Origin of the sequence: Vogesella sp. AC12 (assembly GCF_024437575.1) — a bacterium.
Classification (GTDB): domain Bacteria; phylum Pseudomonadota; class Gammaproteobacteria; order Burkholderiales; family Chromobacteriaceae; genus Vogesella; species Vogesella indigofera.
Map to the genome: position 1 here is coordinate 1 of NZ_JANFNU010000007.1, position 55,115 is coordinate 55,115.

52 protein-coding genes, 1 other RNA gene and 1 pseudogene (1 of these 54 running past the window's edge) are annotated in these 55,115 nt (G+C 65.1%); 18 read left to right on the top strand and 36 right to left on the bottom strand.

Annotated features, from left to right (window positions below; all coding sequences use genetic code 11):
• The first annotated feature begins 379 nt into the window (after positions 1–379).
• Positions 380–1,500 (top strand): annotated as a pseudogene (locus NOM55_RS11665) (IS3 family transposase).
• Positions 1,501–1,577: 77 nt separating this feature from the next.
• Here the strand turns inward: NOM55_RS11665 and NOM55_RS11670 are convergent.
• Positions 1,578–2,147 (bottom strand): helix-turn-helix domain-containing protein, encoded by a 570-nt coding sequence (locus tag NOM55_RS11670; protein ID WP_255908697.1) that lies wholly within the window; start codon positions 2,145–2,147, stop codon positions 1,578–1,580.
• A 176-nt stretch (positions 2,148–2,323) separates the two neighbouring features.
• Between NOM55_RS11670 and NOM55_RS11675 the strand changes: the two genes are divergently transcribed.
• Both NOM55_RS11675 and NOM55_RS11680 read left to right on the top strand, forming a co-directional pair.
• Entirely contained in the window at positions 2,324–3,559 is a 1,236-nt protein-coding gene (locus NOM55_RS11675) for a Xaa-Pro peptidase family protein (protein WP_255908698.1), read from the top strand.
• Positions 3,553–4,053 carry a GNAT family N-acetyltransferase gene (locus tag NOM55_RS11680; protein WP_255908699.1) on the top strand — a complete coding sequence of 167 codons (501 nt, stop codon included), beginning with the start codon at positions 3,553–3,555 and terminating at the stop codon, positions 4,051–4,053. The genes NOM55_RS11675 and NOM55_RS11680 overlap by 7 nt, the downstream gene beginning before the upstream one ends.
• A gap of 86 nt (positions 4,054–4,139) precedes the next feature.
• Here NOM55_RS11680 and NOM55_RS11685 read toward each other — a convergent pair whose 3' ends face one another.
• The 5 genes from NOM55_RS11685 to trxB form a co-directional block, all read right to left on the bottom strand.
• Positions 4,140–4,886: an alpha/beta hydrolase gene (locus NOM55_RS11685; RefSeq protein ID WP_255908700.1), complete on the bottom strand. Its 747-nt coding sequence runs from the start codon at positions 4,884–4,886 to the stop codon at positions 4,140–4,142.
• Positions 4,887–4,936: 50 nt separating this feature from the next.
• The gene (locus NOM55_RS11690) at positions 4,937–6,340 is read right to left on the bottom strand and encodes a PhoH family protein (RefSeq protein ID WP_255908701.1); all 1,404 of its coding nucleotides are present in this window, start codon (positions 6,338–6,340) and stop codon (positions 4,937–4,939) included.
• A 52-nt stretch (positions 6,341–6,392) separates the two neighbouring features.
• Complete coding sequence (locus NOM55_RS11695) at positions 6,393–6,839, bottom strand: peroxiredoxin (protein WP_047968290.1); 447 nt, start codon at positions 6,837–6,839, stop codon at positions 6,393–6,395.
• A gap of 16 nt (positions 6,840–6,855) precedes the next feature.
• Positions 6,856–7,413 (bottom strand): Smr/MutS family protein, encoded by a 558-nt coding sequence (locus NOM55_RS11700; RefSeq protein ID WP_255908702.1) that lies wholly within the window; start codon positions 7,411–7,413, stop codon positions 6,856–6,858.
• 71 nt (positions 7,414–7,484) lie between these two features.
• Entirely contained in the window at positions 7,485–8,432 is a 948-nt protein-coding gene (gene trxB / locus NOM55_RS11705) for a thioredoxin-disulfide reductase (RefSeq protein ID WP_047968288.1), read from the bottom strand.
• A 122-nt stretch (positions 8,433–8,554) separates the two neighbouring features.
• Between trxB and NOM55_RS11710 the strand changes: the two genes are divergently transcribed.
• Positions 8,555–8,740, top strand: a complete 186-nt coding sequence (locus NOM55_RS11710) for a putative motility protein (RefSeq protein ID WP_255908703.1) — start codon at positions 8,555–8,557, stop codon at positions 8,738–8,740.
• A gap of 74 nt (positions 8,741–8,814) precedes the next feature.
• Here NOM55_RS11710 and NOM55_RS11715 read toward each other — a convergent pair whose 3' ends face one another.
• The 7 genes from NOM55_RS11715 to glnE form a co-directional block, all read right to left on the bottom strand.
• Positions 8,815–9,288, bottom strand: coding sequence for a hypothetical protein (locus NOM55_RS11715; protein WP_047968286.1), 474 nt, complete (start codon positions 9,286–9,288; stop codon positions 8,815–8,817).
• Positions 9,289–9,313: 25 nt separating this feature from the next.
• Complete coding sequence (locus NOM55_RS11720; RefSeq protein ID WP_255908704.1) at positions 9,314–9,727, bottom strand: YbaN family protein; 414 nt, start codon at positions 9,725–9,727, stop codon at positions 9,314–9,316.
• Positions 9,728–9,803: 76 nt separating this feature from the next.
• Complete coding sequence (locus tag NOM55_RS11725; RefSeq protein ID WP_255908705.1) at positions 9,804–10,385, bottom strand: TetR/AcrR family transcriptional regulator; 582 nt, start codon at positions 10,383–10,385, stop codon at positions 9,804–9,806.
• Entirely contained in the window at positions 10,385–11,437 is a 1,053-nt protein-coding gene (gene waaF / locus NOM55_RS11730; RefSeq protein WP_255908706.1) for a lipopolysaccharide heptosyltransferase II, read from the bottom strand. The genes NOM55_RS11725 and waaF overlap by 1 nt, the downstream gene beginning before the upstream one ends.
• Before the next feature lie 57 nt (positions 11,438–11,494).
• Positions 11,495–11,698 (bottom strand): zinc-finger domain-containing protein, encoded by a 204-nt coding sequence (locus tag NOM55_RS11735; protein WP_255908707.1) that lies wholly within the window; start codon positions 11,696–11,698, stop codon positions 11,495–11,497.
• A 48-nt stretch (positions 11,699–11,746) separates the two neighbouring features.
• Positions 11,747–12,670, bottom strand: coding sequence for a branched-chain amino acid transaminase (locus tag NOM55_RS11740; protein WP_255908708.1), 924 nt, complete (start codon positions 12,668–12,670; stop codon positions 11,747–11,749).
• A gap of 70 nt (positions 12,671–12,740) precedes the next feature.
• Positions 12,741–15,407, bottom strand: a complete 2,667-nt coding sequence (gene glnE / locus NOM55_RS11745; RefSeq protein ID WP_255908709.1) for a bifunctional [glutamate--ammonia ligase]-adenylyl-L-tyrosine phosphorylase/[glutamate--ammonia-ligase] adenylyltransferase — start codon at positions 15,405–15,407, stop codon at positions 12,741–12,743.
• Positions 15,408–15,435: 28 nt separating this feature from the next.
• Between glnE and NOM55_RS11750 the strand changes: the two genes are divergently transcribed.
• Genes NOM55_RS11750 through tldD form a run of 3 tightly spaced genes read left to right on the top strand, consistent with a single transcriptional unit; the run spans position 15,436 to position 21,584 of the window.
• Complete coding sequence (locus NOM55_RS11750) at positions 15,436–19,314, top strand: YhdP family protein (RefSeq protein WP_255908710.1); 3,879 nt, start codon at positions 15,436–15,438, stop codon at positions 19,312–19,314.
• 9 nt (positions 19,315–19,323) lie between these two features.
• Entirely contained in the window at positions 19,324–20,133 is an 810-nt protein-coding gene (locus NOM55_RS11755) for a carbon-nitrogen hydrolase family protein (protein WP_255908711.1), read from the top strand.
• A gap of 11 nt (positions 20,134–20,144) precedes the next feature.
• Complete coding sequence (gene tldD, locus NOM55_RS11760) at positions 20,145–21,584, top strand: metalloprotease TldD (RefSeq protein ID WP_120809449.1); 1,440 nt, start codon at positions 20,145–20,147, stop codon at positions 21,582–21,584.
• Positions 21,585–21,716: 132 nt separating this feature from the next.
• On the opposite strand, the gene NOM55_RS11765 is transcribed toward tldD, so the two are convergent.
• The 4 genes from NOM55_RS11765 to NOM55_RS11780 all read right to left on the bottom strand — a co-directional run bounded on the left by NOM55_RS11765 (position 21,717) and on the right by NOM55_RS11780 (position 27,516).
• Positions 21,717–22,544 carry a formate/nitrite transporter family protein gene (locus tag NOM55_RS11765; protein ID WP_255908713.1) on the bottom strand — a complete coding sequence of 276 codons (828 nt, stop codon included), beginning with the start codon at positions 22,542–22,544 and terminating at the stop codon, positions 21,717–21,719.
• Positions 22,545–22,559: 15 nt separating this feature from the next.
• Positions 22,560–25,217, bottom strand: a complete 2,658-nt coding sequence (fdhF, locus tag NOM55_RS11770; RefSeq protein ID WP_255908714.1) for a formate dehydrogenase subunit alpha — start codon at positions 25,215–25,217, stop codon at positions 22,560–22,562.
• Entirely contained in the window at positions 25,205–26,638 is a 1,434-nt protein-coding gene (locus tag NOM55_RS11775; RefSeq protein ID WP_255908715.1) for an NADH-quinone oxidoreductase subunit F, read from the bottom strand. The genes fdhF and NOM55_RS11775 overlap by 13 nt, the downstream gene beginning before the upstream one ends.
• A gap of 326 nt (positions 26,639–26,964) precedes the next feature.
• Complete coding sequence (locus tag NOM55_RS11780; protein ID WP_255908717.1) at positions 26,965–27,516, bottom strand: thymidine kinase; 552 nt, start codon at positions 27,514–27,516, stop codon at positions 26,965–26,967.
• A gap of 133 nt (positions 27,517–27,649) precedes the next feature.
• Here NOM55_RS11780 and NOM55_RS11785 point away from each other — a divergent pair, with 133 nt between their 5' ends.
• Positions 27,650–28,075 carry a thioesterase family protein gene (locus NOM55_RS11785; protein WP_255908718.1) on the top strand — a complete coding sequence of 142 codons (426 nt, stop codon included), beginning with the start codon at positions 27,650–27,652 and terminating at the stop codon, positions 28,073–28,075.
• A 166-nt stretch (positions 28,076–28,241) separates the two neighbouring features.
• Here NOM55_RS11785 and NOM55_RS11790 read toward each other — a convergent pair whose 3' ends face one another.
• Genes NOM55_RS11790 through NOM55_RS11805 form a run of 4 tightly spaced genes read right to left on the bottom strand, consistent with a single transcriptional unit; the run spans position 28,242 to position 32,559 of the window.
• Positions 28,242–29,537, bottom strand: a complete 1,296-nt coding sequence (locus NOM55_RS11790; protein WP_120809444.1) for an MgtC/SapB family protein — start codon at positions 29,535–29,537, stop codon at positions 28,242–28,244.
• 24 nt (positions 29,538–29,561) lie between these two features.
• A complete protein-coding gene (gene dxs, locus NOM55_RS11795) occupies positions 29,562–31,415 on the bottom strand; it encodes a 1-deoxy-D-xylulose-5-phosphate synthase (RefSeq protein ID WP_255908719.1) in 1,854 nt (617 codons plus the stop codon).
• Positions 31,416–31,439: 24 nt separating this feature from the next.
• Positions 31,440–32,336 carry a polyprenyl synthetase family protein gene (locus NOM55_RS11800; protein WP_255908720.1) on the bottom strand — a complete coding sequence of 299 codons (897 nt, stop codon included), beginning with the start codon at positions 32,334–32,336 and terminating at the stop codon, positions 31,440–31,442.
• Positions 32,326–32,559 carry an exodeoxyribonuclease VII small subunit gene (locus tag NOM55_RS11805; RefSeq protein WP_047968401.1) on the bottom strand — a complete coding sequence of 78 codons (234 nt, stop codon included), beginning with the start codon at positions 32,557–32,559 and terminating at the stop codon, positions 32,326–32,328. Before NOM55_RS11805 ends, NOM55_RS11800 begins: the two co-directional genes overlap by 11 nt.
• Before the next feature lie 203 nt (positions 32,560–32,762).
• On the opposite strand from NOM55_RS11805, the gene NOM55_RS11810 reads away from it, so the two are divergent.
• Positions 32,763–33,593, top strand: a complete 831-nt coding sequence (locus tag NOM55_RS11810) for an SDR family oxidoreductase (RefSeq protein WP_255908721.1) — start codon at positions 32,763–32,765, stop codon at positions 33,591–33,593.
• Positions 33,594–33,672: 79 nt separating this feature from the next.
• On the opposite strand, the gene NOM55_RS11815 is transcribed toward NOM55_RS11810, so the two are convergent.
• On the bottom strand, positions 33,673–35,199 hold the full coding sequence (locus tag NOM55_RS11815) for a hypothetical protein (RefSeq protein WP_047968403.1): 1,527 nt from the start codon (positions 35,197–35,199) through the stop codon (positions 33,673–33,675).
• Between the two features lie 137 nt (positions 35,200–35,336).
• Here NOM55_RS11815 and NOM55_RS11820 point away from each other — a divergent pair, with 137 nt between their 5' ends.
• Positions 35,337–37,490, top strand: coding sequence for a patatin-like phospholipase family protein (locus NOM55_RS11820; protein WP_255908722.1), 2,154 nt, complete (start codon positions 35,337–35,339; stop codon positions 37,488–37,490).
• A 9-nt stretch (positions 37,491–37,499) separates the two neighbouring features.
• On the opposite strand, the gene NOM55_RS11825 is transcribed toward NOM55_RS11820, so the two are convergent.
• The 4 genes from NOM55_RS11825 to NOM55_RS11840 form a co-directional block, all read right to left on the bottom strand.
• The gene (locus tag NOM55_RS11825; RefSeq protein ID WP_255908723.1) at positions 37,500–38,390 is read right to left on the bottom strand and encodes a tyrosine-type recombinase/integrase; all 891 of its coding nucleotides are present in this window, start codon (positions 38,388–38,390) and stop codon (positions 37,500–37,502) included.
• Between the two features lie 2 nt (positions 38,391–38,392).
• Positions 38,393–39,232, bottom strand: coding sequence for a MoxR family ATPase (locus NOM55_RS11830; protein ID WP_255908724.1), 840 nt, complete (start codon positions 39,230–39,232; stop codon positions 38,393–38,395).
• Positions 39,233–39,347: 115 nt separating this feature from the next.
• A complete protein-coding gene (locus NOM55_RS11835) occupies positions 39,348–39,764 on the bottom strand; it encodes a hypothetical protein (RefSeq protein WP_047968407.1) in 417 nt (138 codons plus the stop codon).
• A complete protein-coding gene (locus tag NOM55_RS11840) occupies positions 39,761–40,207 on the bottom strand; it encodes a thioesterase family protein (protein WP_255908725.1) in 447 nt (148 codons plus the stop codon). Before NOM55_RS11840 ends, NOM55_RS11835 begins: the two co-directional genes overlap by 4 nt.
• A 127-nt stretch (positions 40,208–40,334) precedes the next feature.
• On the opposite strand from NOM55_RS11840, the gene NOM55_RS11845 reads away from it, so the two are divergent.
• Positions 40,335–40,784 (top strand): universal stress protein, encoded by a 450-nt coding sequence (locus NOM55_RS11845; RefSeq protein ID WP_255908726.1) that lies wholly within the window; start codon positions 40,335–40,337, stop codon positions 40,782–40,784.
• A gap of 100 nt (positions 40,785–40,884) precedes the next feature.
• On the opposite strand, the gene NOM55_RS11850 is transcribed toward NOM55_RS11845, so the two are convergent.
• The 3 genes from NOM55_RS11850 to NOM55_RS11860 form a co-directional block, all read right to left on the bottom strand.
• Positions 40,885–41,211: a DNA-binding transcriptional regulator gene (locus tag NOM55_RS11850; protein WP_047968489.1), complete on the bottom strand. Its 327-nt coding sequence runs from the start codon at positions 41,209–41,211 to the stop codon at positions 40,885–40,887.
• A 205-nt stretch (positions 41,212–41,416) separates the two neighbouring features.
• An RNA gene (gene ffs, locus NOM55_RS11855) (signal recognition particle sRNA small type) lies at positions 41,417–41,515 on the bottom strand.
• A gap of 106 nt (positions 41,516–41,621) precedes the next feature.
• Complete coding sequence (locus NOM55_RS11860) at positions 41,622–42,296, bottom strand: hypothetical protein (protein ID WP_255908727.1); 675 nt, start codon at positions 42,294–42,296, stop codon at positions 41,622–41,624.
• A 309-nt stretch (positions 42,297–42,605) separates the two neighbouring features.
• Between NOM55_RS11860 and NOM55_RS11865 the strand changes: the two genes are divergently transcribed.
• The 4 genes from NOM55_RS11865 to hflX all read left to right on the top strand — a co-directional run bounded on the left by NOM55_RS11865 (position 42,606) and on the right by hflX (position 46,471).
• Positions 42,606–43,028, top strand: a complete 423-nt coding sequence (locus NOM55_RS11865) for a LexA family transcriptional regulator (protein ID WP_255908728.1) — start codon at positions 42,606–42,608, stop codon at positions 43,026–43,028.
• The gene (locus NOM55_RS11870) at positions 43,025–44,287 is read left to right on the top strand and encodes a Y-family DNA polymerase (protein WP_255908729.1); all 1,263 of its coding nucleotides are present in this window, start codon (positions 43,025–43,027) and stop codon (positions 44,285–44,287) included. Before NOM55_RS11865 ends, NOM55_RS11870 begins: the two co-directional genes overlap by 4 nt.
• Positions 44,288–44,423: 136 nt before the next feature.
• Positions 44,424–44,660, top strand: a complete 237-nt coding sequence (locus NOM55_RS11875; protein ID WP_255908730.1) for a hypothetical protein — start codon at positions 44,424–44,426, stop codon at positions 44,658–44,660.
• Positions 44,661–45,082: 422 nt separating this feature from the next.
• Positions 45,083–46,471: a GTPase HflX gene (hflX, locus tag NOM55_RS11880; RefSeq protein WP_255908731.1), complete on the top strand. Its 1,389-nt coding sequence runs from the start codon at positions 45,083–45,085 to the stop codon at positions 46,469–46,471.
• Between the two features lie 356 nt (positions 46,472–46,827).
• On the opposite strand, the gene msrB is transcribed toward hflX, so the two are convergent.
• The 5 genes from msrB to NOM55_RS11905 form a co-directional block, all read right to left on the bottom strand.
• Positions 46,828–47,238, bottom strand: coding sequence for a peptide-methionine (R)-S-oxide reductase MsrB (gene msrB / locus NOM55_RS11885; protein ID WP_255908732.1), 411 nt, complete (start codon positions 47,236–47,238; stop codon positions 46,828–46,830).
• Between the two features lie 73 nt (positions 47,239–47,311).
• Positions 47,312–47,947: a histidine phosphatase family protein gene (locus tag NOM55_RS11890; RefSeq protein WP_255908733.1), complete on the bottom strand. Its 636-nt coding sequence runs from the start codon at positions 47,945–47,947 to the stop codon at positions 47,312–47,314.
• Between the two features lie 12 nt (positions 47,948–47,959).
• Complete coding sequence (locus NOM55_RS11895) at positions 47,960–48,835, bottom strand: AEC family transporter (protein ID WP_255908734.1); 876 nt, start codon at positions 48,833–48,835, stop codon at positions 47,960–47,962.
• 120 nt (positions 48,836–48,955) lie between these two features.
• Complete coding sequence (locus NOM55_RS11900; protein ID WP_255908809.1) at positions 48,956–50,305, bottom strand: deoxyguanosinetriphosphate triphosphohydrolase; 1,350 nt, start codon at positions 50,303–50,305, stop codon at positions 48,956–48,958.
• A 111-nt stretch (positions 50,306–50,416) separates the two neighbouring features.
• A complete protein-coding gene (locus NOM55_RS11905; protein ID WP_120809758.1) occupies positions 50,417–51,298 on the bottom strand; it encodes a hypothetical protein in 882 nt (293 codons plus the stop codon).
• A 340-nt stretch (positions 51,299–51,638) separates the two neighbouring features.
• Between NOM55_RS11905 and NOM55_RS11910 the strand changes: the two genes are divergently transcribed.
• Entirely contained in the window at positions 51,639–52,121 is a 483-nt protein-coding gene (locus NOM55_RS11910) for an AtaL-like protein (RefSeq protein WP_170152097.1), read from the top strand.
• Between the two features lie 115 nt (positions 52,122–52,236).
• Positions 52,237–52,812: a lysophospholipid acyltransferase family protein gene (locus NOM55_RS11915; RefSeq protein WP_255908735.1), complete on the top strand. Its 576-nt coding sequence runs from the start codon at positions 52,237–52,239 to the stop codon at positions 52,810–52,812.
• Between the two features lie 51 nt (positions 52,813–52,863).
• Here the strand turns inward: NOM55_RS11915 and NOM55_RS11920 are convergent, their stop codons facing one another.
• Together NOM55_RS11920 and NOM55_RS11925 are read right to left on the bottom strand one after the other, a co-directional pair.
• Positions 52,864–53,430 (bottom strand): DUF1415 domain-containing protein, encoded by a 567-nt coding sequence (locus NOM55_RS11920; RefSeq protein ID WP_255908736.1) that lies wholly within the window; start codon positions 53,428–53,430, stop codon positions 52,864–52,866.
• 83 nt (positions 53,431–53,513) lie between these two features.
• Positions 53,514–53,717 (bottom strand): cold-shock protein, encoded by a 204-nt coding sequence (locus NOM55_RS11925; protein WP_047965275.1) that lies wholly within the window; start codon positions 53,715–53,717, stop codon positions 53,514–53,516.
• Positions 53,718–54,048: 331 nt separating this feature from the next.
• Here NOM55_RS11925 and NOM55_RS11930 point away from each other — a divergent pair, with 331 nt between their 5' ends.
• A protein-coding gene (locus NOM55_RS11930; protein WP_255908737.1) for an HD domain-containing phosphohydrolase crosses the window boundary here: on the top strand, positions 54,049–55,115 show its 5' portion. 43 nt of this gene lie beyond the right edge of the window; 1,067 of the gene's 1,110 nt are visible here — the first part of the coding sequence; the start codon lies at positions 54,049–54,051; its stop codon lies beyond the right edge, outside the window.

A 55,115-nucleotide genomic window follows, 5' to 3' on the forward strand; every position in this document is an offset into this window, starting at 1 on the left:
TGTGAAAGTAGGACACCGCCAGACGCCCCTTAAACAAAGCCCAGCTTGAGACATCAAGCTGGGCTTTGTGCTTTGTGCAACGCAAAGTAGTGTAGATGACACAAGCCCGGCCTGGCGGCCGGGCTTGGCTTTGGGAGGGGCACTACGGCCACGCTTGAGCCCCTGCCGGGATGGTGGCCTGAACGTCGCCGCCGCGCTCAGCGGTTGAACAGTCCCTTGGCGAGGTTCAGCCCTTGCGCCAGCAGGTTGTCGGCGGGCAGCTCGCCACCCGGCGTCAGCTTGTCGATCAGGGTCGGCAGGTGGTCGGCCAGCTGATGCGACAGCTGGCTGCTGTCCAGTCCCAGTTAGAGTCCAATCCACCATGACACGGAGATTGGACATGAAGAAACGTTTCACCGAAGAACAGATCATCGGCTTCCTGCGCGAAGCGAAGGCCGGCATGCCTATTGCCGAATTGTGCCGCAAGCACGCCTTCTCGGAGGCTAGCTACTACCTCTAGCGCAGCAAGTTTGGCGGCATGAATGTCTCGGAAGCCAAGCGTCTCAAGGAGCTTGAAGCCGAGAACGCGCGCCTGAAGAAGCTCTTGGCCGAGACCATGCTTGAGAACGAAATTGCCAAAGAGGCCCTGCGAAAAAAATGGTGAGCGCACCGTCACGGTGGGAGCTGGTGCGCCACCTGCTCGGCAAGGGGCTCAGCGAGCGTCGATCGCTGCGCCTGGCCGGCATCAGTCCCAGTTCATTCCGCTACCAGCCCGCCACCGACCGCAATGCCGCCTTGAAAGCGAAGATCATCGCGCTCGCGCAACGTCACCGGCGTTACGGCGCCGGCATGATCTATCTGAAGCTGCGGCAGAGTGGCATGGCGGTCAATCACAAGCGGGTGGATCGCTTCTATGCCGAGGCGGGTCTGCAAATTCGCAAGCGGAAGCGCAAGAAGGTGCCGGTGGCAGACCGGCACCCGCTGGCCCGTCCCTTGGCCGCCTATCAGGTCTGGTCGATGGACTTCGTGTTCGACCGAACGGCAGAGGGGCGTGTCATCAAGAGTTTGACCGTGGTCGATGATGCCACCCACGAGGCGGTCGCGATTGTGCCGGAGCGCGCGATGGGTGGCCTGCATCTGACGCGCGTCCTCGACCAGCTGGCGAGGACACGCGGCTTGCCCAAAGCGATCAGGACCGATAACGGCAAGGAGTTCTGCAGCCGAGCCATGCTCACCTGGGCACATGCTCGTGGCGTTCAGCTCTTCCTCATCGAGCCGGGCAAGCCCAATCAGAACGCCTACATCGAATCGTTTAACGGGCGCTTCCGGGATGAGTGCCTGAACGAACACTGGTTCACCAGTCTGCGCCATGCCCAGGTCGTCATCGAAGCCTGGCGAAGGGAATACAACAATGAAAGACCCAAGAAAGCGCTTGGCGGTTTGACGCCGGCGGCCTACGCCAAATCACTCACCGAGAAATCAGCTAAAGTAACCTCGGACGCTACAGCCCTCTGCTACTGAAAATAGGGGGCGTCGGGCAAGTCACCGGTTGGGTGTGTACCTATATTGAGATGTGCTGAATACGCTCCGGGACTGGTTTAGTCGTACTGCTTGTCGTCATCGTCAAACAATTGCAACGTGCCGACCGAAATCACCTCGGTGCTGCTGTCGCTATCGTTGTGGATGGCGTGCTTCTGCTGCGGATCAAAGTGCAGCGAATCGCCGACGGCCAGCACATAGTCACGGCCGTTGACCTGATAGGTGACGGTACCACTCAGCACATAGACAAATTCATCGCCGCTGTGGGCAACTACCTCCGAGCGATAGCCGGGGGGAAGTGTCAGCTTGACGGCATTCAGCACGCTGCCGCTATAGGTGGTGGTCAGTCGTTCGTAGCGTTGCGGCATGTTGGCGACGGTATAGCTCTGGCGCTGGCCTTCGTGCGAGTCGGGGGCGTCCTGGCGCGGGGATTCGAACAGCTCACTCACTGCCACGCCGAGGGCCTGGGCGATGTTGGCCAGTGACGACAGCGACAGGCCGGTGATGTCGCGCTCTGCCTGGGACAGGAAGCCGGCCGACAAGCCGGCTTCTTTGGCTACCTGGACCAGGGTCTTGCCGCTGGCGCGCCGGTAGCGGCGCAGGCGCTGGCCGAGAGTTTCCTCTGACATGGGGGCGGGTTCCTGATGGTGAGGACTGATTGTACGTGAGAATCATTGCCTTGCTGAACAGTAAAATTTTAGTGTGACTAAAAAATACTTGACCCTGTGGTGGCGCAGTCATAGATTGCTGCTTTGGTGTGGGCTGGTGACAGGCCAGCAGTGATGAACCGGAGCGGGAGCAGGCGATGACGATAGGCGTGGGTGGGGTGAGCAAGGAGCAGGCGCTGGCTGGCTTGCAGGACATGACGCAGGGCGCGCAGCCGATCGGGCTGGACGAATACCGTGTACGGCTGGCCAAGGCGCAGGCGTATATGCAGGCCAACGGCATCGCGGCGCTGTATCTGAATGCGGGAACCAGCCTCAACTACTTTACCGGCCTGAAATGGTATGCCAGCGAGCGCATGGTGGGGGCGATCCTGCCGGCGCATGGCGCGCTGGAATTCATCGCGCCCTGGTTCGAGGTCGGCACGCTGCACGACTACATGCAGCTGCAGGGCGAGGTGAACGCCTGGCACGAACACGAAAGCCCGTATGCGCTGTTTGTGGCGACGCTGGCGCGGTTGGGGATTGCGGCCAACCTTGAACAGCCGCCGCGCATCGGCATCGACGAAAGTGCGGCGTTCTTCATCGCCGACGGTATCCGCCAGCATGCCACCGGCTACCAGCTGGTCAATGCCCGCGAGGTGACCGCACACTGTCGCATGCGCAAGTCGCCGGAGGAAATCGCGCTGATGCAGCGTGCCAAGGACATGACGCGGGCGGTGCACCAGGCCACGGCCGGCATCCTGCATGAGGGCATCACCACCACCGAGGTCGAAGCGTTCATCGCCGAGGCGCACCGTCGTGTCGGTGCCGCCGGTTCCTACTTCTGCATCGTGCTGTTCGGTGAGGCGACCGCCTATCCGCACGGGGTCAAGAATCCGCAGGTGCTGAAGCAGGGTGACATGGTGCTGATCGATACTGGCTGCACCCTGCACGGCTATATTTCCGACATCACCCGTACCTATGTGTTTGGCGAGCCGGATGCGCGCCAGCGCGAGGTGTGGCGGGCGGAAAAGGCGGCACAGGCGGCGGCCTTCGCGGCGGCGCAGCTGGGCACGCCGTGTGGCGAGGTCGATCTGGCCGCGCGCCGGCAATTGCAGGCCGACGGCTTCGGCCCCGGCTACGCGCTGCCGGGTTTGCCGCACCGTACCGGCCACGGTATCGGCATGGACATCCACGAATGGCCGTATCTGGTGTCCAGCGACCGCACGCCGCTGGAAGTCGGCATGTGCTTCAGCAACGAGCCGATGATCTGCATCCCTGGTGAGTTCGGCGTGCGACTGGAGGACCACTTCTACATGACGGAGCAGGGGCCGCGCTGGTTTACCCAGCCCAGCCACAGCATCGACGATCCGTTCGGCCTGGCGGTTGCATGCTGATCGCGGAGACGGCGCGGCTGCAGCTGCGTGAGCTGACGCTGGAGGATGCCGAATTCGTGCTGGCGGCACTGAACGACCCCGACTTCGTGCGCAAGGTGATCGATCGCGGTGTGCGCACGCTGGACGACGCCCGCCGCTACCTGCAGGAAGGGCCGCTGGCGGCCTACGCGCAGCATGGCCATGCGTTGTGGTGCGTGGTGCGCAAGTCCGATGGTGCGCTGATGGGCTTGTGCGGCATCATCCGCCGCGAGGGTCTACCGGATCCGGATGTCGGTTACACCTTTCTGCCGCCATATCGCGGCCAGGGCTACGCGCGCGAAGCGGCGCAGGCCAGCCTCGACTACGGTCGCAATGTGCTGCGCCTGCCGCGCATCACCGCCATTGTCGATGCGGCCAACGCAGGCTCGATCCGGGTGCTGGAGGCGATCGGCCTGCGTCACGAGGGCGAGCTGTTCTTCGGTGAGGCGCAGGCAGTCAAATTGCTGTATGCCTGAGCGGGTGGGCAGCTTGTTTTTCTGAAGAGAGATCGCCCGAATGGAAGCCGAAAAGGTTGGCCGCAGTAATGCGGCCAACCTTTCTGTCATTCGAGGGGGGTACGTGCCAGCCACGCCTCAATCCGTTGCGCGCACTGCTCCCAGCGATTGTCCAGCATCATCATGTGGCCGATGTGCGGCAGGATTTTCGGCGTACTGCCGAAGCGTGTCGCGGTCTCGGTGACGTCTTCTGGTGAGATCAGCTGGTCCGCCGCCGCGCCCAGCACCAGGTTGGGCAGTGGGGCGATGCGGCGCTGCAGGAGTGGCGGCACCAGGGTCATGTCCATGATCGCGCGCTGGCTTTCGGTCTGGCTGTGGTGCGCCACCCAGTCCACCGCGGCGAGGTCGGCGTCGTCAGAAAACAGCATGTGCCGCAGTTCGTTCAGCTCCGGCTGGTAATTGCCCTGCTGGAACAGGTTCAGTTGCATGAACAGCTCCGGCGCCTGGGTCATCAGCCGCATGCTGGAACCGGCGAGGCCGCTTGGCGGCACCGAGGCCAGCAGTACGGCGCCGGGCAGGTCGTGGCGGGTCAGGTATTGCTGCAGCACAAAGCCGCCCATGGAGTGGGCGATCACGATCGGCGGGCGCGGCAGTTGCCGGATCGCCTGCTGCAGGTTACCGACGTAGTCATCGATGCTGATGGCGGCGAGGTAGGCGTGGCCGTCGCTGTCGCCGTGTCCCTCGAAGCTCAGCGCCCAGCAGTCGTAACCGCGCGCGCTGAACCAGGGCATGAAGTGTTGCTGCCAGCAGCTGGCGCTACTGAAAGCGCCGTGAACAAAAAGCAGGGGGGGCATCGTCGATGTCGCCCCTGCTGCCGGGGTGTGGATCAGTTCAAGTTTGATGGTCAAAGGACTTCCGCTGCGTGGTCTGCCAGGCGCGAGCGTTCGCCGCGCTGCAAGGTAATGTGGCCGGAGTGTTCCCAGCCTTTGAAACGATCAACGACGTAGCTGATGCCGGAACTGCCTTCGGTCAGGTACGGAGTGTCGATCTGACTGATGTTGCCGAGGCAGACCACCTTGGTGCCGGGGCCGGCACGGGTGATCAGCGTTTTCATCTGTTTCGGCGTCAGGTTCTGCGCTTCATCGATGATCAGGTATTTGTTGAGGAAGGTACGGCCGCGCATGAAGTTGAGCGACTTGACCTTGATGCGCGAGCGGATCAGGTCGCGGGTGGCGGCGCGCCCCCAGTCGCCACCGTCATCCTCGCTCTTGTTGAGCACGTCGAGGTTGTCTTCCAGTGCGCCCATCCATGGCAGCATCTTTTCCTCTTCGGTGCCGGGCAAAAAGCCGATGTCCTCGCCGACCGGCACGGTGACGCGGGTCATGATGATCTCGCTGTACAGCTTCTGCTCCAGCGTCAGCGCCAGGCCCGCGGCCAAGGTGAGCAGGGTCTTGCCGGTGCCGGCCTGGCCGAGCAGGGTGACGAAGTCGATATCCGGGTTCATCAGCAGGTTTAGCGCGAAATTCTGTTCGCGGTTGCGCGCGACGATGCCCCACACATTGTTCTTCTGGTGGCTGTAGTCCTTCAGTGTCTCCAGCACCGCTTCCTTGCCGTCGAGGCGTAGCACCCGTGCCTGCATCGGCTGCTCGCCTTCCTGCCACAGCAGCTGGTTCAGCAGCAGCTTGGGGGCATCCGGGCCCTTGAACTGGTAGTAGGTGCGGCCGCCTTCCTGCCACGATTTCAGATCCCGGCCGTTGCGCTCCCAGAAGTCGACGTCTATCTCGCGGGTGCCGCCGTACAACAGGTCGGTGTCTTCCAGTACCTTGTCGTTGAAGTAGTCCTCGGCGTCCAGTCCCAGTGCGCGTGCCTTGATGCGCATATTGATGTCTTTCGACACCAGGATGGCCGGGCGGCTGGTGTCCGCCTGCTTCAGCGCCATCACGATGCCGAGGATCTGGTTGTCGGCCTTGCCGACCGGCAGCGAGGAGGGCAGCACCGCGTGCAGTGCTTCGGTCTGCAGGCGCAGCTTGCCGCTGGCGGCGTCGCGGCTGGGGGCTTTCAGTGAAATGCCGTCCTCGATGTCGTTGGTGCTGCTGCTGACGATTTCGTCGAGAAAGCGGCTGGCTTGCCGGGCGTTGCGCGCCACTTCCGACATGCCTTTCTTGTGGGTGTCCAGCTCCTCGAGGGTGATGATGGGAATGAACACGTCGTGCTCTTCGAAGCGGAACAGGCAGGTCGGGTCATGCAGCAGGACGTTGGTGTCGAGGACGAACAGTTTGCAGACGTTGCTCTTGCTGTGGCTTGCCATGAGAAAGACCCCCTTGTTGAAGCGGGGTCCGGCAGGGTGCCGGACCTGGCGCTTAAAGCGACTTGACGAACGTCAGCACTTCTTCGGCGTGTCCGGGGACTTTCAGTCCGCGCCATTCGCGCAGGATGTCGCCATCGCTATTGATGACAAAAGTGCTGCGTTCTATCCCTCTCACCTGTTTGCCGTACATGTTTTTCAGTTTCATGACACCGAACAGGTTACATACAGTTTCGTCCGGATCGCTGATCAATTCAAATGGCAATTCGTGCTTGACCCTGAAATTCTCGTGCGATTTCAGGCTGTCGCGCGATACGCCGAGGATACGGGCGCCGGCGGCCAGGAATTGCGGATGCAAATCGCGAAAGGCCATCGCCTCGTTGGTGCAGCCAGGGGTGTTGTCCTTCGGGTAGAAGTACAGCACGGTCAGCCCTTGCGGCAGGGTGACGCTCTCGCCGCTGGTGGCGGCGGCGGTGAAGGGGGTGATGCGGGTGGTGTCCATGGTGGTGTCCTCGGGTTTAGCCGTGCGGGCGGCGCAGCAGGGCCAGTACCGCGCCACTGCCGCCTTGTTCGATACGGGTTTCGCAGAAAGCCAGTACATCCGGGTGGTGGCTGAGCCAGGCTCTGACCATCTTCGGCAGCACCGGTTCGCCCGGTGAGCTGAGTCCCTTGCCGTGAATCACCCGCACGCACTGGCCCAGGTGGCGGGCACGATGCAGGAATACGGTCAGCTGCTCATGCGCGGCAAAGCGGTCCAGTCCGTGCAGGTCCAGCTCGGCGCAGACGGGCCAATGCCCGGCGCGCAGTTTCTTCAGGGTGTTGCTCGGCGTGCCGGGACTGCGGTGCTGACTGTCGATCTGTGCAGGCTCGAACCAGCCTATCATCTGGGTGAACAGCGCCTGCTCTGCTTGCGGCGTCAGTGGTGTCTGGCTGGCGCGATGTTGCGGCAGGGGGCGCGGCTTGGGTAGTGGCGGGGTGTGGCAGACGCGGCCATCCTGCTTGAGCGGGCGCACGTCCCGCATCAGCTGGCGGAAGTCAGGCTCGGGCTCAGGGTTGGCCGCAACGGCAACAGGCAAGACCCTCGCGGGTCTTGCCTGTGCTTTGACTGGCTTGAGTTGCTCCTTGAGCGACTTCAATGCAGCCGGGCTCAGTGATCCAGGAAGCGCTCGGCATCCAGGGCTGCCTGGCAGCCGGATGCGGCGCTGGTGATCGCCTGGCGGTAGATGTGGTCCTGCACGTCGCCGGCGGCAAACACACCCGGTACGCTGGTGGCGGTGGCATTGCCGTCACGGCCGCCGCGGGTCACGATGTAGCCGGTCTCGTCCAGCTCCAGCTGGCCCTTGAAGATGTCGGTGTTCGGCTTGTGGCCGATGGCGATGAATACGCCCATCAGCTTGAGGTCTTCGCTGCTGCCGTCGTTGAACTTCAGGCGGGCGCCGGTCACGCCGCTGTCGTCACCCAGCACTTCGTCCAGATTGGCGTTCAGCTTCAGGCTGATCTTGCCCTCGGCCACGCGCGCGTTCAGCTTGTCGATCATGATCTTTTCGGCGCGGAAGGTGTCGCGGCGATGGATCAGGGTAACGTGCTTGGCGATGTTGGCCAGGTACAGCGCTTCTTCTACGGCGGTATCGCCACCGCCGACCACGGCGACATCCTGGTTGCGATAGAAGAAACCGTCGCAGGTGGCGCAGGCGGACACGCCCTTGCCGGAGAAGGTCTGTTCCGATGGCAGGCCGAGGTATTTGGCCGAGGCGCCGGTGGAAATGATCAGCGCGTCGCAGGTGTATTCACCGGAATCGCCGATCAGGCGGAATGGTCTTTCATCCAGCTTGGCGGTGTGGATGTGATCGAAGATCATTTCGGTGCCGAAACGCTCGGCGTGCTGCTGGAAGCGCTGCATCAGCTCCGGGCCCTGCACGCCAGCCACATCGGCAGGCCAGTTGTCGACATCGGTGGTGGTCATCAGTTGACCGCCCTGGGCCATGCCGGTGATCAGAACCGGTTTCAGGTTGGCGCGGGCAGCATAGACGGCGGCGGTGTAGCCGGCAGGACCGGAACCGAGGATAAGCAGAGGGCAGTGACGGGTTTGGCTCATGTTTGTCTTTTTCCTGTCTGGCAGAGACGATAGTGCGTATTCTATCAGGAATGGATGACAATTCTGATTGAGTGTTTCAACGCGGCGGATAGTTTACGGTAATCGTCGCTCGGGGGATGGTGATGGCGGCAGTTTCGGCGGCAGCAGACAATCAGGTGGCGCAAGTGGCGCAAATCCTGATGCTGAAGAAAACGATGGAGGTCAGCGAGAGTGCGGCGCTGGCCTTGCTGGCTACGGCAACGGATGTCGCCGCGCCACAGGGCAACAATCCGCCGCATCTGGGTAACCGTATCGACGTGCAGGCCTGATGCCTCGGCTGATGCGGCAATAAAGAAACGGGAGCCTTGGCTCCCGTTTCTTTTTGTGTGCGTGATGACTTGGCTCAGGCTTCGGTGCGGATGCGTGTGCTGCTGCTGGCATCCTGCAGCAAGGACTGGCTGACCTGGTATTGGGTGATGGCCTGTTGCGAGGCATTGACGGGCACGCGGGCTTCTGCCGGGACCGTGCGTTCGGTGCTGGCAGCCGGTGTGGGCTGCTCCGCAGTGTCGCGGCGCGCTTGCGGCTCGTTCAGTCGGTTGCCAGGGCTGCGTTCGCTGGCGGCGAGCGTGGTGTTCGGCTCTGGCTGGTTGACGCGGCGCGAGTCGAGCAACTGGGCCTGGAGTGCCTGTTCGGTGTTGCTGACGGCCTGGCTGGGACGGGCGGTGGGCAGCGTGCTGGCGGCAACCGCTTCGGCGGCCGGCGCGGGCGCCAGCTGGCTTTCCTGTTGCTGTTCCTGCTGCAGGCGACGCTGTTCCGCAGCTTCGCGCAGTATGCTGGCGCTGCTGCTGGCTGATGCGGCGGAATTAATGGCATCCATGCGGGGTCTCCGTCACGACAAAGGACTATGATTTGCTGTCAAGCATAGCACAACATGCTGATGTTGCTGGAATTGTCGGCAGCCGCCACATCCACAGGCTGAGTGCCGCCCACACCAGTAACAGCAGGGCGGTAAGCCAGGGTTGCTGCAGCGTGGCATAGACGCTGAAGCTGAATGACAGGGCGACGGTGCCCAGCGCCACAGCCTTGGTTCTGACGGACATGCCGTGGTAGCGCTGCCACTGTAGCAGTGGCGGACCGAGCCGCGGATGGTGGTGTAGCCAGTGCAGCAGCGCCGGACTGCTGCGGCCGAAGCAGGCGGCGGCCATTAGCACGAAGACGGTGGTCGGCATCACCGGGAGCAGCGCGCCGATCAGGGCCAGCAGCAGGCACAGCCAGCCGGCTACCAGCCACAGCATTCTTTGCAACCGCAGTTTCATGTGGCGATCCCGAAGAGGTCCTGCCTTGATTCAATGCCATCCGCGCACCATTTGCAAGTGCGTGGCGGCCCCGGTTTCAGGCGATGACGGTCAGCTCCAGCATGCGGTCGGCCAGTTCGGCGACGGAGAGTTCGCCGTTGCCGTGATACCACTGTACCGTCCAGTGCAGGCTGCCCAGCAGGGTGCGGCGCAGCAGGCGGGTATCCGGCTTGACCAGACCGGCGGCGGCGGCTTCGTCCAGTGCATCCTGCCACAGCGCTTCGTAGCGGTCGCGCAGCACGATCAGGCCGGGCTTGGCGGCGGCGGAGACGCTGCGCCATTCGTAGAGCATTACTTCCAGCGCGGCCTGGTTGTCGCCGAGCAGCGAGTGCAGGTGGACGTGGAACAGTGCCGCCAGCTTTTCGCGCGGCGTCTTGGCGCGGGACAGCGCTGCAGCCAACTGTTCGGTGGTGGCGGTGATGCCCAGCGCCATGACCGCGACCAGAATCTCTTCCTTGGTGCGGAAGTGGTAGAACAGGCTGCCGGATTGCAGGCCGACGGCATTGCCCAGGTCGCGCACGGTGGTGCGCTCGTAGCCCTGGTCGCGGAACAGGCGGGCGGCGGCGCGCACCAGCTCCATGCGGCGGCTGTTGTCTTCGGAGGCGTTTTCTTTGCTCATTACGGTGTCGCCGTTTCTTGTGTGGGGCAGGATGGCCGGATGTCCAGCTGCTTCAGGCAGGCCTGCAGTACCCGTTCCGGCAGCATGTCTTCCAGGCAGCGCATGTGCTGGTACGGGCAGGTGCGCTCGAAGCAGGGGCTGCAGTCCAGATTGAGGTTGACGATTTCGGCGTGGTCGCTGAGCGGTGGCGTGAAGTCCGGGCTGGACGAGCCGTAGAGGGCCACCAGCGGAATGTGCAGGGCGGCAGCGACGTGCATCAGGCCGGAGTCGTTGCATACCGCCAGCCTGGCCAGCGCCATCAGGTCGATGGCTTCGTCGAGACCGGTCTTGCCGCACAGGTTGAGCGCCTTGCCTTGCGCCAGCTTGCTGATTTCCTCGCCGATGTCCTGGTCCTTGGCCGAGCCGAACAGCCACACCTGGTAGCCGCGGCTGTCGAGTGCCGCCGCCAGGGCGGCAAAGTGGCGCGACGGCCAACGCTTGGCCGGGCCGTATTCGGCACCGGGGCACATCGCGACCACCGGCTTGTCCAGCGACAGGCCGAGGCGCGCGGCGACGGCCTGCTGGGCGGCCGGTTGCGAGCGGAGACTGGGGTGCGGAATCGGGCGGTGCAGCGCGTGGCGCGGCTCCTCGGCCAGGATGCAGAAGCGCTCGACCATGGTCGGCAGCTCTTGCTCGTTCAACTCACGGGTGTCGTTGAGCAAGCCATAGCGCAGCTCGCCGGTAAAACCGGTGCGCAGCGGAATGCCGGCCAGGAACGGGATCAGCGCAGCCTTGAGCGAATTGGGCAGCACCACCACCTGGTCGAAACCTTCGCGGTGCAGTGCGCGCGCCACGCGCCAGCGCTCGCGCAGGCGCAGTTGGCCATGCCCGAACGGGTTGAGGTGCGCCTTGGCCACTTCCGGCATCCGTGCCAGCAGCGGCAGGGTCCAGGCGGGGGCGAAGACGTGCAGTTCCAGGCCGGGGTGGCGCTCGTGCAGGCGACGGTACAGCGGCTGCGCCATCACGCCGTCACCTACCCAGGAAGGGCCGATTACCAGTAGCTTTTTGATCATGTATCAAGCAAAAAAGGTGCAGCGCAAGCCGCACCTTTGTCCATTGGGCAGGAAGGCTTAGTGGTGGCCGCTAACCGGGCCGGTCAGCTTGTAGTGGGTGCCGCAGTACGGGCACAGGGCCTCGCCGCTGTTTTTCACGATCGGCAGGAATACGCGCGGGTGCGAGTTCCACTTCAGCATTTCCGGGGTCGGGCAGTGCAGCGGCAGGTCTTTTGCCGTGACTTCGATAAAGCGAGCGGTGTTTTCTTTCAGTTCTGCCATGTTCAGTACTTTCTTGTGTGCCCCTTGCCGGGGCGGCTAGCCAATGGGTTAATCGAGGTAGGTGAGCCAGTGTTGCTTGCCGGCGTCCAGACCCTTGACGCAATCGAAGTAGCGCTTCTGGATCTCGGTGGTGATCGGGCCGCGCTTGCCTTCGCCGATGCTGCGGCGATCCAGCTCGCGGATCGGGGTCACTTCGGCGGCGGTGCCGGTGAAGAATGCTTCGTCGGCGGTATAGACTTCGTCGCGGGTGATGCGTTTTTCGATGATCTGCAACCCCATCTCCTGCGCCAGCTGCACCACGGTGTCGCGGGTGATGCCTTCCAGTGCGGAGGTCAGGTCCGGGGTGTACAGCTTGTTCTTGCGGACGATGAAGATGTTCTCGCCGGAGCCTTCGGCCACGAAGCCGTCCACGTCCAGCAACAGTGCCTCGTCGTAACCGTCTGCCGTCGCCTCGTTGTTGGCGAGGATGGAGTTCATGTAGTTGCCGTTCGCCTTCGCCTTGCACATGGTGATGTTGACGTGGTGGCGGGTGAACGAGCTTGTCTTGACGCGGATGCCTTGCTCCAGGCCTTCCTCGCCGAGGTAGGCGCCCCACGGCCAGGCGGCGACGATGACCTGCACGTCGTCCTTTTTCGGCGCGATGCCGAGCTTGCCGGAGCCGTAAAACGCCATCGGGCGGAAGTAGCAGGACTTGAGCTGGTTGGCGCGCACCACGTCGATGTGCGCCTGGTTGATCTGTTCCTTGCTGAACGGCAGGTCCATGCCGAGGATCTTGGCGGAGCGGAACAGGCGGTCGGTATGGTCCTGCAGACGGAAGATGGCCGGACCCTTCGGTGTTTCGTAGGCGCGCACGCCTTCGAACACGCCCATGCCGTAGTGCAGGGTGTGGGTCAGCACGTGGGTGGTGGCGTTGCGCCAGTCAACCAGTTGTCCGTCGTACCAGATAAAACCGTCGCGATCTGCCATCGACATGATGAATTCTCCGCTGTAGTCCTGTTTTTAATGTGGCGCAATTATAGCGCCGAGTGTTGCGCTTGTGTTTTCAAGCTTCATCCTGCAGTGCGCACTGCCATAGCGCACGCACATGGCGGTAGTCTTCCTGCGGGATGTCGTCGGTGATCTGGCTGTCATTGAGCCGCGCCGCGTGCTGCAGTCGCCGGTAGTGGCGATAGGCGCTCTGCCCCTGATTGGCCAGCTCGGCCGGAATCAGGCCAACGTTGGCCGCAGCGCCGAGCAGGGCAATGTTGCCGCTGTTGCGGGTTAGCTCCGGGTACTGGCTGGCGTGCGCCAGGATCAGGAACTGGGTGATGAACTCGACATCGACGATGCCGCCGCGCGCATGCTTGACGTCGGCGTCGCGGGCCGGGTGGCTTTCCAGCATCTTGGCACGCATTGCCAGCACCTCGTCGCGCAGCTGGCCGATGTCGCGCGGCAGGGTCAGCACCTGATGGCGGATGGCCTCGAATTGCTGGCCGATCGCCGCGTCGCCGCAGACGAAGCGGGCGCGGGTCAGCGCCTGGTGCTCCCACAGCCAGGCATCCTTCTGCTGGTACTGGCGGAAGGCGTCGACGGTGCTGACCAAGAGGCCGCTGGTGCCGTTGGGGCGCAGGCGCAGGTCTATGTCGTACAGCGAGCCGGCGGCGGTGACGCTGGTCAGCCAGGTGGTCAGCTTGCGTGCCAGCCGCGAGTACAGCTCGGCGGCGTCCGGGTGGTCATCGTCGTAGAGGAAGATCACGTCGAGGTCGGAGGCGTAGCCCAGCTCCTTGCCCCCCAGCTTGCCGTAACCGATGATGCTGAAGCGTGGCACCTCGCAGTGGCGCTTGGGCAGGTCCAGCCAGGCGTGGCGCAGCGTGGCGTCCAGCACCATGTCGGCCAGCGCCGACAGCTCGTCGGACAATGCTTCCAGTGTCCACATCCCGGCCAGATCCTGCGCTACCAGGCGGAAGGTCTGCGCGTGCTGGAAGTGGCGCAGGGTGTCCATCTGCGCCTCGACGTCGCCCTGGCAGTCGGCCAGCTGCTGTTCCAGCTGCGCCGCCAGCTGCGGCCAGTCCGGGCTGGCGTACAGCACGCGCGCATCCAGCAGCTCGTCGAGCAGGATCGGGTGGCGGTTGAGGTAGGCCGATACCCAGGCGCTGGCCGAGTACAGCGACGCCAGCCGCTGCAGCGTCTGCGGATACTCCTGCAGCAGCGACAGGTAGGAGGCGCGGCGGCTGATGCTTTCCAGTAGCGTCAGGATGCGCGACAGCGTCAGGTCCGGGTTGTCGAAACCGGCGGCGACCTCGATCAGCGGCGGGATCAGCGCGTCCAGCTTCTTGCGGCTGCTGTCCGGCATCTGCTGGTAACGCTGGCTGGCGGCGAGGCTGCGCAGCTGGCGCTGCACGTCGGCGGCGTCGTGGTAGCCGAGCTGCTGCAGCGTGGCGCTGATGTCGTTGTCGGCCAGCTCCTGCCACAGCGCCTGCAGCGGATGCGCGGCGGCGCCTTCGGTCGGCAGGAAGAACACCTGCTCGAAGTGGCGGGTGACGCGGCGGCGGTGCTGGTTGAGCGCATCGAGGAAGCCGTGCCAGTCGGCAAAGCCCATGCTGGCGGCGATGCGCTGCCGGTTGTCCTCGCTGCTCGGCAGGTTTTGCGTCTGCTGGTCGTCGAGGTACTGCAGCCGGTGTTCCAGATTGCGCAAAAAGGTATACGCCTCCAGCAGTTCGCTGACCGTTTCCGGCTCCAGCAGGCGCAATTCGGCCAGCACGGCGTAGGTGTCGCGCGTGCTGCGCAGTTGCAGGCGGCGCTCGCGGCCGCCGCGGATCAGCTGGAACACCTGGGCGATGAATTCCACCTCGCGGATGCCGCCCGGCCCCAGCTTGATGTTTTCCGCCATGTCGCGGCGCGCCACCTCGCGGCGGATCTGCGCGTGCAGCTCGCGCATCGCGCCGTAGGCACCGTAATCCATGTACTTGCGGTACACGAAGGGGCGCACCAGCTGCGACAGGTAGCTGTCGTCGCCGCTCATCACCCGCGCCTTGATCCAAGCGTAGCGTTCCCACTCGCGGCCCTGGCTCAACAGGTAGTTTTCCAGCCCCGCCAGGCTCATCACCAGCGGGCCGGAATCGCCGTACGGGCGCAGGCGCATGTCGACGCGGAACACCTGGCCGTCGTAGGTGAGGTCGTTGATGGCGCGGATCAGCTCCTTGCCGAGACGGGTGAAGTATTCGTGGTTGGAGGTCTTGCGCTGGCCGTTGGTGTCGCCGTCTTCCGGATAGATGAAGATCAGGTCGATGTCGGAGGACACGTTCAGTTCGAAGCCGCCCAGCTTGCCCATACCGATCACGATCAGCTGCTGCACCTCGCCGCTTTCCTCGCCGATCGGGTCGCCGAACTGCGCCAGGCTGCGCCGTGCCACCGGCAGCGCCTGTTGCACGGCAAAGTCGGCCAGCGCGCTGATGGTGGTGACGACTTCGTGCAGGTCGGCCAGGCCGGCGTGGTCGCGGGTGATCAGCCGTGCCATCACCGCGGCGCGCAGCTGGCGCAGCGCCGGCATCAGCGTGTCGATGCTGTCGAAAGCCGGCCAGTCGGCGAACGCCGTCATCTCCGCCAAGTCAAAACAGTGATCCAGCCTGGCGGCCAACCTTTCGAATTGTTCGGGACGGGCGCCCAGCAGGCGGTCGAGGTAATAACTGAATGCGCGCGCGGAGGCGATGGCGGCGGTATTTGCTGGCATAATGCGCTTTCAACGCTATGACGAAATCGTGACTGACCATTCTACCCCCACTTCCCCGTCCGATGTAACGCCGCCTGACCGCAGCTGGCGCATCCTGCGGACTGCCCGTCGCATCCTGCGTGCCGCCGCCTGGTTACTGGCCGCGGTACTGCTGCTGCTGGCCGTTTCCTTTCTGAGTTTCCGCTTCATCCTGCTGCCGAACCTCGACCGCTTGCGCCCGTATCTGGAGCAGTCGCTGGGTGAGGCCAGCGGCATGGCGATCAAGGTTGGCCGCATCGACGGCGAATGGCTGTGGTGGGCGCCGGTGCTGACTCTGCGCGACGTGCAGGTGCGGCCGGTGTCGCGCGCCAGCGCCATCCGCCTGTCGCGGGTGGAGATGATTCCGGCGTGGAAAAGCTGGCTCTATCTCGAACCGCGGCTGGCCAGCCTGCAGCTGGACGATTTGCAGCTGGCGCTGCAGCGCGACCGCCAGGGACGGCTGAGCCTGAACGGCATCGCGCTGTCCGGTGGCAAGGGCGACAACCGGCTGCTGGACTGGCTGCTGCGCCAGGACAGCATCACGCTGAGCCTGAAACAGCTGAGCTGGCACGACCAGCTGCTGGCCTTGCCGGAGCTGCGGCTGGAAGGGCTGACCCTGCAGCTGCAGGACAACTGGCGCGGCCATCGCCTGCAACTGCACGGCCGGCCGGACAGCCCGCTGCTGCCGGGGCTGCTGCTGGACGCCGGCTGGCAGGGCGGTGCCGTTGCCGACTGGCGGCAATGGCAGGGTGAACTGACGCTGGCGGCCGGCAGCGGCGAGCTGTCGCTGCTCAAGCGCTACTGGCCGACGGCGCCGTTTGCCGGCCAGGGGCGTGCCAGTTCGCGGCTGACGGCGGCGTTTGCCGAAGGCCGCATCACCGCGCTGCAGGGCCGCTGGCAGGTGGATGACGTGTCGCTGGCACTGCAGCGGCGCGATCTGCCCTTGCCGCGGCTGGCGGGCGAGCTGGACTACCGCAGTGCGGCAGCGGGCGAGCACCAGCTGCAGGCCAGCCATCTGACGCTGTCCGGCGAGTTTGGCCCGCTGCTGCGCGACGCGACGGTCGATGCCAAGTGGCACGAGCAGCGCGGCGGCCGCGTGCAGTTGTCCGGGGTGTCGCTGGCGGGGCTGTGGCCTGTGCTGCAGCAACGCATCAGCGCGCTGCGCGAACTGCCGCTGACGGCGCTCGATGGCGAGCTGCGCAACACCAGCTGGCAGTGGCAGGGGCCGTGGCGGGCGCCGCGCGATTACCGGTTGAGCACGGCCTTCCGCCAGTTGCGGCCAACCTTGAGCACCAGCCCGACCGTGCAGGGCGGCGTCAACGGCGAGCTGAAGCTGGCGCGTGATGGCGGCGAGCTGTCGCTATCCGGGCAGGGGCTGACGCTGGCGTGGCCGCAGCAATTGGCCGAGCCGCTGGCATTGCAGCAGCTGGCCGGCCAGCTGCGCTGGCAGCGGCAGGGTCAGGGCTGGCAGTTCACGCTGCCGGCGCTGCGCCTGCAAACGCCTGACCTGAAAGCGGAGCTGAGCGGCGACGGGCAACTGCCGGCGCAGGGCGCGCTGCAGGGCCGGCTGGACGTCCGCGTGCCACAGGTGGCGGTGGCTCGCGTCAGTCGCTATCTGCCGGCGGTGATCGGCCGCAGCACGCTGGACTGGCTGGACATGGCGCTGGTCGGCGGTACGGCGCGCAATGTGACGGCACGGGTGGAGGGCGATTTCAGCCGCTTCCCGTTCGGCAACGATGCCGGCGGCCGCTTCGATGTCGATGCCGAGGTGGCTGGCGGCGTGTTGCGCTTTGATCGTGCCTGGCCGGATATCACCGCCATCGACGGCAAGTTCGCGATGCGCAACGACCACGTGCTGGTCGACGCCGCCACGGCGCGTACCGCCGGCGTGGCGCTGCAGGCGGTCAAGGTGCGCCTGCCGGACCTGATGACGCAGCCGGCACGCCTGCTGATCGATGGCCAGGCGCGCGGCGCCCTGCCGCAGATGCTGGCCTACACCCGCAGCAGCCCGGTGGACGGCTGGCTGGGCGGTTTCCTGTCGACCATCGACAGCCAGGGCGAGGCCGCACTGAAACTGGGGCTGGACATTCCGCTGTCGGCGCTGCTGCAGAGCAAGGTGCGCGGCGAGGTGAGCCTGCCCGGCAATAGTCTGCAGTTCCGCCAGCTGCCGCTGCCGCCGTTGCAGGAAGTGCGCGGCGTGCTGCAGTTCAACGAGCGCGGCGTGAGCTCACCGGGCATCGGCTTTGCCGCCTTTGGCGGGCAGGGGCGGCTGACCTCGACCCAGCGCCGTGACGACGTGATGCAGTTTGCGGTGCAGGGCGACGCCGCCATCACCCCGGTGCTGCAGCAGTATGTGCCGCTGCTGTCGCCGCTGGTGTCTGGCCGCACGCCGTACCAGGCCAATTTTGACATCAGCAATAATCTCGATGACCTGCAGCTGCTGCTGAGCCTGCGCGGGGTGGCGATCCAGGCGCCGGCGCCGCTGGCCAAGCCGGCCGACGCCGAATGGCCGCTACAGCTGCGCTTGCGGCCAACCTTGCAGGGCTGGCAGCTGGCCTGGCAGCAGCAGGAACGGGCGCAGGGCACGGTGACGCTGGATAGCCACGGCAATCTGCGTGGCGTCGGGGTTGGTGTCGGCGCCGAGGTGCCGGCCAGCCCGCAACAGATCGGCATCGCCATCCGCCAGCCGCAGCTGGACCTGCTGCCGTGGCTGGGCGTGGTGCAGCAGCTCGGTACGGTCATCAGTACGGGCGGCGGCACGGCGGAGGGCGCCGGCCTGCCGCTGCAACTGCAGCTGGCGACGCCGCTGTTGCAACTGGGCAGTTACCGGCTGCACGACGTCGACAGCCGTCTCGACTGGCGCGGTGGTGATGCGCCGCTGCAGCTGCAGCTGGACAGTCGCGAGGCCGCCGGCCAGCTGCGCTACCGCGCGGCCGACGGCGGGCGGGTGCAGGCAGAGTTGTCGCGGCTGACGCTGCCGTTGCAGGAAGACAGCGCCGCGGTGGCCGCCGGTGGCAGCAGTGCCGGGACGCTGCTGGCCGATGTCAGCGTGCCGGCGCTGGAGCTGGCGGTGGCGCAGCTGTTCTGGGAGCAGCACCAGCTCGGCCAGCTGACGTTGCTGGCCCAGCCGCGCGGTGAGCAGTGGCAACTGGACAAGGTCACGCTGCAGATGCCGGAAGGGCGCATGCAGGTCACCGGCGTGGCGCCGCGCGAGGGTAGCCGCCAGCCGCAGACGCGGGTCGATGTCGCCTTCGATACCGAGAATGCCGGCGGCGTGCTGACCCGTTTCGGCATCGCCGATGCGCTGTACGGTGGCCGCGGACGGCTGGACGGCCAGCTGACGTGGCCGGGCCGCCTGCACGATTTCGAGCTGGCACGGCTTGGCGGCCAGCTGCGGCTGGACGTGCGCGACGGCCGCTTTGCCCAGGTCAATCCCGGCGTGGCGCGCTTGCTGGGCATCCTCAGCCTGCAGTCGCTGTCGCGCCGCATCCGGCTGGATTTCACCGACGTGTTCAGCAGCGGCTTCGCCTTTGATGCCATCACCGGCAGCGCCATCGTCCGCGACGGGGTGTTTGCCTCCGACGATGTGCGCATGACCGGGCCGGCGGCGCAGGTCACCCTGCGCGGCGAGGCCGACCTGCCGCGCAACCAGCAGAACGTGCGCGCCCGCATCACGCCGCACATTTCCGAGAGCGTGTCGCTGCTGGCCGGCGCCACGCTGGTCAACCCGCTGCTGGGAGCGGCGACGCTGCTGACGCAAAAAATATTGCAAGACCCGATTAATCAGGTATTTTCTTTTGAATACCAGATCAGCGGCAGCCTGACCGATCCGCAGGTCAGCAAGGTGGGGGAGAATGTCACCCCCGTGCCGCCGGCCAAGACGCCCTGAGGACCACAGATGAAGACAGCTTTCAAGGTCGCCGCCATCCAGATGGTGTCCACCACCCAGCCGCAACAAAACCTCGACACCGCCGCCCGCCTGGTGGCGCAGGCGGCCGCTGACGGCGCGCAACTGGTGGTGCTGCCGGAGTATTTCTGCCTGATGGGGCGCGAAGAAGGCGACAAGGTGCGCATTCGCGAGCCGTTCGGTGACGGGCCGATCCAGCAGCAGCTGGCGGCGATGGCGCGCGACAACAAGGTGTGGCTGGTCGGTGGCACCCTGCCGCTGGCTTGCGACGACGAGCACAAGGTGTTGAACAGCCTGCTGCTGTACGCGCCGGACGGTAGCGTGCACAGCCGCTACGACAAGATCCACCTGTTCGGCTTCACCGGCAACGGCGAGCGCTACTGCGAATCGGACAGCATCGTCGCCGGCAGCCAGCCGCTGCGTGCGGAAACGCCGCTGGCCGACATCGCCTTCGGCATCTGCTACGACCTGCGCTTTCCCGAGCTGTTCCGCCAGATGGCGCCGTTCGACCTGCTGGTGTTGCCGGCGGCATTCACCGCGCAGACCGGCGAAGCACACTGGGAAGTGCTGCTGCGCGCCCGTGCCATCGAGAACCAGTGCTACGTGCTGGCCTCGGCGCAGGGCGGCAGTCACGAAAATGGCCGCAAGACGCACGGCCAGAGCCTCATCATCGATCCGTGGGGACGCATCGTCGCCCAGCTGGACAAGGGCGAGGGCGTGGTCATCGCCGAGATCGACCCCGAAATCATCAACTCGGTGCGCACCCGGCTACCGGCGCTGTCGCACCGCGTTTTTTCCTGAAAGCAAAAGTCATGAGCAACGCCATTTCCATCGCAGACAGCCTGCTGCTGGCGCCATACGGCGTCAACGAACAGGTGATCGAGGCCACCCTCGGCCGCATGCTGCAGCATCAGGTCGACTATGCCGACCTGTATTTCCAGTACACGCGCAGCGAAGGCTGGAGCCTGGAAGAGGGCATCGTCAAGGCCGGCAGCTTCAGCATCGACCAGGGTGTCGGCGTGCGCGCGGTATCCGGTGACAAGACCGCGTTTGCCTACTCCGACGACATCAGCGCCTTCGCGCTGGGCGAGGCCGCCGATGCGGTGCGCGCCATCGGCGCCGTCGGCGGCCACGGCAATGCCGGCGCGGTGGCACTGCGCCGCGGCAGCGGCCTGTATCCGGCGATCGACCCGGTCGGCAGCCTGCCGGCCGAGGCCAAGGTGTCGATCCTGGAGCGCATCGAGCGGCTGGCACGCGCCATCGACCCGCGCGTGATCCAGGTGATGGCAGGGTTGGCCGCAGAGTACGACGTGGTCTACGTCGCGCGCCATGACGGCGTGCGCGCCGCCGACGTGCGGCCGCTGGTGCGCATCTCGGTGACGGTGATCGCGGAGCAGGACGGCCGTCGCGAGATGGGCAGCAGTGGCGGCGGTGGCCGTTACGACCTGACGCAGTTTACCGATGCGGTGATCGAGCACCACGCGCAGAAGGCGGTGCAACAGGCGCTGGTCAACCTGGAAGCGCGGCCGGCACCGGCCGGGCAGATGACGGTGGTGCTCGGCTCCGGCTGGCCGGGGGTGCTGCTGCACGAGGCCATCGGTCACGGTCTGGAAGGCGACTTCAACCGCAAGGGCACCTCGGCGTTTTCCGGCATGATCGGCCAGCGCGTGGCCGCCGCCGGCGTCACCGTGGTCGATGACGGCACGCTGTCGGCACGCCGCGGCTCGCTGTCGATCGACGACGAAGGCAACGCCACCAACCGCACCATGCTGATCGAGGACGGCATCCTCAAGGGCTATATGCAGGACGCGATGAACTCGCGGCTGATGGGGGTGGCGCCGACCGGCAACGGTCGTCGCGAGTCCTACGCCCACATCCCGATGCCGCGGATGACCAATACCTACATGCTCGGCGGCGACAAGGCGCCGGAAGAGATCATCGCCTCGGTCAAGGACGGCATCTATGCGGCCAACTTCGGCGGCGGCCAGGTCGACATCACCAGCGGCAAGTTCGTGTTCTCCGCTTCCGAGGCGTGGCGCATCGAGAACGGCAAGCTGACCTATCCGGTGAAGGGCGCCACCCTGATCGGCAACGGCCCGGACGTGCTCGGCTACGTGTCGATGATCGGCAACGATCTGGCGCTGGACGAGGGCGTCGGTGTCTGCGGCAAGGAAGGCCAGAGCGTGCCGGTCGGCGTCGGTCAGCCGACGCTGCGCATCGACGGCGGCCTCACCGTCGGCGGCACCGCCTGACAAGGTTGGCCGCAAGCGTGCGGCACGTAGTCAAAACGCCATCGCTCTGCGATGGCGTTTTGCTTTTGTAGCGGGTGTTGCCGGGTAACGCTGGCGCCAGATCATGGCGGCGGATCGCGGTCGACCGGCGCGCTACGCTGCCGGCGGCGGCAGGCCTCGGCGGTAGATCAGGTGGTAGACCAGCGCCACCAGCACGCTGCCGCCGAGGATGTTGCCGGCGATCACCGCCGCCAGATTGCGCAAGAGGCCGGCCACGCCCAGTGCCGGCGATACCAGCGCCGGCGGCACGCTGTCCTGCAGCAGCATCGCCAGCGGGATCAGATACATATTGGCGATGCTGTGCTCGAAGCCGGCGGCGACAAAGGCCGAAATCGGGAACACGACGGCAACGAACTTGTCGGTGACGCTGCGCCCGGCCATCGCCATCCACACCGCCATGCACACCAGGATATTGCACAGCACCCCCTTCCAGAACAGCACGGCCAACGGTGCCGCGCACTTGGCGCCGGCCAGCGTGACCACCAGCACCGCCACGCGGCCATCGTTCATCGCCGGGTGGCCGGACAGCCACACCAGCAGCGCCATGCCGGCGGCGCCGGCAAAGTTGGCCGTACACACCACCAGCCAGTTGCGCAGCAGTGCGTAGCTGCTGATGCGGCCATCGGCCCAGGCCATCATCAGCAGATTGTTGCCGGTAAACAGCTCGGCCCCGGCCACCACCACCAGCAACAGACCCAAGGAAAACACCACGCCGCCCAGTACGCGGCTGGCGGCAAAGCCCAGCGTGTCGTCGCTCACGACCAGCACGAAATACAGCGCCCCCAGCGAGATGAAGGCGCCGGCCAGCATGCCCAGCAGCACCATCTGCAGCAATGGCAGCCGTGCCTTGCTGACGCCGACCTGCTCGATCTTCTCGGCGATCTGCGCCGGCGAGAAGGCATCAAAACCGTACAGCGCCATGGCCGTTCCCCTGATTCAGTCCGCCAGTTTTTCCACCCGCACCGCGGTCAGCTTATATTCCGGGGAGTGCACCAGCCGGTCGCGCACGGCGGAGGTCAGCCGGTTTACGAGCAGGTCCGGGCGGTGAAAGCTGGCAAACAGCTGTCCCGGCTGTTGTGCCTCGCTGATATTCAACGGCAGCACCGCGCTGCCGTAGCGGCTGTGGAGGCGCACGCGCTCGCCCTGTTGCAGCCCCAGCCGCGCGGCATCCGCCGGTGCCATGTCCAGCGTGTCCGATGGCCGCAGCAGCGCATTGCGGCCGCGATAGCTCATCGTGCCGGCGTTGAAGTGGGTCAGCACCCGGCCGGTGACCAGCAGCAGCGGATAGTCCTCATCCGGCTGCTCGCTGCTGGGTAGGAACGGGATGCACGCCAGTGTGGCGGTCTGGCTGGTGGCAAACTGCGTGCTGTGCAGCACCGGTGTGCCGGGGTGCTGTTCGTCCGGGCAGGGCCAGTGCAGGCTTTCCTGCGCCAGCCGTGTGTAGCTCAGGCCGGCTCCGGCCGGCCACAGCGCGCGGATCTCGTCCCACACGGCCTGCGGGCCGGCAAAGTCGAAGCCGGTCGGCTGGTCCATGGCGGCGGCCAGGCGGCAGATGATCTGCCAGTCGGGCAGCGCGTCGCCGGGCGGCGGCACCACCTGGCGGATGTGCTGCACGCGGCGGTCGGCGTTCATGAAGGTGCCGTCCTTTTCCAGGAAGGAGGCCGCCGGCAGGAACACGTGGCCGAAGCGGCGCGCGGTTTCGTTGAGGAACAGGTCCTGCACGATGACCAGCTCCAGCTGCGCCAGCGCGGCGGCGGTGGCGGCCTCGTTGGCCAGCGTCAGGTAGATGTCGTAGCCCATCGCCCACAGCGCCTTGAGCCGGCCGTCGCGGGCCGCGTCCATCATCTGCAGCAGGTCCAGCCCGCGGCTTTTTGGCAGCGGCGTGCCCCAGTGCGCGGCGAAGCGCTCGCCGGCGTCGGCAAACGATTGCGCACCGGTCAGGGTGGCCGGGTCGCAGCCCATGTGTGCGGCGCCCTGCACGTTGTTCTGCCCACGCAAGGGGTTGATGCCGCTGCCGGGCTTGCCCAGGTTGCCGCTGAGCAGGGCCAGGTTGATCAGGCACATCACGCCTTCGGTGCCCTGCAGGTGCTCGGTGACGCCCAGGCCGTGCAGGCACATCGCCGGGCCTTGCGTGGCATATAGCCGCGCCGCGGCGCGGATGTCGGCGGCGGCCACGCCGCAGCCAGCGGCAACCCGTTCCGGGGTGTAGTCGCGCAAAAAATCGGCCAGCTCGGCGTAGCCGCTCACCCGCGTGGCAATGAAGTCGTGGTCCAGCAGCTCTTCCTCGATCAGCGTGGCGGCCATCGCGTTGAGCAGCGGCACGTTATGGCCGGGGCGCACCGCCAGGTGGAGGTCGGCCATCGCGGCCAGCTCGGTGCGGCGGGGGTCGATCACCACCAGCCGGGCGCCGCGGCGCACCGCCTGCTTGATGCGGGCGCCGATGACCGGGTGGTTCTCGGTGGGGTTGCAGCCGCACAGCAGCAGGGTGCGCGCCTGCTCGATGTCGTCGAAGTGGTTGGTGGCCGCGCCGGTGCCGAGCATGGTTTTCAGCGCCTTGGCACTGGGGGTGTGGCAGACGCGGGCGCAGCAGTCGACGTTGTTGCTGCCGATCACCACGCGGGCAAACTTCTGTGCCAGGTAGTTCTCCTCGTTGCTGGCGCGCGCCGAGCCCAGCACGCCGATGGCGTCCGGCCCATGTTGGCCGCGGATGGCCAGCAGGCGGTTGGCGACAAAGCTCAGCGCCTCGTCCCAGCTCACCGGCTGCCACTCGCCGTGCTGCTTGATCATCGGCTGCGTGACGCGGTCGGCGGCGTGGTTGAACTCGAAGCCGTAGCGGCCCTTCAGGCACAGGTGGCCACGGTTCACCGGATGTTGCGCCGGGCGCACCGCCACCACGCGGCCATCGGCGCTGCCGGCGTCCATCTGGCAGCCGACGCCGCAGTAGCCGCAGGTAGTGCGTGTCCATTGCTGCGCGGCCGTTGCCGGCTTGTCGAACAGCGCGCCGCTGGGGCAGCTGTCGACGCAGGCGCCGCAGCTGACGCAGCCATCGGCCAGCATGCTGTTGCCGTGAGCGGTGGCGATGCGGGTGTGCTCGCCGCGCCCCCATTCCGCCCACACGAACTGGCCCTGCACCTCGTCGCAGATGCGCACGCAGCGCTGGCAGTGGATGCAGCGATCCATGTCGACGCCGATGTAGGGATGGCTGTCGTCACGGAAGCCGTTGCCGGCCACGTCGCCGCCGGGCTGGATGTGGTACTGGCGCAGCAGGGCATGGAAGGGCAGCTCCGGCTGCGCGGTCACGGCACTGGCCGGGTAGCGCTCGGCCAGCAGTTGCAGGTTGCTGTGGCGCAGCGCTTCCAGCGCCGGGGTATGGCTGTGCACCACCATGCCGTCCTCGGCACGGGTGGCGCAGGCGGGCTGTGGCAGCGGCTGGCCGTCGATGGAAACCAGGCACAGGCGGCAGCCGCCGCTGGGCGCCAGCCGCGCGTCGTGGCACAGCTGTGGCACAGGGCTGCCGGCGGTGGCCAGCGCGTCCAGCAGCAGCGTGCCGGCCGGCACGTCATGGGCTTGGCCATTGAGTATCAGGCGAGGCATGCGCGCAGCTCCTCCGGGTAGTGGCGTTGCAGGGCATGGGCGAATTCGGCTAGGCCGCGGCCGTGGCCGCACAGGCTGCCTTGTGCCAGATTGTCCAGCAGTGCCTGGCAGCGGGCGCCGTCGATGGCCTGGCCGTCGCCCGCGGCGGCAAACTGCCGCGCCAACTCGGCGGCGCCGTAGTGGCAGGGCGTGCACTTGCCGCAGGACTCGCGTGCGCCAAAGCGGAATACCTCGGCCATGATCGCCTGCAGCGGGGTGTCGTCGGCAAAGGCAATCACCCCACCGTGGCCCACGGCACAGCCGATGGCGTGCAGCGCCTCGTAATCCAGCGGCGTGTCCAGCAGCGCCGGCGGCACCAGGCCGGCCAGCGGCCCGCCGATCATCAGCCCGCGCAGTTGGCCGTGATGCAGTCCCTGTCCCAGTTCGTGCACGATGGCCGTCAGCGGCAGGCCGAATGGCACCTCGTACAGGCCGGGGCGGTTGAAGCTGGCGTTCAGCGACAGCAGCTTGCTGCCACGGCTGCGGCCAACCCCCAGTGCGGCGTAGGCCGCCGCGCCGTGGCGGATGATCCATGGCACCGCGCACAGGGTTTCCACGTTGTGCAGCAGCGTGGGCTGGCCGTGCAGCCCGTGCGCGGTGATCTGCGGCGGGCGCAGCCGCACCTCCGGGCGCTTGCCTTCCAGCGCATTGAGCAGCGCGGTTTCCTCGCCGCACAGGTAGCTGCCGTCGCCGATGTGCAGCGTCAGCTCGAAATCCGTCCCCAGCCAGTCGGCATCGCGTGCCTGTTGCAGCGCGACCTGCAGCACGCGGGCGGCGTGCGGGTATTCCTTGCGCAGGTAGATGACGCCGTGGCGGGCGCCAATCGCCTGTGCCGCGATCAGGCAAGCCTCGATCAGGCAGTACGGGTCGTCTTCCAGCAGGTAACGGTCGGAAAAGCTGCCGGGGTCGCCTTCATCGGCGTTCACCACCAGGTATTTTCGGCTGCCGCAGGCCGCCGCCGCAGCGCGCCATTTGCGACCGGCCGGGAAGCCGGCGCCACCGCGGCCACGCAGGCCGCTGTCGTCCAGCGCTTGCAGCAGCGCCGCCTGGCTCATGCGGCGCGCCTGCTGCAGCGCCACGCCGCCGCCGCGCGCCAAATAGGCGCCGAAGTCGTGGATGCCGCCGGCCAGTACGTTGCCCAGCAGCACGCTGTGCGGCAGCAGGCTGGCGATGTGCGGGCGCACGGGTGGCGCCCCCGGTGGCTGGTGGCACTGGCCGTGGCAGTACAGCCCACGATCCTGTCGCTGCGCCGCGCGCCACGCCGCCGGTGCCTGCGCCCGGGCGGCAAAACAGGCCAGCCCCTGGCAGGGCAGCGCGGCCGGCTCCTCGCCGTGCAGGTGATAGAAACTGTCGACCGCATCCTGACTACCGGCTGGCAACATGAGGCGCTCCTTGTGACGGGGAACGGGTTGGCAGTTCTTTATAGTGCCAAGGCCGGTGTCACAGAAAGGCGAGACTGCGGCGCCGGCAGGAAAAGCCGGATGGTGCTGCCATCTGCACGCGGTGATGGTTCGGGTGAGCGGCTGTGTGTGACGGGTGTGCGGGGCCGGACAAGGTTGGCCGCAAGCGAGGTGCGCGTCTTGCGATCAGTACCCGTGCCGGCGGGTCAGCAGTATGGCCGCGAACCGGTCGCGGCCAATTAAAACGCCAGCGCTGGGCGCTGGGCGCTGGCGGGCGTGGCAGGGTGATGGGGTGATGGGGCAGGCGCTCAGGCGTAGAAGCACCTGGCGCACACCGCGTGGTAGCGGGCCTCGTCGCCGATCACCACCTGCGGCCCTTCCTTGATGCGCTGGCCGTTGCCGTCGCGGCGGATGTGCATGGTGGCCTTGCGGCCGCAGTGGCAGATGGTCTTGATCTCCTCGATGTCTTCCGCCAGCGCCAGCAGCCAGGCGGCGCCGGGAAAGGGCTCGCCGCGAAAATCGCTGCGCAGGCCGAAGCAGATCACCGGCACGTGGCGGGTATGCGCCAGCCGGTGCAGCTGCTGTACCTGCGTCGGCGTCAGGAACTGCGCCTCGTCGATCAGCACGCAAGCGATGCCGGCGTAGTCCGCGGCCAGAAAATCGAAATGGTCGTCGTAGGTCAGCGCGTCGCGCTGGATGTTGAGGCGCGAGGTGATCTTGCCGACACCGAAGCGGTCATCGATGGCGGCGGTGTACAGCCGCACCGTCTTGGCCATCGATTCGTAGTTATTGGCGATCTGCAGCAGTTGCGTGCTTTTGCCGCTATTCATTGCGGCGTAGCGGAAGAAGAGTTTGGCCATGATGAGCGGGAGGCGGGTAAGCCGGCCATTCTAGCGCATGCGGAACACTGTGTTGCGCGGCTGTGTGCTGACGTTAACGTCAGTAGCGCGTTATGATCGCATGCTGCAATGCAACCAGATACCGGAGCCCACGATGGAAAAAATCCTGCCACTGCTCGACACCCGCCGCATCAGCATGCGCTGGGGCGATATGGACGCGGTCGGTCACCTCAACAACACCTGCTACTTCCGCTACATGGAGCAGATCCGCGTCGAGTGGCTGGACGACATCGGCTACCCGATCGACCCGCAGGGCATCGGCCCGGTGCTGGGCAGCACCAGCTGTGTCTACAAGCGCGAGATGACCTATCCGGCGACGGTGCTGATCAGCATCGAGGTGGAAAAGGTTGGCCGCAGCAGCCTGAAGCTGCGCCACCATTTCAGGGTCGAGGGTGACGTCGATACCGTGTACGCGGTGGGCGAGGCGACGCTGGTGTGGGTCGACTATCAGGCCGGCAAGACGGTCTCGATTCCGGAGCCGATCCGCGAGCGGCTGCGGGCCGTCGGCGCCGACGCCTGAGAACCTTTCAATGTCTGCTGCAACTGATCTCAACATGAGGCGATACGGCGTTGAAAACGGCTTCGGAATGCTCATTGACCCATGTCAACGCCGCTTCCTCAGCCGTTTTCGCCTTGTCTCGCTCTAGCTCGCGAGACTTTGAACGGGTTCTGAGCGCCGGGCCGGCTCAACCGGCGATCAGGTTGAGCCACAGCCCGATGGCCAGCCCCAGCAGCATCACCACGAAGGTCGGCAGGCAGCGCAGCGCCAGCAGGCGGCCGCCGAGGCTGGAGATCAGTCCGAACTTGAACAGGGTGTTGCTGGTGATGGCGATGCTGATCGCCAGCAGCGTCGGCATCAGCGCCAGCTGCTGCTTGCCCAGCATTTCCAGCGCGGTCAGGGTGATGGCGTCGACGTCGTTGAGGCCGGAGATCAGCGCGATCACGTACACGCCGCGCTGGCCGAACAGGTCGTTCAACCATGCGCTGCATACCAGCACGATGGCGAACACCAGCGCGAAGCTGAGTGCCAGTTTCAGCTCCGCCGGGTTGCTCAGCTGCAGCGCCGGCGTCTCGCGCTGGCCATTGGCGGCATGGCGCGGGCGCAGCATCACCGTCAACAGGCCGAGCAGCAACGGCGGGGCCATCAGCAGCACGGCGCCTTCCAGCGCCGCCGGCGCCACCGCCATGGTGATCAGCGCCAGCCGCACGAACAGCACCAGGTTGGCGAGCAGGATCACCCGTGCCGACAGCGCCACCGAGGCCGGATTGTCGCGCGCGGCGCGGGCATAGACCAGGCTGGTGGCGGTGGTGGAGACCAGGCCGCCGAGGATGCCCAGCACCGGGGTACCGACGCGCTCGCCGAGCATGCGCACCGCGAAGTAACCAGCGAGGCCGACACCGACGATCAGCACCACCATCAGCCACACCCGGTACGGGTTGAAGGCGGCGTAGGGGCCGAAACCCTGATTCGGCAGCACCGGCAGCACGATGAAGGTGAGGGCGGCGAACTGAAGCAGCGCCAGCAGGTCGCGGCGATCCAGCCGCTGGCTGATGCCGCTCAGCTCCGGTTTCAGGTACATCAGGGCGGTGACGATGATGGCGACGGCGACGGCCAGTTCTTCCAGCCCGTTGGCGGAGAGCAGGCCCAGCCCGTAGGCGACGACCAGCGCCACCACGGTGGTGGTGCGCGGTTCGTTTTCCTCTGCCTCGCGGCCCAGCGGCAGGAAGCCGAGGCTGGCGATCACCAGCAGGCCCAGCGCCGGCAGCAGCCAGTTCGGGCTGCCGTGCTGTGAAAGTACCGCCAGCAGGCAGCCGAACACCGCGGTCATCGGGAAGGTGCGGATACCCGCCAGCGTGCGTTTCTTGCGTTCGCGCTCCACCCCCATCAGCAGGCCGATGCCGAGGCTGGTGACGATGGCCGGCAGCGCGGCATACGGCGAATCGGCCAGTGACAGCCAGCTGCCCAGATCCCAGTTGCTCATGCGCGCGCCCTCCAGCGATGCGGGTTAGCGCCCCAGATGGGCGGCGATGCTGGCTTCGATGCCGGCGGCGTCGAGGCCGCAGCCGGCCAGCAGCATGGCGGGGTCGCCGTGCTCGACGTAGTCGTCGGGCAGGCCCAGATGCAGCAGCGGCACCTGCACGTTGGCCGCAGCCAGCACTTCGCCACAGGCACTGCCGGCACCGCCCATGATCGCGTTTTCCTCAACGGTGACGATCAGCTCGTGGCTGGCGGCCAGCTGTTTCACCAGCTCCGCGTCCAGCGGCTTGACGAAGCGCATGTCGGCGACGGTGGCGTCGAACGCCTCGGCCGCCTGCAGCGCCGGCGTCACCATGCTGCCGAAGGCGAGGATCGCCACCTTGCCCTGACCCTGGCGGCGGATGTGGCCCTTGCCCAGCGGCAGCGCCGACATTTCGTGCACGATGGCGGCGCCGGGGCCGGTGCCGCGCGGGTAGCGCACCGCGCTCGGGCCGTCCAGCGTGAACGCGGTGTACAGCATCTGGCGGCACTCGTTCTCGTCCGAGGGCGCCATCACCGTCATGTTGGGGATGCAGCGCAGGAAGGACAGGTCGAAGGAGCCGGCGTGGGTCGGGCCGTCGGCGCCGACCAGACCGGCGCGGTCGATGGCGAACACCACCGGCAGGTTTTGCAGCGCCACGTCGTGGATCAGCTGGTCGTAGGCGCGCTGCAGGAAGGTAGAGTAGATCGCCACCACCGGCTTCAGACCGTCACAGGCGAGGCCGGCGGCAAAGGTCACCGCGTGCTGCTCGGCAATGGCAACGTCGAAATAGCGTTGCGGATATTCCTGCTCGAACCGCACCAGGCCGGAGCCTTCGCGCATCGCCGGGGTGATGCCGACCAGGCGCGAATCGAGCTTGGCCATGTCGCAGATCCAGTCGCCGAACACCTGGGTGTACTGCGGCTTGCCGCCGCTCTTGCTGCCGACCAGGCCGTTGGCCGGGTCGAACTTGGTCACGCCGTGGTATTTCACCGGGTCGTTCTCGGCCAGCTTGTAGCCCTGGCCCTTCTTGGTGACGATGTGCAGGAACTGCGGGCCTTTCAGGCTCTTGATGTTGTTGAGGGTGTCGGTCAGCACGTCGACATCGTGGCCGTCGATCGGACCGATGTAGTTGAAACCGAACTCCTCGAACAGCGTGCCGGGGGTGAAAAAGCCCTTCACGTGTTCTTCCACCTTGCTGGCGATGTCGCGCAGCGGCGGGGCGATGCCGCCCAGAACCTTGTTGGAGCCCTGGCGCACGGCGGCATAAAAGCGGCCGGACATGATCTTGGCCAGGTAGTTGTTGAGCGCGCCGACATTGGGCGAAATCGACATGTCGTTGTCGTTGAGGATCACCAGCAGGTTGGTGTCCATCGCGCCGGCGTTGTTCAGTGCCTCGAACGCCTGACCGGCGGTCATCGAACCGTCGCCGATGATGGCGACGCAGTGGCGTTCGATACCCTGCAGCTGTGCCGCGACCGCCATGCCCAGCGCGGCGCCGATCGAGGTCGAGGAGTGGCCGACGCCGAAGGTGTCGTACTCGGATTCGTCACGCTTGGGAAAACCGGCAAGGCCGCCTTGCTGGCGCATGCTGCCCATGCGCTCGCGGCGGCCGGTGAGGATCTTGTGTGGATAGGTCTGGTGGCCGACGTCCCACACCAGACGGTCGTCCGGGGTGTTGAACACGTAGTGCAGGGCGACGGTCAGCTCCACGCTGCCGAGGTTGGAGGCGAAGTGGCCGCCTGTCTTGCTCACCGATTCGACGATGAATTCGCGCAGCTCGCGCGCAAGCTGCGGCAGGTCGCTGCGTTTCAGCTGGCGCAGGTCCGCCGGGCTGTGGATGGTGTCGAGCAGTGTGGTCATATTGTTGTTGTGTTGTGTTGTCGTTCAGAACGAGCGGGCGACGATGTAATCGGCCAGCTGTTTCAGACGCGCCGCCTTGTCACCAAACGGTGCCAGTGCGGCCAGCGCGTCGTTGTAGAGTTCGCGGGCAAACTGCTTGGCTTCCTGCAGGCCCATCAGGCTGACGTAGGTCGGCTTGTCGTTGGCCTCGTCCTTGCCGGCGGTCTTGCCGAGGGTGGCGGTGTCGGCTTCGACATCCAGCACGTCGTCGACCACCTGGAATGCCAGCCCCATGCGCTTGGCGAAATGGTCGAGGCTGTCGGTCTGCTCGGCGCTCAAAGGTTGGCCGCACATGGCGCCCAGCAGCACCGCGGCGCGGATCAGGGCGCCGGTTTTCATGCAGTGCATGAACTCCAGCTCGGTCTGGTTCAGGCTGCGGCCAACGCTGGCGAGGTCGATGGCCTGGCCGCCGGCCATGCCGGCGTGGCCGGAGGCGGTGGCGAGGGTGCTCACCATGGCCAGTTGCTGCTGCGGGGCGACATCGGACATCGGCCGGCTGAGCAGTTCAAAGGCCAGCGTCTGCAAGGCGTCGCCGACCAGCAGCGCGGTGGCCTCGTCGTAGGCGACGTGACAGGTCGGCTTGCCGCGGCGCAACACATCGTCGTCCATGCACGGCATGTCGTCGTGTACCAGCGAGTAGGCGTGGATCATTTCCACGGCACAGGCGACGCGGGCAAGGTTGGCCGCATCGGCGGCAACCAGCTCGCCGGCGGCAAACGCCAGCAGCGGGCGCACGCGCTTGCCGCCCTGCAGTGTGCTGTAACGCATCGCCTGGTGCAGCTGCTGCGGAGCGCGCTGTTCGTCCGGCAGTGCCGCTTCCAGTGCGTTTTCGACGTATTGCTGGGTGGCGGTCATCCAGCCGACAAAGTTTTCATTGCTCATGGCTGATGTCCAGTGGCTTGAGTTCGCCGTTTTCCAGCACCCGTAGTTGTTGTTCGGCATCGGCCAGCTTGGCCTGGCAGAACTTCATCAGTTCGATGCCCTGCTTGTAGGAGGCGAGTGCCGCATCCAGCGGCATGTCGCCGCTTTCCATTGCCTGGATGATGTCTTCCAGTTGTGCCAGCGAGCTTTCGAAGCTTGCCGGCGCCTTGGCGGATTTGGCCATTACCTTATTCCTCATGCATTGTTCGGTTTACCGGTCGCCATTGTAGGTGTTTTCTGCGTCCGCACAAAGTGGCGCCTGTGTTTGCCCGCGCCGCCGCCGTGGCGGTCGCGTGCAGCCGCGGCGGCAATCGCCCTTTTGCGTTTGACCCCCGGCGGGCGGCTGTTTATCGTGGCGGCCTCAACGATTGACGAAAGGGTGGCAGCGTGGCGGCCAAAAGCATCTTGATTACCGGCTGTTCGTCCGGCATTGGTCTGGTGGTGGCGCAAGGCTTGGCCGCAAAGGGCTGGCGCGTGTTTGCCAGCGCACGCAAGGCGGAAGACGTCAGCCGCCTGCAGCAGCTTGGGCTGGAAGCGTTGCCGCTGGACGTGGACGACAGCGCCAGCATCCATGCCGCGGTGGCCGAGGTGCTGCGCCGCACCGGTGGCACGCTGGACGCACTGTTCAACAACGCCGGTTACGGCCAGCCCGGCGCCGCCGAGGATGTGCCGCGCCACGCGATGCGGGCGCAGTTCGAGACCAACCTGTTTGGCGCCTGGGAGCTGCTGAATGCGGTATTGCCGGTGATGCGGCGCCAGGGGCATGGTCGCGTGCTGTTCAACAGCTCGGTGCTGGGTTTTGCCGCGATGAAGTATCGCGGTGCCTATAACGCCAGCAAATACGCGATGGAAGGGCTGTGCGACACCCTGCGGCTGGAGCTGGCCGGTAGCGGCATCCATGTCAGCCTGATCGAGCCGGGTCCGATCGAGAGCCGCTTTCGCCCCAATGCTCTGGCCAAGTTTCTGGCCAATATCGACATCGCGCACAGCGCGCACCGTGTCTCGTACGAAAAGCAGCTGTTGCGGCTGAAGAAGGAGGGCCACGCCGCGCCGTTCACCTTGCCGGCAACGGCGGTGCTGGCCAAGGTGGAGCGGGCCTTGCTGGCCGCGCGGCCGGCGGCGCGCTACCGGGTCACCTTTCCGACGCACCTGTTCTGGTGGCTGAAGCGGCTGCTGCCGACGCGCTGGCTGGACGCGGTGCTGGGGCGGGCGGCGTGAACGGGTTTGCCGTCAGGCGGGCATGAAAAAGGCGGTCACCAGGGGTGACCGCCTTTTTTGTTGCCGGGTGCAGCCCTGTTTAATCGCTGAGCCGTTCTAGAGTCTCGAATTCAACCTGGTGACAGTCCTCGAACTGGCTGATCACGCTGCTGATGCGGATCTGGTAGGACTTGCCGTTGGCGAGGAAATTGAGCAGCTTGCCCGGTTTGGCAAAGGACTTGGGCACGATGAAGACGCGCTTGCCTTTCTGGGCATTGGTCTGCGTGATGTACAGGCCGTTGTGGTTGGAAATGGCTTCCCGCTCGTTTTCGCTGAGGATCACCGGCAGTGGCAGGCTGCCGAGCAGCTCGACGCCGATGCGGGTGCCGCCTTCCGGCAGGCGCTGCACGCGGCGGATGATGCCCAGCTGGTTGGGGCGGTCTTTTTGCGATACCCAGATGCTGCGGCCGATGATCAGGCTTTCCACCGCGCGGCCAATGTAGATCAGCCCCATGCCGACTTCGCTGGTGTCGTTGACCCGCCATTCCGGCACCAGGTTGTCGTCGCCCAGCGGCAGGGTGCGGTTGACTTTCAGGTGGTGGGCGATGCGCTCAAAACCGACTTCCACCCGCGCCTGGCCGGTCGACGACAGTCGTTCGTGACGGCGCATCGACTTGCCGCCGTCCTGTGACCAGCGCGTCGACAGCTTCTGCAGCATGTCGCGCCACAGCTCCAGACTCATTTCCGGCAGCGCGCGGGCAAAGGCTTCCGGGATGCCCTGGTCAAAATCGAGGATCAGGTCGGCAAGCCGGTTGACGACGTGGTCGCCGGACCAGTAGCGGCAACCCTTGCCCAGCACGCCGCGGCGCAGCAGTTGCGGCGCGGCGGGCATGTCGAGGTTGATCACGTACTGGAATTCGCTTTGCGTGGCCTGCAGTTCTAGCTGCACGCCTTCCACCAGTCGCTCCAGCAGCAGGTGGATGGCCTCGATTTCCTGTGGCAGCAGGTTGTCGGTCTGCGCCAGGTGCAGCATCGCCGCCTGGATCAGCAGCTCTTCCGGGGAAATGCTGCTGTTCAGCCGGTCGTACAGCGCAATGCGCTTGGTGTGGAACTGTTCCTGCTCGGCAAACTGGTACAGGTGATAGGCTTGCTGCCAGGTGTTGCCCTCGGCCGAGATGTAGCGCAGCGCGCTCCATTTCACCAGACTCAGCTGGTGGTGCAGCGCGCGGGCGGTGGCCAGCTCGATATTGCTGTCGACGACAAAATTCTTGGCGCTGTGCATCTGGCGCAGGCACAGCTGGTAGCCGTTGGACAATTCGGTCCAGTAGGACAGGATGCTGGGCAGGAACGATTTTGAACGCGGCGAACCGCGCAGGAATTCACTGCACAGCTTGCTGTGCATGCCCACGGACTGGCTGTCGACGTAGAGCAGGGTGCTGATGCGGTCCTTCAGGGTGACCGTGGCATCCTTGTTGATCTTGCTGACCGCCTTGATGACCTCGATCAGCGTCGTGTAATACTCGTCACCCGGCAGGTTTTTCACCAGCAGGGTGGCGGAGACGGTGCTGTCGCTGGGTTTGTGCTTACCGACCAGGGACCCCAGAATGGTTTTGATGTTGTCGATCATTACGTGGAGACGGACTCGGCGAGGTTGAAGGCCAGGGTAACGTGATTATCCCGCTATATTAGCGTATCTCGGACCAATAACCGAAAGTGTCATTGCTGCCTATGCTTTTTTCCGGATTTTGGCGCCTGGCCGCCGTCTTGCTGCTGTTGCCGCTGCTGGCGCACGCCAGCGCCACTCCGCCGCGGCTGGGGGTGGTGCTTGGTGGTGGCGGCGCGCGCGGTTTTGCCCACTTGGGCGTGTTGCAGGAGCTGGAGCGCTTGCGGGTGCCGGTGGCCTGCATCGCGGGCACCAGTGCCGGCGCCCTGATCGGCGGCGCCTACGCCAGCGGCCGTGCGCTGGACGAGATGGCCGGGCTGTTTCGCCGTGCCGACTGGGATGTGCTGCTGTCGGGCAAGCCGGCGCGGCAGGACGTGCCCTACCTGCGAAAGCAGGGCGATCTGGTCAACTACTTTGATCTGTCCTTTGGCGTGCGCGACGGCGAGCTGCGCATTCCGCGCGGCGCGATCAATTCGCAGGCTATCGACCTGTTCATTCGCGAGCTGACCCGCGCCCGCGACGAGCCCAGCTTCGACCGCTTGTCGATCCCGTTTCGCGCGGTGGCCACCGATCTGGAAAGCGGCGATGCGGTGGTGTTTGACCGTGGCGACCTGAGCCTGGCGATGCGCGCCAGCATGGCGGTGCCGGGGCTGTTCGATGTGGTGGAGCATGACGGCCGGCTGCTGGTGGACGGCGGCCTGGCGCGGCAGCTGCCGGTGGAAGAACTGCTCGGCGGCTGTGCCGACGTGTTGCTGGTGATCGATGTCGGTACCCCGCCGCTGAAGGCGGAGCAACTGCGCAGCTTCATCAATGTGCTGGACCAGACCAGCTACCTGATGGTGGCGCGCAACAGCAAGGAGCAGCTGGCGAAGATGCGGCCGCAGGACTTGCTGTTGCGGCCAACCCTGGACGGCTTTTCTCCCGCCGATTTTGCGCGCAATGCCGACATCGTCGAAGCCGGCCGGCGTGCGGCGCAGGGTATCGCCGCGCAACTGGCACCGTTCGCGCTGCCGCCGGAGCGCTATGCCGCCTGGCAGGCGACGCAGCGGGCGCCGCAGTCGGCGCGCATCGACCGTGTCGAGGTGGCCGGCAATTTCGACTTTGTCGACCCGCAGACACTGCAGCAGCGGCTGTCGGCCGCCGCCACCGCGCTGCCGCTGGAAACCTTCCACCGTCGCCTGACCGAGGTGTTTGCCGATGGCGACCTGGAGCGGCTGTCCTACCGCGCCGCGTTCGAGCAGGGGCAGAATGTGGCGCGGGTGACGGCGGAAGAGCGCTTTGTTGGCCCCAATTACCTGCGTGCCGGCCTGAGCCTGAGCAGCGCCACCAATGGCCGTGCCAGTTTTGCCCTGCTGGGCGAGCACAAGCGCAGCTGGCTGAATGCGGCCGGCGGCATGTGGCTCAACGAATTGCGGCTGGGTGAGGAGCCGATGCTGCGCAGCGAGTGGTACCAGCCGCTGGCGACCGACAGCCAGCTGTTCGCCAGCCTGTCGGCGCGCTACGAGGACCGGCTGTATTCGCTGTACTCGCCGGGTCATCGGCGCGAGGCGGATTTCATCTTCGGCACCACGCAGGCTAATGCCGATCTGGGCTGGGATTTCCGCCGGTTCGGCGAGCTGCGGCTGGGGGTCTACCAGAACCATACTTCGCTGCGGCTGAAGACCGGGGCGGCGGTCTACGACGATGCGCGCGAGCGGGAGAGTGCGCGCGGGGTGCGGATGCTGTTCAACTACGACCAGCTGGACAATCCACGTTGGCCGCGACAGGGCATGGCGGCCCAGTTCTCGCTGTCGGCGCCGTACACCATGGCGCTCGATGAGCGCTATCACAGTATCGGCATCCGCCTCGACGCGGCGCAGCTGTTGCCACGCGATGTCACGCTGCGCACCACCGCGCGGTTTGACGGCTCCTTCGGCCGCGGCGACGGCATGGTCTACGCACTGGGCGGTTTCAACAACCTGTCCGGCTACCAGCCGGGCGAGCTGCTGGCCAGTCGCACCGCCTTGCTGCGCAGCATGCTGTACTGGCGTGCCGCCGGCCTGCCGTCGGCGCTCGGCTCCGGGCTGTATGCCGGGGTGTCGTTCGAGGCCGGCAAGGCGTGGCGCACGGTGTGGGATCAGCGCAATAGCAGTTGGTTGCCGGGCATGACGCTGTTCCTGGGTGCCGACACCGTGCTGGGGCCGTGGTCGGTCGGCGTCGGCAATGCCAAGGGTGGGCAGTGGACCGGCTATTTCAGTCTTGGCGCGCAGTACTGAGCAGGGACGTTACGAGTTGTCCGGTGTCTTCTTGGCACGCGGGTGGGCGCCGTCGTAGACCTTGGCCAGATGCTGGAAGTCGAGGCTGGTGTAGATCTGGGTGGTGGCCAGGTTGGCGTGGCCCAGCATTTCCTGCACCGCGCGCAGGTCGCCGGACGACTGCAGGATGTGGCTGGCAAACGAGTGGCGCAGCATGTGCGGGTGCACGTGCTGCTCGCAGTCGCTTTGCAGCCGCCATTTTTCCAGCCGCCGCGCCAGCTGCCGCGACGACAGCCGCGTCCCCTGTTCCGACACGAACAGCGCGTCATCCTGGGTACTGCCGCGTACTTCCAGCCAGCGGCGCAGGGCGTCGGCGGCGCTGCGGCCAACCGGCAGCAGCCGTTCGCGCTTGCCCTTGCCGCTGACCTTGACCAGCTGTTGTGACAAGTCGAGGTCGGCGACATTGAGCGAGGTGGTTTCGCTCAGGCGCAGGCCGGAGGAGTACATCAACTCGAACATGGCGTGATCGCGCCATTGCAACCGTCCCTCGCTGGGCTGGTCCAGTAGCTGCATGGTGGCGTCGACGCTGAGTGCCTTGGGCAGACGTTGCGGTGCCCGCGGCGGGCGCAGGCCGGCGCAAGGGTTGGCCGCAATATGTTCCTGCCGGATCATCCAGTGGAACAGGTTGCGCCAGCTGGACAGGATGCGCGCCAGCGAGCGCGGCGACAGCCCCTGATGGCGCAACTGCGCCAGTGCCCGCTGTACGGCGAGGGTGTTGACCTGTTCCGGCTGCTCCAGCCGGGTCAGCCTGGCGAGATAGGTGATATCGCGCGCGTAGGCCTCGCGCGTGTGCTCGCTCCTTGCGGCCAACTGCAGTTGCTGGTCGAACTGCTGCAGCGTTGTGGTCCAGGCGGCGTTCATGGTCAGTTGCGGCGCGCGCGGGTGGCGTTGAGGATGCGTTCCAGTAGCGACATGTCCTGCTCGTTTTTCAGCAGGGCGCCGGCAAACGGTGGCACGCCGCCGTTGTGGATCGCGCTGTCCGGCGTGCCGTCGGCCTGCAGCAGGCGCAGCCAGTCCAGCAGTTCCGAGGTCGACGGTTTCTTCTTGATGCCGGGCAGCTCGCGGATGGCGAGGAAGCTTTCCAGCGCATTGCGCAGCAGGCTGTCACGCAGGGTCGGGAAGTGGGCGTTGACGATGCGCTGCAGGGTGTCCTGGTCCGGAAAACGGATGTAGTGGAAGAAGCAGCGGCGCAGGAAGGCGTCGGGCAGCTCTTTCTCGTTGTTGGAGGTGATGACGATGATGGGACGCTGGTGAGCCTTGATCTGCTCCTGCGTCTCGTGCACGAAGAACTCCATCTGGTCCAGTTCGCGCAGCAGATCGTTGGGGAATTCGATGTCGGCCTTGTCGATTTCGTCGATCAGCAGCACCGGTGCCTCGCTGGCTTCGAACGCCTGCCACAGCTTGCCTTTGACGATGTAGTTGCTGATGTGGTGCACGCGCTCGTTGCCGAGCTGCGAGTCGCGCAGGCGCGAGACGGCATCGTACTCGTACAGGCCGTGCTGCGCCTTGGTGGTGGATTTGACCGGCCACACGATCAGCTGCTTGCCCAGCGCTTTGGCCAGTTGCTCGGCGAGCATGGTCTTGCCGGTGCCGGGTTCGCCCTTGATCAGCAGCGGGCGTTCCAGGGTAATGGCAGCGTTGACCGCGGTCATCAGGTCGGGGGTGGCAATGTACTGCTCGCTGCCGGTGAATTTCTGCTTCATTTGATGGGCTCGTGTTGGATGGTGGTTGCCGAACGAAAGCGGCCACTCAGGGTGGCCGTTGCGGTGCAGCAGTGCCTGCGCTGATTATGGTTCAGCTACAGGGCGCGCCAGGATGTTACTGGCGGATGAATTCGTTTTCCAGGTCTTCCAGCGACAGCTGCCAGTGCTGCATCATGTGGCGCAGCAGCAGCATTTCCGGGTCGCTGATCGCGCTGTCGGCCTTGCAGATGTCCAGCGCGATGGCGCAGCACAGTAGGCGCTTGCTGCGATCGGTGATCACGTCCAACACCTCGTTGACGCGCTGCGGCGACAGTAGGTGGATGGTGCCATCGTTTTCGGCTTCGTCGGAGACGTCATCGCAGTACTTTGCCAGCACCTCGATGAAGCGCTTGCGCGATAGGCCGATGATTTCATAGACGTTCAGGCTTTCCATGGATTCGATCTCGCGCGCTTCCATTTCGCCATCGGTAATCATGAACATGGCAAGGATGCGGGCAAGCGCTTCCGGACTGTTCGTGGGGTAGTTCTTCATGTCGCGACTCCTTCTTGTTTCAGTCTGAATTGCGCGGCAAAGGTGGCTGGTACAGCGGTTGCTTTCCGCTGCTGGTAGTCAAAGAAGACAATGCCGGTCTTGATATGCAGTATTGCGGCATTGTCGCTCAAGCGTCGGGCTTGGTAAATGAAATCGCAGCCGCAGCGGCTAAAGTCGGTGATGCCGAGGCTGAATGCCAACGTGTCGCCATGAAAGGCTTCGTTGCGGTAGATCACCGCGGCGTCGCTCATGATGATGCCGGCGCCGTAAACATCCATCTCGGTGCAGTCAAGACTTTGCAGGAAACGCAGCCGGACCTCGTGGGCGAAGCGCAGTGCGGCATCGTTGCCCAGATGGCCGCCGTAGTTGATATCGCTGATGCGGATGTCGAGCCGACAGTCGAACACCGGGTTGTCGATCTCCGGCAAGGTGAGGCGTGCCATGCGTTAACCTGTTGCGAGGGTTTTTGTCATACTGCGCCCGCTGTTAATCTTTATCAATACTTTCCTCGGCGCCGGTAATCTAGTATGAATACAGCAATTCAATCGTGTGTCGAGACGGGAGGTCACCATGTATCAGCGTATTTTTGTGCCGGTTGATGATAGCGAAACATCGGCATTGGCCTTGGCTGAAGCGTGCAAGCTGGCCAAAGAAGTTGGTGCCGCGGTGAAGATGGTGCACGTGGTGGATTTGGCGCAGTTTGGCTGGGGTGGTGCCGAGTTTCTGGATGCTGCAGAATTGCAGGGTTCGATTCGCGAGGCGGGTGAGCAGGTGTTGTCGCAGGCACGAACGCGCGCCGAGGCGCTGGGTGTGGTGCCGGAGACGGCCATCATCGAAAGCTGGGGCGATCGCATCGCCAGTGTCATCATGGACGACGCCAGCAAATGGGGGGCGGATCTGCTGGTGATGGGGACCCACGGCATTGGCGGGCTGATGCACCTGCTGCTGGGAAGTGTGGCCGAAGGGGTGCTGAAGATTGCCGATGTGCCGGTGCTGCTGGTGCGCAATAGCGGCGATTGATAACGTTTTTCGCCTGTAGTGCCGACCTTGTCCTGTTTCAGGCAACGAAAAACGCCCCGGAGACTCGGGGCGTTTTTTGATGGTTGCTTCAGCCGCTTGTTCAGGCTTCGGCAACGGTGCCTTCTGCTTCGCCTTGGGTATCAAGGCGGGCGCGAACCGCTTTACGCAGGCTCTTGTACAGGTCCGGGTGGGTTTCCTTGAGATATTCAACGATCTCGAAGTCTTCACGACGGACTTTCGCCAGGTCGATCTGCTCGACATGCACCAGACGGAGCAATTCACGTACCGGCTTTGGCATGTTTCGACCGCTTTCATAGCGCGAACCACCGGACTGGGTAACGCCGATGCGGCTCCAGAATTCCTGTTGGTTCAAGCCAAGCTTGCGGCGGATTTCGCGCGGATTGGGGATTTTATCAAACAATTTCATGGCGTTCCTCGCATATGAGTTCTGTTAATCATGGACGGGGTAGTGTCCGCGTGACTTTTGCAAAAAATAAAACATATGGCCGAGTCTTTGCCCAGCCTTATTTGACTTGCATCGGTATGATAGCAGGATTGCGAGAAAAAGGACAGTGTAATTTATGCGAAACGCCCGTTGCCGATAGTGAACTATCGGCAACGGGGTAAATTGGGGTGGCGAGCCCGACCCCCGGCACTTGCGCTAAACGGCTGTGGCTGCTTCCTTCCGGACCTGACCAGGTTGACCATCGCACAATGCGGGGAGACCCGCCATTGAGGAAAGACATTCTACAGATAAAGCCTGGCAATGACAAGGAGAGTTTGCTGGCAGCGCAAGCCTTGGCGCGGGTTTGCCGGGGGCTGTCATTGCAGTCAGTGCTAGCTGCCCGCCAGTTTGTGCCCAGGCTGACTGCTGAGGTGGCCGAGCACGATCACCCGCGCCAGCCCGAGGTTGGCTGCCTGCCAGGCGTCGGATTTGGCCAGTGGTGGCTGGCGGTGCAGGATCTCCAGCGCCAGCCGCAGGCAGCCCACCGCCTGCTGGCAGTCCTGCTGCGCCTGTGCCGACAGCAGGTTCTTGCGCTGGCGGCTGCCCTGGCGGCGGTCGTGGCCGGCGGCGGGGGCGGGATTCGGCTTGCTGGCGTCGCCCTGGCGGCGGTAGAGGCGGTATGGCAGCGGCCAGTCGTCTACCGGCGCCATCTCGCGCCCGGTCAGCTCGCCGATGACCTGCTCCAGCTCCTGCACCAGTGCCGCAGTTTCCTCGGTTACCGCCCGTGACAGGCTGCCGCCGAGCATGACCTTTTCGCGTAGCAGCAGGCTGCGGCGCAGCACGAAGGCCAGCTTGCCTTCCGCCAGTGCCCAGGCGTCGGCCTCGTTGCCTTGGCTGGCGCGCTTGTGCAACGCATCCAGCCAGTGTGCCCACGCCAGATACTCCGCCCCCAGTTGCGGCCGGGTGAGGGCGACAGAGGGTGGCGCGCTGGCGAGCGGCGGCGTGGCGTGCGGCCACGACGGACTGCTGCCAAAGCTGACGAACTGTTTGCGCCGAACCGGCTTCATGCCTGTCTCCGTTGCGGGCTAGATAGTTGATTTATAGGCGCTTTGACGCGGTGCGTTGTCACGGCTGCTGGCGGCGGCTGGGCGGGCGGCTTCCGCCATGGCGCAGCTGCGCGGCCGGTGAGGTGAATAAGGTTGGCCGCAGGCGGGGTGTGGCGCGGTGATGGCGGGTGCGATGTCGGCCGGCTGCGCAGGCGCTCGCACTCGCCGGCCATGGGTGGTGGGCGAAACTGATTGCCGCTCGGCAACTACGGGCTTTGCAGTTTTTTTGAAATCGTACATAATCAAAAGGTCGATTATGGAGAGGCCAGCATGCAGCTTTATCTACCGGTCGCTGCGCCGCTGCCGCAGAGCGTGCCGCTGTACGGCGCCAGCGTGCCGGCCGGCTTTCCGTCGCCGGCCGACGACTACAAGGACAGTTCGCTGGATCTCAATCGTTACCTGATCCGTGACGCGGCGTCCTCGTTCATGGTGCGGGTGACTGGTGATTCCATGGCCGATGCCGGCATCCATCACGGTGATCTGCTGGTGGTCGATCGCGGTCTGCCACCGCTGCACGGCCATATCGTGCTGGCCGCCCTCGACGGCGCGTTCACCGTCAAGCGCCTGCACCGCCGCGACGGTCGCGTGGCGCTACTGGCGGAGAATGTCGCCTATGCGCCGCTGGAGCTGGGCGGCGAGCAGGAACTGTGCATCTGGGGCGTGGTCACCGCCTGCGTCAAGCGCTTCACATGAGCACCTTTGCACTGGTCGACGGCAACAGTTTCTACACCTCGTGCGAGCGGGTGTTCCGACCCGATCTGGCCGGCAAGCCCATCATCGTGCTCAGCAATAACGATGGCTGTGTCGTCGCGCGCTCGGCCGAGGCCAAGGCACTCGGCATCGACGCCTTCCTGCCGTACTACCAGATCGCGGCACAGTGCCGCCGCCACGGCGTGGCGGTGTTTTCCAGCAATTACGCGCTGTATGGCGACATGTCGCAACGGATGATGCAGGTCGTGGCGCGCTGGGGCATCGAGCAGGAAATCTACTCTATCGATGAAAGCTTCATCACCCTCGACGGCATCCCCGAGCTGCGCGACCACGCGGCTCGCCTACGCGCTGATGTGTTGCAGCGCGTAGGCATTCCCACCTGTGTCGGCATCGGCAGCAGCAAGACGCTGGCCAAGCTGGCCAACAGCGTGGCCAAGACCCATCCGCGCTGCAACGGCGTGTTCGCCTGGGACTGGCTTGCGCGCGACTGGCAGGAAAAACTGCTGGCAAGGTTGGCCGCAAACCGGGTCTGGGGCGTGGGCCGGCGTAGCGCGGACAAGCTCGCCCGCCTTGGCATCCACAGTGCGCTGGATTTGCAGCGTGCCGCGCCGCAGTTGATCCAGCGCCATTTCGGCATCGTGCTGGAGCGTACCGTGGCCGAGCTGAACGGCGTGTCCTGTCTTGAGCTGGACGACATCGCCGCACCACGGCAGCAGCTGATCTCGTCGCGCTCGTTTGCGCGCACGGTGAGCGACCAGCCCACGCTGGCGGCGGCGATCACCCATCACGCCACCCGCGTCGGCGAGAAACTGCGCCAGCAGCACAGCGTGACGCAGCTGGTCGGTGTCAGTGTCCGTGGCAACCCGTTTGGCGACGCACCGCCGCCGCGCGGCTGGACGGTGGTGCCGCTGCCTGGCCCCGCCGCCGACACCTTTGTGCTGGTCAAGGCGGCACTGGCCGGGCTGGAGGCGATCTACCAGCCCGGCCACGGCTACAAGAAGGCCGGCGTGGTGCTGCTGGGGATCGGCGCCGCCCAGGCGCGGCAGCCGGACCTGTTTGCGATCAGTACCGATCCGCGGCGCGTCGCCTTGCTGCAAACGCTGGATCAGGTAAACCGCCACTATGGCAGCGGCACGCTGCGACTGGCGTCGGAAGCGCTCAGCGCGAACTGGCGGATGCGGCAGGAGCAACGCTCGCCGCGCTGGACCACCTGTTGGGACGAGTTACCGGTGGTCAGCTAACGCTGGTCGCATCGTGGCATAACAGACATCACGCCAGCGCGGCAGCCGGCACGGCGGCGGCTTGCTAGAATCGGCGGATGAACCATTTCAATCTCTTCGGGCTGCCATTGGCGCCCGTTCCGGCGGAGCGCCGGTCATGAACGGCTGGGGCGACGCGGTGCAGTACCGCCCGCTGACCACCGCGGCCGGCGAGCAGTTCTCCGTGCCGGAGTACATCCTGCGGATCGAGGGCGCCGGGGCGGGCGGCTGGCAGCTGCGCTATGGCGAGTGGACCGACTACGCCGATGTCGCCGGTGATGCGGCGGGTGCGGCCAGGGCACTGGCGCTGGCGATCGAGGAAATGACCGCGCGCATCGAGTATCGCGGCAAGTAGCGCCCCGACCGTGGCCGGCCAATAAGCTGGCGGCAGCGATGAGCGTTGGCGGACAGACCCTGCCGGCCTTTCTGGTGAGCCTTTACATTACGCGATGCCGCACGGGTGCCGAAGCACTGGCCAGTGACACGGCTGACACGGCCAGCCTGGCTGCAAGGCGGTGGGCAGATAAAGCATGTCGGGGCACGACTGCATCGTTTCTTCATCTGCGGCAGATTTTCATCTGCGTCGCCAAATTGCCATTGGCGAAGTGCTATTCAACGTGGCGTCTGTCGGACTGCGAAGCTTGCGCGCGCCAAGTGGGCCTCTCTCCACGCGCGCAGATTGAATGGCTAGCGATTGCCTGTCACGCATTCGGGCAACGGACGGTGCCATTTGTGAGTACTATGCTCGGTTAGCCATCAAGTTGAAGCCATCTGCACATGCAAACAGAAGTCAAAGAGAAGCCCCGCTACGCCCTGGTGGCATCGGTCCAGTTGCCGGATGTCAGTGATGTCGAGTTCGAGGCGTCGCTCGCCGAACTGAGCGAATTGGCCAAGACGCTGGGTTTCCAGGTGGTGCAGACCTTTGTGCAAAAGCGCAGCAGCTTCGACCGCACCGCCTATCTGGGTGTGGGCAAGCTGGAAGAAGTCAGCATGTTCGTCAATCGCGGTGTCCGCAACGACGAACTGGAAGCCGGATCGCCAGCGCTGGACGCCGATGCTGTCGAGTTCGACGTGTTGCTGGTGGACCACGAAATCTCCCCGTCGCAGGCGCGCAATCTGGAACTGGCCGTGGGCTGCGCGGTGATGGACCGCACCATGGTCATTCTGGAGATTTTCCATCGCAATGCCCGCTCACGCGCGGCGCGCGCGCAGGTGGAAATCGCCCGCCTCGGTTATATGGCCCCGCGCCTGCGCGAAGCGGCCAAACTCGCCGGCCCGCAAGGCCGGCAGCGTAGCGGCGTGGGTGGCCGTGGTGCCGGTGAGTCGCATACCGAGCTGGACCGTCGCAAGGTACGTGACCGCATCGCCGAGTTGCAACGCGAAATCATCGCCATGGAACTGGAGCGCAAGACTCAGCGCGCACGCCGTCTGGAACGTCAGGGCCTGGGGCTGGGCGGAGTATCGCTGGTGGGCTATACCAATGCCGGCAAGTCCACGCTGATGCGGGCGCTGACCGGCAGCGAGGTGCTGGTGGCCAACAAGCTGTTCGCCACGCTGGACACCACGGTGCGTGCCCTCTACCCGGAAAGCGTGCCGCGCGTGCTGGTCAGCGATACGGTTGGCTTCATCAAGAACCTGCCTCACGGGCTGGTGGCTTCTTTCAAGTCGACGCTGGAAGAAGCGCTGGATGCGGCGCTGTTGCTGCATGTGATTGATGCCAGCGATCCCGGCTTCCTGCGCCAGCTGGAAGTGACCGACGAAGTGCTGCAGGAAATCGGCGCCGACGAAGTGCCGCGCATCCGCGTATTCAACAAGATCGACCATGTCGGTGATGAAGCCGCGCAGTCTGCCTGGACTGCCGAACTGCAACAGCGCTATCCAGGCTGCGTGGTGATGAGTGCGCGTCGTCCGGAGGAAGTGGCCAGCCTGCACGCGGCCATCGTCTCCTTCTTCCAGCAGGATCTGGTGGAAGACGAGCTGCTGCTGCCGTGGTCGGCGCAACAGCTGCGCGGTGACATCTACAGCCACTGCCAGGTGCTGGAAGAGCGTGCCGAGGAAGACGGCAGCTGGTTCCGCGTGCGTGGCGAGCCGGAAAAGCTGCGCAGTCTGCGCGAGCGGCTCAATCCGGGCGTGCCGGGCAGGGAAAAGGAATACTGGGAAGTCTGAGGCGCGATCGCGGCGCAGTCTGAGCCAGGCTGGTCTTGTCGCCCGAATCGGATTCAGCGTGCAAAGGCGCTTTCCTCTGGCGTGTAACGCCGTTGTCTCCGCTGAATCGCTGCCCGTAGGCCTTCACGATGTGCGCCAAAAACCTGAGCCTGCGCGGTCACAGTCATCGTCGCACGGGGTTTCAGGGGCATGGGAAAGGTCGTGACGTGCCTGCCGCGACGCCTTTTCAAACTGGCGTCGGGCCAAACGGGGCATGGTCTTGATTGGTCAGCTGGAACTCGATGCGGAGCAATGAAGCGTGCGCCAGTTGCGGCATTTCACCATCTCCGCTTCGAGCTGGCGCTATTCCTTTATTGCTACAGTTCGGCCTGCTCGTTGGCGATGAAGTACAGCGCCACGGAATTGATGCAGAAGCGCTCGCCGCTGGGGGGCGGACCGTCATCGAAGACATGGCCGAGGTGGGCGTCGCAGCGGTTGCAGCGCACCTCGGTGCGGATCATGCCGTGGCTGGTGTCGCGGATGCGGCGGATGCTGCCCTTGACGGCTTCTTCCCAGAAGCTGGGCCAGCCGCAGCCGGCGTCGAACTTGGTGGTGGATTCGAACAGCAGCGCGTCGCAGCACACGCAGTGGTAATTACCGACCTGGCTGTGCAGATAGTAATCCCCGCTGAACGGGCGCTCGGTGCCGGCCTCGCGGGTGACATAGTATTGTTCCGGCGTGAGGATGGCGCGCCATTCGGCCGGGGTCTTGAAAAGCTTGTCGGGCATGATGAATCTCCTTTGCGGCCAACCTTGGGCGCTCCTTGGGGACTAGCGGATAGTCGTGCCGGCGGCGGTTTTCTTACAGCTCATCCAGGGTTTGTGCCAGATGGCGCTGGTCGGCCCATTCGATGATAGACCATTGCGCGGCGTCGACGCCCAGCCAGTTGAGCGCGGCATTGGGGATCGGCACCGCACGCTGCGCCGTCAGCGGTTGGCCGCTGGCCAGGCGGTAGGCCATGTCCAGCACCCCGCCGTGGGAGACCAGCAGGATGCTCTGGCCGTGGTGTTCCGCCGCCAGCCGTGCCAGCGCGTGGTGCACGCGCGCGGAGAACGCCAGCAGGCTTTCGCCGCCGTCCAGGTCGTGCGCCGGTTCGCGCTGGCTGTAGCCGTGCCAAGCGTGCGGCTGCTGGCTCGGCCCCTGATCCAGGGTCACGCCCTGCAAGGCGCCGAAGTGGCGCTCGCGCAGCTCCGGCAGGGAGGAGACCGTCAGTCCCAGCTGCTGCGCGATCGGTGCCGCGGTGCTGGCGGCGCGTTGCAGGTCGCTGCTGTACAGCGCGGCAAACGGGTGGGCGGCCTGCTTGAGGGCGGCGGCGAGGCGGGCAGCCTGCTGCCGGCCGTTGTCGTTCAGCGGGATATCCAGCTGGCCTTGCAGGCGCCGCTCGGCGTTCCAGTCGGTTTCGCCGTGACGAACCAGGCAGATGCGGGTAACAGTCATGTCGGTGGCACTCTAGCGCAAGGCAAAGGCCAAGCCTAACGGTACAAACAGCAGGCTGGCAAGGTTGCCGATCAGCACGATGGACGCCATGCGCTCCGGCTCCTGCTGGTACAGCTCGGCCATCAGGAAATTCAGCACCGCCGGCGGCAGCGCGCCGAACAGCACCACCAGCGCCGTCTGCTCCGGCGCCAGCTGCAGCAGCGGGATCACCAGCGCGGCACCGGCCAGCCCAGTCAGCGGGCACAGCACGGCGCCGAGCAGGCCGACGCGCCAGCCGGCAAGGCTGACATCCACCATGCGTACACCCAGCGCGAACAGCATTAGCGGAATGGTCATCTCGCCCAGCATCCTGATGCCGGCCATCAGCCACGCCGGCAGGGTGATGTCGCTCAGACCAAAGACAAGGCCGAGCAGGGTGGCGATCACGATCGGGTTGCGGCGCAGCCCGGCCAGGCTGGTGTGATGGCTGAAAATAAAGGCGCCGAGGGTGAAGTGCAGCAGGTTGGAAACGATGAACAGCACCACGAAGGCCTGGAAGCCCTGTTGACCGAAGGCCAGTAGCGCCAGCGGCAGCCCCATGTTGCCGCAGTTGTTGAACATCATCGCCGGCAACAGGGTGCGCGGGTCGATGCGGCACAGTCGCGCCACCGGCCAGCTCAGCACACCGGACAGCAGCACGATCAGCGCCGCGGCCGGAACCAGCTTCCAGTGCGCCAGCAGGTCGAAATCCTTGGCCGCCAGTGCTGAAAACACCAGTAGCGGCACGCAGACGTCCATGTTCAGCTTGTTGGCGGCGCGCATGTCCGGCCGCACGCGGCGGGCGTACACGCCGCCGATCAGCACGATGACCAGAACCGGCAGGATGATGGTAAGGATGCGTTCGAACATGGACGAGCTCGCGAGGGTGGGGCAAACATTGTGGCGCAGCACCCGGACATCGTGTGCAAGGGTAAACCCTTGTGCGGGGCGGGACTGGCAGAACAGCGTGTTCTGCCGGCACGGGCGGGATTACAGGATGCCGACCCCGGAGATTTCGCGGGCAAGGTTGGCCGCATAGTTGTCGGTCATGGCGCCGATGTAGTCCAGCACCTGCATGTAGGCGTGGTACAGGCCCTGTTCGGCGTGTAGCGGCGTCGGCAACAGGTTCAGTGCCAGCTGGTGGCGGGCGCTGAGCGCGTCTTCGCCCAGGGTCAGGCGGGTGTGGATCGCCGGCACCAGCACGTCCAGCACCGTGCCGATGCAGGGGTAGGATGCCAGCTCGGTGACCAGCTTGGTGCGGTGGCGGTACACCTTTTGACTGGCAAGTAGCTTGGCAGCGAGCAGGGTTTCCTTGATCTGCGGCGCGCAGACGTCGATCAGGTCCTTGCCGGGGAAGCTGCCGCGCAGCAGGGTGTCCTGGTGCACCATGAATTTCTCGGCGACCTCGGCGACGCAGCGGCCGATGGCGATGCCGCGCAGCATCGCGCACTTCTGGCGCGGATCGTCGGTGTGCCACAGGCGCTCGGTTTCGCCGAAGTGGCTGAACAGCGCCTCGAACTCGCGCACGTCGAGTATGCCGATTTCCACCGCGTCTTCCAGGTCGAGGATGGCGTAGCAGATGTCATCGGCGGCCTCCATCAGGTAGGACAGCGGGTGGCGTGCCCACTCGTGCGCGCCCTTGCGGATCAGCCCCAGCTCGGCGGCGACATGCTCGAAGTAGGCCAGCTCGGTGCGGTAGATGTTGAACTTGCCGCGCGCCTGCGCCCGCGGGGCGTCCGAGGTCCACGGATACTTGATCAGCGCGCCAAGCGCGGCAGAGGTCAGCCGCATGCCGCCTTCGCTGCCGTACATTTCCAGGCTGGCGACCATGCGCAGGCCGTGGGCATTGCCTTCGTAGGTCTGAATGTCGGCCTGTTCCGCCGCAGAAAGGCCGTGCAGCAGGTGGGCATGTTGCGGGTCACGGAACCATTCGCGCAGCGCGTCTTCGCCGGTATGGCCGAACGGCGGGTTGCCGATGTCGTGGGCCAGGCAGGCGACCTGCACCACGCTGCCGATGTCGAACGGGGTGTAGCCGGCCGGCAGCAGCTCGGCGTGCTGCATCATGGCGCCGACGCGGTTGCCGAGACTGCGGCCAACGCTGGCGACTTCCACGCTGTGGGTGAGACGGTTGTGGGTGTGGTCGTGGCTGGCCAGCGGGTGCACCTGGGTCTTGCGCCCGAGACGGCGGAAGGCGCTGGAAAACACCAGCCGGTCGTGGTCGATGTGAAAGTCGCTGCGCAGACCCGCCGCGGCCTCCAGCGTGGCTGGTGCCTGCGACGCCAGCACCTTGCCGGCCTGCAGTTTGAAACGGCGGGTGGAAAGCAGGGCTTCCCAGTTCATTACATGATCAGTCACGGCGGCATGGTCCTTGAGGTCGGCAGGCATGGCAACCGTGCGGTCACCATGCCCCGATCATGCCAGAAACGCGGGGGACGTGCAGACGGGGCCGCCTCAGTCGGTCAGCAGGCTGCGGCCGGAGCGGGCCGGTTTCTTGGCCAGCGGGATGTCATAGCCGATCATGAACAGCGCGGCCTCGACGCGGCGCAGGCCGGCATCGCCCTTGCACCAGTCGCTGCTGGCGGCGTCGCAGGCGGCACCCAGCACCCAGCCGGCACGGATTTTCCATTCGGCGTGGAAGCGGCTGCGGTTGGCCAGCTGCTTGAAGTGCAGCAGCTCGGTGCTGGGGTTGCGGTTCATGGTGGACGCGCCCGGTGCCCACGGGAAGCACAGGTTTGGATCCAGCAGCAGGCGGTTCTTTTCGCAGAACTGGCGCACCAGATAGCCCAGTGCGGCGCCGGTGCGACCGTCATAGGCCAGCAATCGCGGCGCGGCCAGGGTGTACACTTTGGTGAAACCGGCGTTCATGCGCAGTTCGCCGTCGAAGGCGCTGCAATCCGGTGTGTCGCTGGCGAAAATGGCGAGGCTGCGCTGCAGCTTGACGGCAAGGTTGGCCGCATGGCTGCGAGCCCAGTCGCGGTTCAGGGTGTACAGCTTGATCACCTTGCCGCCGGAGGCCCACAGCAGGGTGTCGTCGATGATGTCGACCAGCGCGTCGTGCTGCTGGCTCAGTGCCAGGCTCAGCCGTTCGCGCAGCGACTGCTGGATCGCCAGATGCTGGTCGTAGTGGCGGCCATTCCAGTAAAAGCGCTGGAAGGCTTGCTGCAGGGTGTCGGCACGGAAAGCGCGGTCGTAGCCATCCGGCAGGATCTTGTCGCGGATGTAGAACCGGTGTTCGCCAAACGCCTCGCCATCCAGCCAGCCGGCCAGCTGGGCCACAAACTGGCTGACGCTGGCATTGCCGAGGTACGACGCTTTTTGTAATGGTGCAATCATGGGAAGAAGCGAACCCGTGTCTCGATGTTGGTGTGGGGTTGATCTTCTGTGCTGCTATGGCCGGCCGCTGCGGTTGGTAGCCGGCTGGCGGTGCCGCAACATGGCCTTATGGGCATGCTCTGTTATGGCATAGCGTATGCAATTAAAGCATGTCTAAATGTTTATTTATGGGCGTTATCGGGATCGCTTAATAATGTGTAATTAATCGCTTTAAGCTGCTGTGTTGTTTGATTAAAGAATGCCGTGGATGCCGGCTTTTTATGTTGCGAAATTGCAACCAAGCTACAATGGCCGGCATCAGAACATCACCGGCGGAACCGCCACTGTGAGGATTGTTGTCATGCAGTTTGAACATTTGATTCGCATCTCTCCCGCCGATAGCAGCCAGGCGCCGGCACTGACCCGGCAGCAGTTGTGGCAGGGGCTGGTATTGCGCGCCGAGCTGCCGATGCAGTTCGACGAAAACATCACCAGTGCGCGCATCGTGGCGCGCGAGGGCAGTGTCTGGCAGCGCGAAATCGCCTTCGGCACGCTGATCGTGCACGAGCGTATCGAGCTGGAGGTGGAGCAGGAGGTGCGCTACCACGCGCAGGCCACGGAGCTGCACCCGGGCGGCTCGCGCATCATGCGCATCGAGGAGCCGGAGCCGGGCGTGCTGTTCGTGCGCTTCATCTACGACATGTCGGCACTGACCGCGAATGCCAGCGAAGCGGAACTGGCGCGCCTGCTGCCCTACGTCAAGTCGGCCTACCAGCAGGCGGACATGGATACCGCCGAGCGCATCATCGAACTGATCGTGACCGGCCAGCTGACGGCGCAATAAGCCTGTGCCGCGACACATGGTGTACACTCTCGCCCTCTTTGCGCCGGCCACCCTGGTGGCCGGCAAGCTGATCGGATTGCGCTAGCCCCTGCGGTTATCGCCTTTGGGGCGTTGCATGCACTACACCATTTTCGATACGCCGGTCGTGCGTACCCTTTGTCGCTGGTTTTCCGTTGCCACCCTGCGCCTGCTCGGCTGGCGGCTGGAAGGCGACTTTCCCCGTCTGCAGAAGTACGTGCTGATCGGTGCGCCGCACACCAGCAACTGGGATTTTCCGCTCACCCTGATGTTCTGCTTTGCCGCCCGTGCCCGGATCTACTGGATGGGCAAGCACACCCTGTTCAGCGGGCCGTTCGGGCCGCTGATGCGCTGGCTGGGTGGCGTCGCGGTTGACCGTCGCCAGAACAATTCGCTGGTGGAGCAGATGGTGGCCGAATTCCGCCAGCGTGACGCGCTGGTGCTTGCGGTGCCGCCGGAGGGAACCCGTGGCCGGGTGACGGAGTGGAAGAGCGGTTTCTATTACATCGCGCAGGGCGCCGGCGTGCCGATTGCCTTGGCGTATCTCGACTACCCCAACAAGCGTGGCGGCATCCTGGCGCTGTATCAGCCTGGTGGTGATATCGCGGTGGACATGCCGCAGATTCGCACCTTTTATCGCGACATCACCGGCAAGCACCCCCGCAACCAGTAAGCGGCGCCACGGCCGGTAATAAAAAAACATCACGCCAGGCGTGATGTTTTTTTATGGCTGCTTGCGTTCCGGGCCGACATCCAGTGCCACCCAGCCGGCGTGTCCCAGCTCTTCCAGCACCTCGATATTGCGCTCGAAGATCGCCTCCGCCTCCGGAAAGGCCTCCACTGCCCGCGCGATGCTGCTTTCGCGGATCAGGTGCAGGGTCGGATAAGGCGAGCGGTTGGTGAAGTTGCTGATATCGTTGACGGTGGTATCGGCAAACTGGAATTTCGGGTGGAAGCTGGCGATCTGGATTTCGCCTTCCAGGCCCATGTCGGCCACCGCGGCATCGACAATTTCCAGGAAGTCGTTGAAATCGAGGAAGCGCTGCAGCGTGTGCGGGTGCACCAGCAGGGTGGTGTCGATTTCCTGCGGATCGGTTTCCTGCAGCAGGCGCAGTTCCAGCATCAGCTGTTCCAGCAGGGTGGCCGGATCGCGGGCTTCGCTGACGATGATGCGCACCTGGTTCTTGACGTAGACCGACTTGGCAAACGGGCACAGGTTCAGCCCGATGACGGCGTTTTCCAGCCAGCGGCGAGTTGCATCAAGAATGGCGTCTTGGTCGGTAGGGTTCATGGCAGTGCCTTGCGCGCAGTAACAAAACAAAAAACCCGGACATGATCCGGGTTTTTTCGGCTTTCGTTCAGCCAGCGGCAGAATTACTCTGGCTGGATGTTGGAAGCTTGCTTGCCCTTAGGGCCGTCAACGATGTCAAAGCTTACACGCTGGTTTTCAGCCAGAGTGCGGAAGCCTTTGGAGTTGATCTGGGAGAAGTGAGCGAAAACGTCGTCACCGCCGTTGTCTGGAGTGATGAAGCCGAAGCCCTTGGAGTCGTTAAACCATTTAACGGTACCGGTTGCCATGTTCTGTTCCCTTTGGAGAATAGGTAAATTGAGAAAAGCGCATGTCAATCAAGAGAAATGACAAACTGTGGTACGGGCAGGGCCACTACAACAACTGACAGATCACATCTTGAAAAACTGCAGAACGCAGTCTGCCTGTTGGTGCCGTCCTCGGCAAGTGTTTTTTGGCGTGCGGGGAGAAAATTGTCGGAAATCCGGGGCGGAAGCGGGCAATCATTGCGTCTGGTCAAGCTTTGGCGGCGCGTTGCCGCCGGCTATGGCACATTGGCCTGTCATTGGCTATACAGCATCGATAAGCCAAACAAGACCCGACATTCTCCGGAGGCGTGGCGTGGCCAATTTACCTGCGTATTACCGCATCGAAGACGAAGAAAGCTTTACCGATTTCCAGAATGCGCTGGAAGACTATGCGCCGCGGATCGCCCATTTGCTGACTGCGCTGCGGCAAAAACCGGGCGACACGGCGCTCTTGGGCGAACTGATGCGCCTGCTGCACACCATCAAGGGCGATGCCGGGCTGTGCCGGCTGGGCTTCGTGGCGCCCTTGCTGCACGGCATGGAGGAAGTGCTGGTACGGGTGCGCAGCGGCGAGCTGCTGTTCGGCTACAACATCGAGCAGGTGCTGTTTCTGGCGCTGGACCGGCTGGAATTGCTGATGCAGACGCTGGAGCTGCACAGCGAGGCGCAGCTGGCCGACTTTCACCTGCTGTGCCACGAGCTGACGCAGGTCGCGCAAACGCCACCGGCGGCGCTGGACGAGGCCATTGCCCACCTGATCGAGACGGTGACCGGCTACAAGCCGGTGGTGCCGTACCAGGCCGATGCCCGTGCCGCCGCGCTCAGCGCCAGCCAGCGCGATGACCTGCGCCTGTTCCACCAGCTGGCGATGCAGTTCGAGCAGCGTTCGCTGCTGTTCCAGGGGCGTACCGAGCGCAACCTGCTGTTGGCGCGCGCCTGCAACGAGGCGGCCGGCTTTGCGGTTAATCCGTTGCAGCTGGAGGCGGCGATCTACCTCCACGATCTGGGCATGATGTTCCTGCCGGAAGCGCTGTGGCTGAAGCAGGGGCGCTTGAGTGAGGAAGAGCGGGCGCAGCTGGCGCATCACCCGCAATGGGGCGCCGACCTACTGGCGCGGATGGCGGGCTGGGAAGAGGCGACGCTGATGGTGCGCCAGCATCACGAACGGCTGGACGGCAAGGGCTACCCGGCCGGGCTGGGCGGCGACAGCATTTGCGACGGCGCGCGGCTGATCGCGATTGTCGACGCGTTCGAGGCGGTGATCCTCAAGCACAGCCAGCGCCAGCAAGCCCGTTCGCTGCTGCGCGCGGTGGCGGAGCTGAACGCCTGCGAGTCGCAGTTCGACCGGCGCTGGATCGGCCATTTCAATGCCGTGGTGCA

Excerpts from the sequence above, each read along its gene's own strand:
- NOM55_RS11845 (WP_255908726.1), top strand. The coding sequence starts at position 40,335 with ATGTATCAGCGTATTTTTGTGCCGGTTGATGATAGCGAAACATCGGCA.
- NOM55_RS11860 (WP_255908727.1), bottom strand. The coding sequence starts at position 42,296 with ATGAAGCCGGTTCGGCGCAAACAGTTCGTCAGCTTTGGCAGCAGTCCG.
- NOM55_RS11870 (WP_255908729.1), top strand. The coding sequence starts at position 43,025 with ATGAGCACCTTTGCACTGGTCGACGGCAACAGTTTCTACACCTCGTGC.
- hflX (WP_255908731.1), top strand. The coding sequence starts at position 45,083 with ATGCAAACAGAAGTCAAAGAGAAGCCCCGCTACGCCCTGGTGGCATCG.
- NOM55_RS11685 (WP_255908700.1), bottom strand. The coding sequence starts at position 4,886 with ATGCCCCCCCTGCTTTTTGTTCACGGCGCTTTCAGTAGCGCCAGCTGC.
- NOM55_RS11850 (WP_047968489.1), bottom strand. The coding sequence starts at position 41,211 with ATGAAATTGTTTGATAAAATCCCCAATCCGCGCGAAATCCGCCGCAAG.
- NOM55_RS11780 (WP_255908717.1), bottom strand. The coding sequence starts at position 27,516 with ATGGCCAAACTCTTCTTCCGCTACGCCGCAATGAATAGCGGCAAAAGC.
- NOM55_RS11735 (WP_255908707.1), bottom strand. The coding sequence starts at position 11,698 with ATGGCAGAACTGAAAGAAAACACCGCTCGCTTTATCGAAGTCACGGCA.
- NOM55_RS11695 (WP_047968290.1), bottom strand. The coding sequence starts at position 6,839 with ATGGACACCACCCGCATCACCCCCTTCACCGCCGCCGCCACCAGCGGC.
- NOM55_RS11755 (WP_255908711.1), top strand. The coding sequence starts at position 19,324 with ATGAAGACAGCTTTCAAGGTCGCCGCCATCCAGATGGTGTCCACCACC.
- NOM55_RS11715 (WP_047968286.1), bottom strand. The coding sequence starts at position 9,288 with ATGGATGCCATTAATTCCGCCGCATCAGCCAGCAGCAGCGCCAGCATA.
- NOM55_RS11675 (WP_255908698.1), top strand. The coding sequence starts at position 2,324 with ATGACGATAGGCGTGGGTGGGGTGAGCAAGGAGCAGGCGCTGGCTGGC.
- NOM55_RS11710 (WP_255908703.1), top strand. The coding sequence starts at position 8,555 with ATGGCGGCAGTTTCGGCGGCAGCAGACAATCAGGTGGCGCAAGTGGCG.
- NOM55_RS11920 (WP_255908736.1), bottom strand. The coding sequence starts at position 53,430 with ATGAACCCTACCGACCAAGACGCCATTCTTGATGCAACTCGCCGCTGG.
- NOM55_RS11925 (WP_047965275.1), bottom strand. The coding sequence starts at position 53,717 with ATGGCAACCGGTACCGTTAAATGGTTTAACGACTCCAAGGGCTTCGGC.
- dxs (WP_255908719.1), bottom strand. The coding sequence starts at position 31,415 with ATGACCACACTGCTCGACACCATCCACAGCCCGGCGGACCTGCGCCAG.
- NOM55_RS11835 (WP_047968407.1), bottom strand. The coding sequence starts at position 39,764 with ATGAAGAACTACCCCACGAACAGTCCGGAAGCGCTTGCCCGCATCCTT.
- NOM55_RS11840 (WP_255908725.1), bottom strand. The coding sequence starts at position 40,207 with ATGGCACGCCTCACCTTGCCGGAGATCGACAACCCGGTGTTCGACTGT.
- NOM55_RS11765 (WP_255908713.1), bottom strand. The coding sequence starts at position 22,544 with ATGGCGCTGTACGGTTTTGATGCCTTCTCGCCGGCGCAGATCGCCGAG.
- tldD (WP_120809449.1), top strand. The coding sequence starts at position 20,145 with ATGAGCAACGCCATTTCCATCGCAGACAGCCTGCTGCTGGCGCCATAC.
- NOM55_RS11910 (WP_170152097.1), top strand. The coding sequence starts at position 51,639 with ATGCAGTTTGAACATTTGATTCGCATCTCTCCCGCCGATAGCAGCCAG.
- NOM55_RS11785 (WP_255908718.1), top strand. The coding sequence starts at position 27,650 with ATGGAAAAAATCCTGCCACTGCTCGACACCCGCCGCATCAGCATGCGC.
- NOM55_RS11905 (WP_120809758.1), bottom strand. The coding sequence starts at position 51,298 with ATGATTGCACCATTACAAAAAGCGTCGTACCTCGGCAATGCCAGCGTC.
- NOM55_RS11775 (WP_255908715.1), bottom strand. The coding sequence starts at position 26,638 with ATGTTGCCAGCCGGTAGTCAGGATGCGGTCGACAGTTTCTATCACCTG.
- NOM55_RS11890 (WP_255908733.1), bottom strand. The coding sequence starts at position 47,947 with ATGACTGTTACCCGCATCTGCCTGGTTCGTCACGGCGAAACCGACTGG.
- NOM55_RS11815 (WP_047968403.1), bottom strand. The coding sequence starts at position 35,199 with ATGATCGACAACATCAAAACCATTCTGGGGTCCCTGGTCGGTAAGCAC.
- NOM55_RS11725 (WP_255908705.1), bottom strand. The coding sequence starts at position 10,385 with ATGAGCAAAGAAAACGCCTCCGAAGACAACAGCCGCCGCATGGAGCTG.
- waaF (WP_255908706.1), bottom strand. The coding sequence starts at position 11,437 with ATGATCAAAAAGCTACTGGTAATCGGCCCTTCCTGGGTAGGTGACGGC.
- NOM55_RS11690 (WP_255908701.1), bottom strand. The coding sequence starts at position 6,340 with ATGGCAAGCCACAGCAAGAGCAACGTCTGCAAACTGTTCGTCCTCGAC.
- NOM55_RS11790 (WP_120809444.1), bottom strand. The coding sequence starts at position 29,537 with ATGAGCAACTGGGATCTGGGCAGCTGGCTGTCACTGGCCGATTCGCCG.
- NOM55_RS11875 (WP_255908730.1), top strand. The coding sequence starts at position 44,424 with ATGAACGGCTGGGGCGACGCGGTGCAGTACCGCCCGCTGACCACCGCG.
- NOM55_RS11915 (WP_255908735.1), top strand. The coding sequence starts at position 52,237 with ATGCACTACACCATTTTCGATACGCCGGTCGTGCGTACCCTTTGTCGC.
- NOM55_RS11830 (WP_255908724.1), bottom strand. The coding sequence starts at position 39,232 with ATGAAGCAGAAATTCACCGGCAGCGAGCAGTACATTGCCACCCCCGAC.
- NOM55_RS11805 (WP_047968401.1), bottom strand. The coding sequence starts at position 32,559 with ATGGCCAAATCCGCCAAGGCGCCGGCAAGCTTCGAAAGCTCGCTGGCA.
- NOM55_RS11680 (WP_255908699.1), top strand. The coding sequence starts at position 3,553 with ATGCTGATCGCGGAGACGGCGCGGCTGCAGCTGCGTGAGCTGACGCTG.
- NOM55_RS11670 (WP_255908697.1), bottom strand. The coding sequence starts at position 2,147 with ATGTCAGAGGAAACTCTCGGCCAGCGCCTGCGCCGCTACCGGCGCGCC.
- NOM55_RS11865 (WP_255908728.1), top strand. The coding sequence starts at position 42,606 with ATGCAGCTTTATCTACCGGTCGCTGCGCCGCTGCCGCAGAGCGTGCCG.
- NOM55_RS11800 (WP_255908720.1), bottom strand. The coding sequence starts at position 32,336 with ATGAGCAATGAAAACTTTGTCGGCTGGATGACCGCCACCCAGCAATAC.
- msrB (WP_255908732.1), bottom strand. The coding sequence starts at position 47,238 with ATGCCCGACAAGCTTTTCAAGACCCCGGCCGAATGGCGCGCCATCCTC.
- NOM55_RS11720 (WP_255908704.1), bottom strand. The coding sequence starts at position 9,727 with ATGAAACTGCGGTTGCAAAGAATGCTGTGGCTGGTAGCCGGCTGGCTG.
- fdhF (WP_255908714.1), bottom strand. The coding sequence starts at position 25,217 with ATGCCTCGCCTGATACTCAATGGCCAAGCCCATGACGTGCCGGCCGGC.
- NOM55_RS11895 (WP_255908734.1), bottom strand. The coding sequence starts at position 48,835 with ATGTTCGAACGCATCCTTACCATCATCCTGCCGGTTCTGGTCATCGTG.
- glnE (WP_255908709.1), bottom strand. The coding sequence starts at position 15,407 with ATGCCAGCAAATACCGCCGCCATCGCCTCCGCGCGCGCATTCAGTTAT.
- NOM55_RS11900 (WP_255908809.1), bottom strand. The coding sequence starts at position 50,305 with ATGAACTGGGAAGCCCTGCTTTCCACCCGCCGTTTCAAACTGCAGGCC.
- trxB (WP_047968288.1), bottom strand. The coding sequence starts at position 8,432 with ATGAGCCAAACCCGTCACTGCCCTCTGCTTATCCTCGGTTCCGGTCCT.
- NOM55_RS11740 (WP_255908708.1), bottom strand. The coding sequence starts at position 12,670 with ATGTCGATGGCAGATCGCGACGGTTTTATCTGGTACGACGGACAACTG.
- NOM55_RS11825 (WP_255908723.1), bottom strand. The coding sequence starts at position 38,390 with ATGAACGCCGCCTGGACCACAACGCTGCAGCAGTTCGACCAGCAACTG.